Source organism: Mycobacterium asiaticum DSM 44297 (assembly GCF_000613245.1).
GTDB lineage: Bacteria > Actinomycetota > Actinomycetes > Mycobacteriales > Mycobacteriaceae > Mycobacterium > Mycobacterium asiaticum.
Genome location: NZ_HG964938.1, coordinates 114757 through 170443, shown reverse-complemented (window position 1 = coordinate 170443; position 55687 = coordinate 114757). Strand labels below are relative to the sequence as shown.

Below are 55687 nucleotides of genomic sequence, written 5' to 3'. Positions count from 1 at the left end.
GTGGAAGGTGTGACGTGGGTCGATGCCGACCAGCACCGAGTCTGGGATCTGATCTCTGATATCGAGCTGATGCCGACCCTCAGCAACGAGCTGCTGGCCGTCGAGTGGCTCGACGGTGCCACCGGTCCCCGGCTCGGATCCCGCTTCGTCGGGCACAACGAGCACGACGCATTTGGCCGCTGGAGCACCACCTCACAGATCATCGCCTGCGACGAGCCACACGAATTCGCCTGGGCGGTAGGCGAACCCGATACCCCGTCGGCGATCTGGCGGTTTCGTCTGACGCCTCGGGACGGCGGCACCGCGCTGTCGTTCTGGACGCAGCTAGGCCCGGGCCGGTCCGGGTTGTCCAGCGCCATCGACGCCATGCCCGACAAGGAGCAGAAGATCGTGTTCGTGCGACTACGGGAGTTCGAGGCCGCGATCGATAAGACGCTGGCTGCGATCAAGAGGTTGGCCGAACACGGGGTGCGGTGATGCGGACCGCCACGACCGTCGAACTCTCCGCGGGCCCGAATGCAAATCAGACGGCCGACTTCGTGGTCGAGGCTGAGCGCCTCGGCCTCGACGTCTGCTGGGTGGCCGAGGCGTGGGGCGCCGACGCGCCGTCGGCGCTGGGATACCTCGCGGCGCGAACCGATCGGATGTTGCTGGGCTCCGGGGTCATTCAGGTTGGCACCCGCTCTGCGGTGCTCATCGCCCAGACCGCGATCACGCTGTCCAACCTCTCCGGCGGCCGATTCCTGCTGGGCCTGGGCGCGTCGGGACCGCAGGTGATCGAGGGTCTGCACGGCGTCGCGTTCGCACGCCCGCTGGCCCGGGTCACCGAAACCGTCGAGGTCATCCGGCAGGCCTTCGAGGGTGGCAAAATCTCCTACTCCGGCAAGGAAGTTCAGATTCCGCGCCCGGGCGGGGACGGAAAGCCGATGCGGTTGTCGACTCGTCCGCAACACCCTATCCCGATCTACCTGGCCACCCTGTCGCCCGCGATGTTGCGGCTGACCGGAAGGATCGCCGACGGCTGGCTGGGCACCAGCTTCGTACCCGAAGGCGCCGACGACGCCTACTTCGCGCACCTCGACAAAGGCCTGGCGTCCGCGGGTCGCCGTCGCGCCGACATCGACATCTGCCAAGGCGCCGAAGTCGCTTTTGCGCCCGACGAAGACGCATTGCGTGACATGGTCGCCGCACGCAAGGCGGAACTCGCGTTCAGCCTCGGCGGCATGGGGTCAGCCAGCACGAACTACTACAACCAGGCCTATAGCCGGCAGGGGTGGAGCGAAACCGCGGCGGCGGTGCGGGAACGCTGGCAGGCCGGCGACCGGGCCGGGGCGACCGCCCTGGTCACCGACGACATGGTGCTGGCCACCACGCTGATCGGCACCGAAGAACGGATCCGTACCCGACTGGCGGTCTGGCGCGACGCGGGTGTGGACACCGTCCGGCTCTATCCGGCGGGGGAGACGCTCGATGCCAAACTCTCCACACTGGGCCGTGCCATCGAGCTGGTCCGCGAAACCTAAAGCGCCGTAGTCGGAGCGTCGGAAACCTTGACGAGTTCGACCTGCGGACGCGCCGGCACGCCGTCCGCGAGGAACCACCGGAACGCGAGATTCCCGCGCGGATAGCCAAGCGTGGTAAGCCAATTGGGATGATCGGTCCTGATTCGGGACAACACGATCGTCACCGAACCGTCAGCGTTGGGCACCGCGCTGTGCCCGTTGACCGAACAACGGGCGTCGGGACCTTCCGCAGGGCCGTAGGTCGCCATGAACTGATTCCACACCACCATGTTCCAGAACCGGCACGTCGGTGGCCGGTGCGTGATCACCAGCGCCTCATCGTCGTCCAGCACGAAACTTCCGTAGGCGTAGCAGGCGTCGCGGGCCGACCAGCCAAAGTTGGCGTCGGGAACCTGGTAGGGCTCGGCGAACTGGTTTGCGGTGTGGGCGACTTCGTGCCCCAGCGAATGCTGCTCGTCGGCCCGGCTGCCGACCGGAAGCGGCACGATCGCGAACATGGTGCGTAACCAGGTGGTCGCCGCCCGTAGTCGGTCGGCGGTTTCGATGTCCCCGTGCGCGATCGGGTCGGGTTCATCGAGCGCCTCGATGTTCCAGACGACGGGGCGACCGGTCAGCGGGTCGGCCTGGTAGTCCCGGGTCATCAGGGCAGCCGCGTCCGGCGTCGGCGGGAACTCGAACGAGAAGTTGCCATCGGCGTCGATGTCGAGATCGGTGTCGCGCACGATCGCCACCACCCGGTCCGACCACGCCCCGGGCGAGGGCTCGTTGTACGCGGTGACCGAAAAGTACACGCTGTCACCCCTATTGCCGCTGATGCGGTAGCGGCGGTGAGGGTCGACCGGGCACATGTAGTAGTACGCGTCGGTGTTATCGCCGCCCCATCGGCGGTCGCGCCGGAAGGGCGTGTTGACGGCCACGAACTGCGGGCGGCCGGGCTCGGTGAACAGGTAGCTGTCGAACGCAACCCCAAGGGTGGCGGCGAGCATGCGGTAGCCGTCGGCCACGTGTCGCTCGTCGGTGACCGCGCGGTCCCCCTCGAGGAAGGACCGGTCGAGGTCGCCCAGGGCGGTCAACAACTCCCGCCACGCGGTCGTCGATTCGTGCGTCATGCGCTGATTCCTTTCAGGAGCAACGTGGTGGTGCGATCGATCCAGACGTCGTCGAGGCCGTTCGGACGGGTGAGCAGAGCCAGCAGGATGACCCCGGCGACCGCGTCGGCCAGTTCGGCCGCGGTCACGTCGGCACGGACGTCGCCGCGCGCGGCGGCCTCGTCGAGCCACGCGGCCAGCGTGCCACCGATCAGGCCGGAGAACCGTTGCAGCAGCGCCGAATGCAGGCTGGGATCGGCGGCCATCTCGCCGATCAGCCCCGGCAGCGCGGCCCGGGCGGCCGGCGTGGTCAGCACAGCCATTGCGCGACAGACCATTTCGCGCAGGTCCTCACGTAGCGAGCCGGTATCCGGTATTTCCGTCGCGGCGCCGATCGGGAACACCGCCTCATGGACGAGGTGTGCCTTACTGGGCCAGCGCCGGTAGATCGCCGGCTTGGACGTGCCGGCCCGTTCGGCGATGGCCGAAACCGCAAGCCGCGCATACCCGTTCTCGGCGAGCAACTCCACCGTGGCGGCCAGCACCGCGGCGTCGATTCGCGGATCGCGAGGGCGGCCGAAGTCTACTAACATTACGAAACTCAGAGTAACATAAGTCGGCATGACAGCTACCTCGCGACTAGATGACCTCGCCACGCCCCGGTTCAGCGCCGAGGCCCAGCCGGTCCTGGACATGATGGCCGGTCTGGCGCCGGACTGCCCGCTGGACGCCGAGGCGCTGCACGTTAAGGCCAGTGCCGAGACCGGCCTGCACGATTTCGGTCCCGACGACTACCGGGAACGACTCGACGTCTACCTGGCGGCGCTAAGGGAGATCGACGACGTGCACGGGGCCGGCGTGGTCAATTTCTACGGCCAACTGCTGCAGTTGCTCAAGAACCGCCTGCTGCTGACCGACCTGTTGAGCCGGCACCCCGAGATCAACGACATCAAGCTGCGCTCGCCGGTCGTCATCGCGGGGCTGCCCCGCACCGGCACCACCCATCTGCACAACCTGCTGGCGGCTCCGCCGACCTTCCGCACCATGCCGTACTGGGAGAGCAACGAGCCCTTCCCGCTGCCCGCCGAAGCCGGTCAGGAACCGGATCCGCGCCGGACCCGAATGGACGTGGCGATCAGCGTGATCAACCTGGTGATGCCACATTTCGCGCTGATGCACGAGATGACCACCGATCACGTGCACGAAGAGATCCAGTTGCTGGCCAACGACTTCTCCACCATGCTGTTCGAGACGCTCGCCCATGTCCCGCGTTGGCGTGACTACTACCAATCCCACGATCAGACGCCGCACTACGAATACCTGGCAACGCAACTGAAGGCCATGCAGTTCCTCCGGGGCGGTGAGCGCTGGCTGCTCAAGTCGCCCCAGCACCTTGAGCAGGTGCCCGTCCTTGATCGCGTGTTCGAAGACGGCATCGTCGTATTCACCCACCGCGATCCGGTGCCGGTGGCGTTGTCGATGATCGCGATGATCACCTACTCCGCGCGCATGCACCGGTCACCGGTGCCGGTGCGGCAGATCGCCGGGTACTGGATCGACCGCCTCGAGCAGATGCTCAACGCACTGGTCCGCGACCGGGACACGATCGGCCCGGACCGCTCGATCGACATTCGTTTCGACGACTTCATGGCCGACGAGCTCGGCGTCGCCGAGCGGGTCTACGCCCTGGCCGGGGAGCCGTTCACGGATGCGGCCCGGGCCGCGGTCACCGATTACCTCGCGGGCCATCGGCGGGGCCGGCTCGGCAGCGTCGAAACGTCCTTCGAGATGTTCGGGCTGGACGAAGCCGATCTGCGCGACCGCTTCGCGCCCTATGTCGAACGGTTCCTGCGCTAGGACTACGTTTTCAATTCATGAGTACTCTGCCCACACTCGAAGGCGTCGAACACCGGTATGTCGATGTAGGCGGGGGCGTCACGATCCACGTCGCCGACGCCGGACCGGCCGATGGGCCGGCGGTGATGCTGGTGCACGGCTTCCCGGAGAACTGGTGGGAGTGGCACGAGCTGATCGGCCCACTGGCCGCCGACGGCTACCGCGTGCTGTGCCCCGACCTGCGGGGCGCGGGCTGGAGCTCGGCGCCGCGCTCGAGCTACACGAAGGCCGAAATGGCCGACGACCTCGCGGCCGTGCTGGACAGCCTGGGCGTCGCCCAGGTGCGGTTGGCCGCGCATGACTGGGGTGGCCCGGTGGCCTTCATCCTGATGCTGCGCCATCCCGAGAAGGTGACCGGGTTCTTTGGGATGAACACCGTGGCGCCGTGGGTCAAGCGCGACCTCGGGGCGGTCCGCAACATCTGGCGACTGTGGTATCAGATTCCGATCTCGCTGCCGGTCATAGGTCCCCGCCTGCTGCGCGACCCCAACGCCCGCTTCGCACGGGCCCTGGGTAACTGGGTGGGCGGCGGGTTCAATCTGCCCGACGACGACATCCGGCTCTACATCGATCGGATGCGAGAGCCAGGCCACGCGGAGGCCGGCTCCCGTTGGTACCGGTCCTTCCAGACCAAAGAGATGCTGAGCTGGATGCGCGGCGAGTACGACGACGCCCGGGTCGATGTGCCGGTGCGCTGGCTGACCGGCACCGAGGACCCGGTGATCACACCGGATCTGAGCGATTCCTACGCCGACCACATCACCGATTTCGAGGTCGAGCTGGTTCCGGGCGTCGGGCACTGGATCGTGCGGCAGCGACCCGATCTGGTGCTGGACCGGCTGCGGGCATTCCTGCGCCTCTAGCCGGGCTGGACCAGGATCCGGATCGGATTGCCTTCCTGGCGCTCCAGCTTCTCGATGCCGGCGTGGATGTCTTCCAGCGCGATGATCTCACTGATGGAGCGCGAAAGATCAAGGCGGCCAGCCGAAACCAGCTTTGCGAGGGTTTCGATGTCGACGTTCTGATAGCCGAGGTGGCCCAGCGCCTGCTTGCGGCTCAGTCCGAACATCGCGGTGGGCCCCACCGTCGGTGACTCAGCGCTCATGCCCACTCCAACCAACCGCCCACCGGAAGTCAGGGATTCCAGCGCCTGCTCGAAGGTGACCTTGAGGCCGACGGCATCGAATGCCACGTCCAGCTTCCGGCCGCCGGTGACCTCGGCGATCTTGTCCTGTAGCGCCCCGTCGCGGGTGTCGAACGCATAGTCCGCGCCGATCTCGAGCGCCCGGTCCAGCACGGCGGGATTGATGTCGAGCGCGATCACCGGCACCGCACCGACCAGCCGCGCCAGTTGCACGATATGGGTGCCGACACCGCCGACGCCCCAGACCCCGACCGATTCCCCCACCGCCACCTTGCCGGTGCGCACCACGGCGCCGAACGGTGTGGACACCGCGTCGGCCAGGATCGCGGCCTGCTCCAGCGGCACGTTGTCCGGCACGCGGGTCAGGCCCGCCGCCTGGGCCACGGTGTACTCGGCCCACGCGCCGTCGTACGCGAACGCCATCAATTGGATGCGCAGGCAATTCGACCCATCGCCGCGCCGGCAGTTCGGGCAACGCAGGCAGGGGCGGCCCGCGGCCACCACCACCCGGTCGCCCTCGGCCCAACCGGTCACGTCGGGACCGAGCTTGGCGATGGTGCCTGAGGCTTCGTGGCCCTGGGTGACCACCGGTGTCTGGGCCGGGAAGGTGCCGTTGAGCAGGCTCAGGTCCGAATGGCAGATCCCGCAGAACGCGACCTTGACCAGAACTTCACCGGGTCCGGGCTCGGGGATCGGGATATCTTCCAGCACAACCTTTTTGGTGTCGGCATAGAAGCGCTCCGCCCGCATGGTCGGTGCCACGGTCATTCGACGCCGATGGTGACTTCGGTGGACTTGATGAACACCGTGGCCGACTGTCCGACCTGCAGGCCGAGCTCGGTCGCGGCGTCCTTGGTGATCGAGGAGGTGACGGTCTGGTCGCCGCCGTCGAGGCGGACTTTGACGATTGCCATCACGCTGCCGAGATCGATCTCGGTGATGGTTCCCTTGAGCTGGTTTCGCGTAGACAGGCGCATGGCAACCGAGCCTAGGCCCGCGGCCCGAGCAGTGCGATGGCCGCATCCACCGCGGGCTCGACGATGTCGCGGACGGATCTGCCGTCCTCGACCGCCAAGGCGACCAGTTCCCGCAGACCGCCCAGCAGGATCACGGCCAACGGGGCGCTCAGCGGCCGCAGGTTGACGCGCCGGAAACCCGGGCTGCCGCTCAGGTCGATCAGCAGGTTGGTCAGCAGATCCAGGCCCTGGCGCTGGACGGGCCGGGCGACGTCGCCGAGGTACGGGAGCTCACGAATCCAGCTCAGGGCGATCGCGGGTCGCGACTCGATACTGCTGACATAACCTTCCACCGCCTGGCGGATCTGCACCTGCCAGTCGGCCTCCGGGTCGACCGCGTCGCGGATGTCGGCGGCCATGATGTCGATCTCGAGCCGCAACAACTCCAGGAAGCACTCTTCCTTGCTGACGAAGCGGTCGTAGAACGTGCGCTTGGATGTCCGCGCGTGGCGGACGATGTCGGCGACGGTGGTCGCGCGGTATCCGCGCTCGCAGATCGAGGCGTCCAGGCCGTCCAGCAGGCGACGCCGAAACGGATCGGGCTCGGCCGAAACCGTCTCGCCCGCCATTGCCGTCACGACCGGCTCCTTTCGGCCAAACGCTTGTCAGCCTGTGGTACCACAGAGTACCGTACGGGGAAAGCACTTGGTACACCGCAGTACCAGCCCTCGTGTTGGGGGTCTGACGTTGGGAGTTACACCTCCATGAGCCACGCCATCACCGACGCGCCGCCGTTGTCAACGGTCCATCTGCCGCCTAGGGCGCGCATACCGAAGTTGTTGCAGGGCTTGGGTTTCTCGATCTTCCGCCGGCAGATGATGCGGCGGCTGGCCGACCGCTACGGGACGGTTTTCACGGTGCACATCCCGATGTACGGTCGCCTGGTGGTGATCGGTGAGCCGCAACTGGCCAAGCAGGTCTTCACCACCAGCCCCGACGCGCTGGGCAACATTCAGCCCAACTTGAGCCGGATGTTCGGTTCGGGTTCGGTGTTCGGCCTCGAGGGTGACGATCACCGCCGGCGGCGGCGGTTGCTCGCGCCGCCGTTCCACGGCAAGAGCATGAAGAACTACGAAGCCATCATCGAGGAAGAGACGCTGCGGGAGACCGCGAATTGGCCGCAGGGACAATTGTTTCCGACGTTGCCATCGATGATGCACATCACCCTGAACGCTATCCTGCGTGCCGTTTTCGGCGCCGACGGCGCCGAGCTCGACGAATTGCGCCGCATCATCCCGCCGTGGGTCACGCTGGGCTCACGCCTGGCCGCCGTCCCGATGCCCAAACGAACGTACGGCCGGTACAGCCCGTGGGGCAGGCTGGTCGAATTTCGGCGGAACTATGACCGCGTGATTGACCGCCTGATCGACCTGGAGCGCTCGGACCCCAACTTCGCCGACCGCAACGACGTGCTGGCCCTGATGCTGCGCAGTCGCTACGAAGACGGTTCGGTCATGTCTCGCAAGGACATCGGCGACGAGCTGCTAGCGTTGCTGGCGGCCGGCCACGAGACCACGGCATCCACGCTCGCCTGGGCATTCGAACGGATCACCCGCCACCCGGAGATATTGGCCGACCTGGTCGCAGAGGCCGACAACGGCGGCAGCGAACTCCGCCAGGCGACCATCCTGGAAGTGCAGCGGGCGCGGACCGTGATCGACCTGGCGGGACGGCACGTGTACCCCGAGACCTATCAGCTGGGCGAGTGGGTCATTCCACGCGGCGACTCGATCATCGTCAACATCGGGCAGATCCACGAGAACCCCGATGTGTTCGCCGATCCCGAGCGCTTCGACCCGCAGCGTTACCTCGGCGGCAAGCCGTCGGCGTTCGCGTGGATCCCGTTCGGCGGCGGCACCCGCCGGTGCGTTGGTGCCGCGTTTGCCAACATGGAGATGGACGTGGTGTTACGTACGGTGTTGCGCGAGTTCACCATTGAGCCGACAACCGCACCCGGCGAGCGCCGGCACTCCCGAGGGGTCGCCTACACGCCCAAAGACGGCGGGCGCATCGTGGTGCACCGGCGCTAGCGGTTGGCCTCTGCGCGGCGCGGCAGCTTCCAACCCGGCCGCACGAAGTGGCAGGTGTACCCGTTGGGGTAGCGCTGCAGGTAATCCTGGTGCTCGGGTTCGGCTTCCCAGAAGTCCCCGGCCGGGCTCACCTCGGTCACCACTTTGCCGGGCCACAGGCCGGACGCATCGACGTCGGCGATGGTGTCCAAGGCCACCCGCTTCTGCTCATCGTCCAGGTAGAAGATGGCCGACCGGTAGCTGGGGCCCCGGTCGTTGCCCTGCCGGTTGCGCGTGCTCGGGTCGTGGATCTGGAAGAAGAACTCCAGGATGGTCCGGTAGTCGGTAACCGACGGGTCGAAGACGATCTCGACGGCCTCGGCGTGGTTGCCGTGATTGCGGTAGGTGGCGTTCGGGACCTCGCCACCGGTGTAGCCCACCCGCGTGGCGATCACCCCGGGTTGCTTGCGAATCAGGTCCTGCACGCCCCAGAAACAGCCACCGGCCAGGATGGCCTTCTGTGTGCTCGTCATTGCTGTCCTCCTAACCCGCCCGGGGACCCCCAGGCTACACTCCGCCCGTGAGGTGGAACGGCTCGTGAGCGGCCCGAAATTCCCGCGCGGCGAACTGGCGGCCGCCTTCGAAAAATTCGAGGAAACGGTCGCGCAAGCCGCGCAAACACACGACTGGAACGCCTGGGTACAGCACTACACACCCGACGTGCTCTACATCGAGCACGCGGCGGGCACCATGAACGGCCGCGACGAAGTGCGGAGCTGGATCCAGCGCACGATGACGTCGTTCCCGGGCAGCCACATGGTGGAGTTCCCCTCACTGTGGTCGGTCATCGACGAGCCCACCGGGCGCATCATCATGGAACTGGACAACCCGATGCGCGACCCGGGCGACGGCAGCGTGATCACCGCGACCAACATCTCGATCATCACCTACGCCGGTGACGGGCTGTGGCGCCAGCAGGAGGACATCTACAACCCGCTGCGCTTCGTGCAGGCCGCACTGAAGTGGTGCCATAAAGCGCGGGAACACGGCAACCTGGACGACGACGCGGCGCAATTTCTGAAGCAGTACGGCGGCACTTCGTGAGCGGCACAACGAAACTGGTGATCGGTGCCAACGGTTTTCTCGGGTCGCATGTCACTCGCCTGCTCGTCGAGGACGGCAACCAGGTGCGAGTAATGGTGCGCCCGACGGCGAATACCCGCGCGATCGACGATCTGGACGTCACCCGTTTTCAGGGCGACGTTTTCGACACCGACACGGTGCGGGAGGCGATGGCCGGTTGCGACGACGTCTACTACTGCGTCGTGGACACCCGTGCGTGGTTGCGCGACCCCGCGCCGCTGTTCCGTACCAACGTCGAGGGCCTGCGCAACGTGCTGGACGTGGCCGTACAAGAGCCGGTCGCGGCCGGCCTGCGCAGATTTGTGTTCACCAGCACCTACGCGACGGTGGATCGTCGGCATGGCCACGTGGCCACCGAATCCGACCGGATCGGCCCGGACCGCAAGGTCACTCCCTATGTCCAATCCCGGGTGCAGGCCGAGGATCTGGTGCTGCGGTATGTCGCTGACCATGGCCTGCCCGCCGTCGCTATGTGCGTCTCGACGACCTACGGCGCCGGCGACTGGGGCCGAACGCCGCACGGCGCGTTCATCGCGGGTGCCGTCTTCGGCAAGCTCCCATTCCTGATGAAGGACATCCAACTGGAAGTCGTGGGTGTCGACGATGCCGCCCGGGCGATGATCCTGGCCGCCGAGCGCGGTCGCAACGGCGAGAAGTATTTGATCTCTGAACGGATGATCCCGCTGAGCGATGTGGTGCGCATCGCCGCCGACGAGGCGGGGGTGCCGCCGCCGCAACGGTCGATCCCGGTGCCGGTGCTGTACGCCCTCGGCGCGATGGGCAGCCTGCGGGCCCGTCTCACCGGCACGGACGCCGAACTGAGCCTCGACTCGGTACGGATGATGCGCGCCGAAGCCCATGTCGACCACGGCAAGGCGGTTCGCGAGCTGGGCTGGCAGCCGCGTCCGGTGGAGGAATCGATTCGCCAAGCGGCGCGCTTCTGGGCGGACATGCGCAAGGGCAAGAGCCGCTCCGGCTAGCGCCGTGGCGAAACCGACTCAGGCGCGTTCGATCCGGTCGCGGCCCAGCGTCTTCGCCTGGTAGAGGGCGGCGTCGGCGCGGTTCACCGCATGGGTGAGCGCTTCCGGCGGTAGCCAAGTGGTGTACCCGACGGAGCAGGTCTGGCCCGCGGGAATGCATGCGCGGATGCGATTGAGGATGCCGGTGGTCTCCTCCGGAGGCGTCTCGGGAAGGGCCAGGATGAATTCCTCACCCCCCCAGCGCGCGAAAAGGTCATGCGCCCGAAGCGAGGAACGGGCGGTGCCGGCGAAGATGCGCAATAACTCGTCGCCCTGCGAGTGTCCGTGGGCGTCGTTGTACGCCTTGAAATGGTCGAAGTCGAGCAGCGCAATCACCCAGGGGGCAGCGTCCTGACGCACGTGCGGCAGCAGCGCCGAAAGACTCGAATCCCAGCCGCGGCGATTCAGCAGGCCAGTCAGCGGATCCGTCGAGGCGGAATGCTCCAGCGCCGCCCGGGCAGCGGCCGCGGCGGTCACGTCCCGCATTTCCAGCAACACCGCCGGCAGACCGCGGTAGGTGATCAACGTGGCGTTGATCTCCGCGGTCACCCGGGTTCCATCCGCGCACTGCAGCGCGCTCTGGTGCCCCCGCAGTGGCGCCCCGCCCGCCAGCAGCCGGGCCAGCAGTTCCTGGCCGCCGCCGCGGCCGCCGGCGGGGAGAAAGTCAAACGCGGACCGCCTCGAGACGCGTGCCCCGGCGTCCATCCCGCACATCGCGATCGCTTGCGGATTGGCGTAGGCAACCTGCCCGTCGGCGCCGACCACGGCCATCGCAACGGGGGACTCTTCGATCAACGCACGCCAACGTTGCTCGGCCGCCTCGTGCGCCGCCCGCGCTGCGTCGAGTTCGGTGACGTCCGTCGACACCCCGCCGATGCCAATGACCTCGCCGGCTTCGTTGATCAACGGGAACTTGGTGGACCGGTACCGGTGCGTGGTCCCGTCGGAATGAACCAGATCCTCGGTGAATACCTGCCGTTCCCGGGTGGCCATGATATGCGTGTCATGGCGGCGGTATTCGTCGGCCTCGTCGCTGGGGAACAGCTCGTGGTCGGTGCGGCCGAGCATTCCTCCGGGTACCTGCGTCACGCGCTGCAGGGCGGCGTTGGACATCACGAAGCGCCCGTCGACGTCCTTGGCGTAGATCAGGACGTCCGTGTGCTCCAGCACGGCGGCCAGCATCCGTTGCTGTTGGCGCAGCGCCGCGCCCTGCCGGCGCATCTCCAGTTGGCTGATCACCTGGTCCGCGAGCATCGTCAGGAACCGGCGCGCGGTGTCACCGAGCACCCGCGGCTCGGTGTCGAGCACGCACAATGTGCCCAGGACATACCCGTCGCTGGTACGCAGCGGGGCACCGGCGTAGAAGCGCAACCGCGGCCCGTCGGCTACCAGGGGGCTGGCGGCGAAGCGTGGATCGAGCCGGGCGTCGGCAACGGTCAGCGGCTCCGGGCTGTGCAGCGCGTGCGCACAGAAGAAGTGCCGGCGGGGGACCTCGGTCAGGTCGAACCCGCGCCTGGACTTGAACCAGTGCCGTTCGGCATCGACCAGGCTTATCAACGCGATTGGCGCGGCGCAGACGTGCGCGGCGAGGGCGGTGAGGTCGTCGAACACCTTCTCCGCCGGGGTATCGAGCACCGCAAAGGAAGCCAACGCGTGCAGGCGTTCGAATTCGGCTGGCTGTCGCTCGGGTGCGGAGGCGGTCAGCGCGTCGAGCGAGGGCCTAGCGTCACTTAAGTCAACCTGCGCCATCTTGCCCGGATGTCCCTATGGTCGCCCGCCGGATGTACCGCCGGCCGAGCCCGTTTCGAGACGGCGGTCAACATACAGATTGGCAGATGGGGCAAAGTAGCGCCACTGTCGACCTGGCTTGATAAATTGGTCGGTGCCGACGGCGTAGGGGGACCAAGATTTCAGTCGCAAGCCAGCAAAGCGACAACGCGCGCCGTGCCGACGACGAACGTTGGCAGCTGATCCGAAAAGTCGCGATCGAATTGTTCCGTCGGGAAGGGTTCGCGCGGGCCCGGCTGGAAGACGTCGCCATCGAGGTGGGCATCGACCGCGCCTCACTATGCTCCTATGTCCGGTCCAAGGAGGAGTTGTTCGTCGCGTTGATCGAACAACCGGCTTACCAGATGACGCGGCGCTGCGGCGAGGCACTTGCGTCGAATCTGGCGGCCGACGAGAAGCTTCGCTATGCCTTGCGCGCCTTCGTCGAAGGCCTCACCGAACACCCGGAGCTCTTCTTGCTGTTCAGCGAAAGTCAGTATCTGGCGGCCACTTTCGAGGCACGAGACATCGTCGCCAACGCCGATGCCTACGGCAAGACACTGGCCGCCATCGTCACCGAGGGGATCAGGTCCGGGGTGTTCCGCGCCGATCTGGACCCGCGCCTGGTCATGCTCGGCATCCTGGGCATGCACAACTGGATCCATCGTTGGTACGTCCCGGGCGGGCGCAACACGCTGACCGAGATCGGCGACACCTTCGCGGAGATGATCCTGGCTGGTCTGCGGGCCTAAGCTGGCGCGGGTGGACCGGGTTCACGTCGACTTCAACGGGCCGCCGCAGACCATGCTTGCGACGTTGTACGCCAAGGCACTCGATGCCGACGCGCCACATCCGATCCTGCGGGACCAGTATGCGAAGGCGGCGGTGGCGCGCATCGACTATGACTGGGGCGTAACCACCATCACGCCGCGCCGGGCACCGTCGGTGGCGATCCGGACCGCCCACTTCGACAGCTGGGTGCGTCAATTCCTCGCCGTCCACGACGAGGCCGTCGTGCTCCACGTTGGGTGCGGGCTGGATGCCCGGATATTCCGCATCGACCCGGGTCCGGGGGTGCGCTGGTACGACGTCGACTACCCAGAGGTGATCGAGCTGCGCAACCGGATTTATCCGGAACGGGCCGGCTGCGTGACATTGCCGGCGTCGGTGACAGATTCGGGCTGGCTGGCTGAGATCCCGGCGGACCGCCCTGCCCTGTTCATCGGCGAGGGCCTGACGATGTACCTGACCAAGGAAGACGGATTGACGTTGCTGCGTCGCGTCGTCGACCGGTTCGGGTCGGGTGAACTGCAGTTCGACGCGTTCAACACGTTCGGGATCAGGACACAGGTGATCAATTCCGTCGTCCGTCGCTCCGGCTCGATCCTGCACTGGGGGATCGACACGCCCGCCGACATCTTGGACGCTGTGCCGGGCTTGCGACTGCTGCTGTGGCAGTCGGTGTTCGACAGCGACACCTTCGAACTCGTGTCCGCCCCGATGCGCCTGCTGGGGCGCGCCATGTCCGCGGTACCGGCACTGCGCAACATGGCGCAGTATCACCGCTACGCATTCGGCCGGGAATGCTGACCGACGAGAGGTGTTGCAGATAACCATGAGCCATCCGGAGATCAAAGAGCCCAATGCCGGGCACCCCATCACCATCGAGCCCAACCCAAGCCGGGTACAGGTGCGCGTCAACGGCGAACTTATCGCCGACACCACCGCTGCGCTGGCGTTGCGAGAGGCGAGTTTGCCCGTGGTGCAATACATTCCGCTCGCAGATGTGGTGCAAGATCGGCTGACACGCACCGACACCAGCAGCTATTGCCCGTTCAAGGGCGAAGCCAGTTACTACAGCGTGACCACGACGGCCGGCGACACGGTGGCGGATGCGATCTGGACCTACGAACAGCCCTATCCCGCGGTGGCCGCGATCGCCGGGTACGTTGCCTTCTACCCGAACAAGGCCGAGATCACCCTCGTATAGCAGCCCCCTAGTAGGCGCTCAGGAGAACATCCGCGCGAACGATTGAGTGTCGCTGTATTCCCGCAGCGAGGTGATCATGCCGTCGCGCGTCTCGAAGATGCAGACGAAGGGACTCTCGTACTTCGCGCCGTCGCCGGTTACACCTTCCGTCTGCCCCTCGATCACTACCGTCTCCCCCTCGTTGACGCAGCGGAGGAGGTCGATGTGACTGACGTCGAAGACCTGCATGCGCCGCTCGTTGGCCCGGCGCATCGTCTCCTTGTCCAGAGTCCTACGAGTGACGATGCTCCAGTAGGTGAAGTCGTCGGCCAGCAGCGCGAAGCCCTCTTCCAAGTCTCCGCCCTGGCACAGGTTCTGCAGGAACATCCACGCGAGTTCAGCCTGCGGGTCGTCAAATGGCGTCGTCACGGCGTCATCACAAACGTCATCCTGACTTGCGACATAGTTGGGGGTCAATCGATGACGCCAGGAAACGGACAACCGTTCGGCTATCGGATAGGAGAAGCACCGGGTTGACCATCGCGCGAACCGTCACGCTCCCCGGCGCGGTCAGCTTCGGCCATACCCTGGCGCCGCTGCGGCGGGGTCCCCGGGACCCGTGTTTTCGGGCCGCGGGCGACGGCACAATCTGGCGGACCAGCCTGCTGTCCAGCGGCCCGGTGACGGCGCGGATCAGTCGTGCGGGCGTCGCCGAAGTGGATTGCTCGGCATGGGGCAGCGGAGCGGCCGAGTTTCTCGAGTCACTGCCCGCGCTGCTCGGCGCCGACGACGACGACTCGGATTTCGTCGCGCACCATCCGACCGTCGCCGCGGCACATCAACGCGTACCGCACCTGCGGCTGGGCCGAACGGGCCGGGTGCTGGAGGCACTGATCCCGGCGATCATCGAGCAGCGGGTGCCCGGCGCGGACGCCTTCCGGTCCTGGCGGGTGCTGGTGACCAAATACGGGACTCCGGCACCTGGTCCGGCGCCGGACGGCATGCGGGTGCCGCCGTCGGCGCACACGTGGCGCCACATCCCGTCCTGGGAGTTCCATCTGGCCAATGTCGACCCCGGGCGGGCGCAGACGGTGGTGGGCGCTGCCCGCCGAGCGTCAGCACTGGAACGGCTGGTGTCGGTGCCGTCTGCCCAGGCCCGCGCGGCGCTGATGACCCTGCCTGGAGTCGGCGTGTGGACCGCGGCCGAGACCGCCCAGCGGGCATTCGGTGACGCCGATGCGGTGTCTGTCGGCGACTACCACGTCCCGAAGATGATCGGCTGGACGCTGATCGGCCGACCCGTCGACGACGCCGGAATGCTCGAGCTGCTCGAGCCGATGCGGCCCCACCGGCACCGCGTGGTCCGGTTGCTGGAAGCCAGCGGACTGGCCTACGAGCCCCGCCGCGGCGCCCGACTGCCGGTGCAGCACATCCGCTTTCTGTAGCGGTTTTGCGCAGCGATTAGGGACCGGGCCATCGGGTACCCAAGCGAAGAGTAGAAACCGTGCAGGCGAAATCAGGAGAGAAATCCATGGCGCAGTTCACAATTCCGGGCTTGACCGACAAGCAGGGAGTGCGGCTCACCGAGCTGCTGCAGAAGCAACTGAGCACCTACAACGATCTTCATCTGACGCTCAAGCACGTGCACTGGAATGTGGTTGGCCCGAACTTCATCGGTGTGCACGAGATGCTGGACCCACAGGTGAAGACGGTCCGAGAGTACGCCGACGAGGTCGCCGAGCGCATTGCGGCGCTGGGCGGTTCACCCGAGGGCACCCCTGGCGCGATCGTGCGGGACCGTACCTGGGACGACTACTCGATCGGCCGTGACTGCGTGCAGTCCCACTTGGCCGCACTGGACCTGGTCTACACCGGGGTCATCGAAGATCTCCGCAAGAGCATCGAGGAGACCGAGGAACTCGACCCGGTCACGCAGGATCTGCTGATCGGTCACGCGGGTCAGCTCGAGCAGTACCAGTGGTTCGTCCGCGCCCACCTGGAGAGCGCGGGTGGCAGCTTGACTCACGAGGGCGCATCGAGCGAGAAGGACGCGGCGAGTTCGGCTCGCGATCAGTCCTGATCCAGAGCGGTGTTCCGGGCGCGCTCGGTCGCCTGCCGTTCCCGCTGGGCGGTCTGGCGGTCGAGCCGCTGTGCCCTGTACATGGTGACGTTGGTCCGCGACATGAGCAGCGCGGCGATCCCGACGGCCAGGATCGCTCCTGGCACCACTGAGAACGAGCCCGTCATCTCGGCGACCATGATCATGACCGCCAGCGGGGCCCGGGCGACGCTGCCGAAGCAGGTCATCATGCCGACCACGACGAAGATGCCGGGCTGCTCGGGCACTCCCGGCAGTCCGGCCAGCTCTGCCAGCCGCCACACGGTGGCGCCGACAAACGCGCCGATCACGATCCCCGGCCCGAACAAGCCGCCGGAGCCGCCGCTGCCGATCGACAGACAGGTGGCGACGATCTTGGCGACGGGCAGCACCACGATGATCCACAGCGGAAGCGCCAGCAGCGTGCCGCGATCGGCAGCAAGCTGCGCCCACCCGTAGCCGCTGCTGAGCACCTGCGGAATCAGCAGGCCCAGCAAGCCGACCAGCAACCCGCCCACGGCCGGTTTCACGATGGGACCGCCCGGCAGGCGGCGCGTCAGCGCGACAGAGGCGTGGAAGGTGCGGGCGTACAGGTAGCCGACAGCCGCCGCGACCACGCCGATCACCACGAACCACAGCAGCGGGCCGGCCCGCTCGAAGCGGTATTCGGCGTCGATGTAGCCGAACAGCGGCTCGAAGCCCAGGAACGAACCGAGCACCGCGTACGCCGTGCCTGAGGTGATAAAGCCGGGCAGCAGGCTGCGGTAGTCGAAGTCGTCGCGGTAGGTGATCGAGGCGGCCAGCACCGCGCCGCCCAGCGGCGCGGCGAAGATCGCGCCGATGCCGGCGCCGATGCCCAGCGCCACCGCTATGCGCCCGTCCTCGTCGGACAGGTTGAGCCGACGGGTCAGCCACGAGCAGAACCCGGCCGAGATGTGCGCGGTCGGGCCTTCCCGACCCCCCGATCCGCCCGACCCGATGGTGAGTGCACTGGCCACCAGCTTCACCAGCACCGCCCGTCCGCGAATGGCGCGCGGATCGGTGTGCACCGCCTCGATGGCTTCGTCGGTGCCGTGCCCGGTCGCCTCCGGGGCCAGCTTTGCCACGATGAGCGCCGAGAGCAACGCCCCGCCCGTCGTCACCAGCGGGATGGCCCATGCCCGGACGAATCCGGCCGACCCATGGTCGCCGCCTTCACCCACCGGGGTCGGCACGTGGTAGCCGGCCAGATAACCGAGCAGAAATTCGCCGGTGTATTTCAGGGCGAGATAGAACAGGACCGCGCCGAGACCGGCGATGACGCCGATCGTGATGCCTAGTCCGAGCCATTTGGGCAGGTAGGGCACGTTGCGAGCGGGCGCCTGATCCGGCTCCGGGTCGTCCACCAGGCCATCGTAGCCAGCCGGGTATGCGGCCTGGGAATAAGTGGACTCTAGTCCGGTTATATCGGGCAACCGAAGAGGAGGCGGCAAATGCCAGCTATCACCGCAGACACACTCACCCTGACCCGGATCGGTCCGGCCACTGCGGCCGACACCGAACGCCCGGTCCGATCGATCACCACCGGCCCGCGCGGTTATGAGGGACTGGGCTTTCCGGTCGTGCGCGCGTTCGCCGGGGTCAGTTCCACCGCACTGGACCCGTTCGTGCACATGGACCAGATGGGCGAAGTCGACTACGAACCCGGCGAACCGCGGGGAACCGACTGGCATCCCCATCGGGGCTTCGAAACGGTGACCTACATGATCGACGGAACGTTCGCGCACCAGGATTCCCATGGCGGTGGCGGGCTGATCACCGACGGCGCCACGCAATGGATGACCGCAGGATCGGGCATTCTACACATCGAAACTCCGCCCGTCGAGATGGTAAATCGTGGCGGCAAGTTTCACGGCATCCAGCTGTGGGTGAACCTCCCCAAACGGGACAAGTTCGCCGCACCCCGGTACCAGGCGATCGAGGGCACCGATACCAAGCTGCTCTCCTCCGATGACGGCGGTGCGCTGGTTCGTGTCATCGCCGGTGAGATCGACGGCCACCGCGGGCCGGGCATCACCCACACCCCGATCACGATGGCGCACGCGACGATAGAAGCTGGTGCGCGCCTTAACATTCCGTGGCGCCGCGACTTCAACGCCCTGGTGTATGTGCTCTCCGGTGAAGGGTCCGTCGGACCGGTCGGGCACCCGATCAAGCAGGGGCAGTTGGCGGTGCTGGGGCCGGGTGACCGGATCTCCGTCGCGGGCGGCCGCTCGGTGCTCGACGTGCTGCTGCTGGGCGGGCAGCCGATTCGGGAGCCGGTTTTCCACTACGGGCCGTTCGTGATGAACACGCGGGCCGAGGTGATCCAGGCGCTCGATGACTATCAAGCCGGCAAGTTTGGCGGCATCCCGGCGAACGCGGTGATGCCGCAGCGTGGCGGTGGCACACTCTAGTAATGCCGCAAGTGGCAAGTCGCGGGCCGGGACGTCCCCCGGCCGCGAAGGCCGATGAGACGCGTAAGCGGATTGTGCGTGCCGCGCGTCAGGTGTTCAGCGAGCGCGGCTACGACGGCGCGACGTTCCAGGCCATTGCCATGCGCGCCGATCTGACCCGGCCGGCGATAAATCACTACTTCGCCAGCAAGCGGGTCTTGTACGGCGAGGTCGCCGACCGCACCAACGACCTCGTCGTCAGCGCTGGCGTCGACCGGGCGCGCAAGGAGACCACCTTGATCGCCCGGGTCACCGCTTTCATCACCGTGGCGATGGAGGTGGACGCCCAAAACCCTTGCACCGCAGCATTTTTGGCTACCGCGGTATTGGACTCGCAGCGGCATCCGGAACTGCGCCGGGACGAGAACGACGCGGTGCGGATGACCCGGGAGTTTCTCGTCTGGGCAGTCAACGATGCGGTCAGCAGCGGGGAACTCGCCGCGGACGTGGAGGTCGATTCCCTGGCCGAGGTGTTGTTGCTGGTGCTGTGCGGCGTCGGGTTCTACGCGGGGTTCGTCGGCGACTACCAGCAGGTGCAAAACATCCTCGACACGCTGCGGCAGTTGATCGCCGGCAGTGTGTGGACTCCGCAGTGAACTGGCGCACAAAGCGTATAGATTGCCTAACTTATTAGGTATCATGGGCGGGTCATGACTGATCTCGACTCGCCCTCGCTGCGGACCGCCGGCGACAGTTGGGAAATTACCGAGAGCGTCGGCGCCACCGCGTTGGCGGTCGCCGCATCCCGCGCGGTCGAGACGGCGGGCCCGCGCCCACTGATCCGTGATGAGTTCGCCGCCGCGCTGGTCTCGTCGGCCGGTCCGGCGTGGGCCAGGCTGGCCGATCCCGACATCGCTTGGCTGGACGGTGACCGACACGGGCAACGGCTGCACCGGATCGGGTGCGACTACCAGGCTGTGCGCACCCACTACTTCGACGAGTACTTCGCCGCCGCCGGGGAAGCCGGCATTCGTCAGGTGGTGATCCTGGCGGCCGGTCTGGACTCGCGGGCCTACCGGCTGCGCTGGCCGGGCGGCACCCAGGTCTACGAGATCGACCAGCCCAAGGTGCTGGACTACAAGGCCTCGATCCTGGCTGCGCACGGCGCGGCCCCTGCCGCGGACCGCCATGCCGTCCCGGTTGACCTGCGGGAGGACTGGCCGGCCGCCCTCATCGCCGCCGGCTTCGAGCCCGGCCGGCCGACCGCATGGCTGGCCGAAGGTCTGCTCGCCTACCTGCCCAGCGACGCCCAGGACCGGCTGTTCGAGATGTGCACCGAGTTGAGCGCGCCGGGCAGCCGGATCGCCGTCGAGGCATTCACGATGCGGATCGACGGGAACAGGCAGCGCTGGAACCGGATGCGTGACCGGCTGGGGCTTGATGTCAACGTCGAGGCCCTCACTTACCACGAGCCGGACCGGTCCGATCCCGCGCACTGGTTGGGCGAACATGGCTGGCAGGTCGAGAGCACCGCCAATCACCAGGAGATGGCGCGGCTGGGTCGCCCGGTACCTGAGGACCTGGCCCACGAGGCGGTCACGACCACGCTGATGTGGGCGACTAGATCAGTTGACGATTCGTAGAGAGTGAGAACACGCAGATGAGCACACTGCGCAGCCACGACGACACCTGGGATATCAGGACCAGCGTCGGCAGCACCGCGGTCATGGTGGCCGCGGCGCGAGCCGTCGAAACCGAGCAGCCCGACGCCCTGATCCGCGACCCCTACGCCAAGCTCCTGGTCACCCAGGCCAATGCCGGGGTGTTGTGGGAGGCCATGCTGGATCCGTCCGTGGCGGCCAAGGTCGAGAGTATGGACGCCGAAGCCGCCGCGATGATCCGGCACATGCGCGGCTACCAGGCGGTACGGACCAACTTCTTCGACACCTTCTTCGCCGATGCCGCCGCGGCCGGGATCAGGCAGATCGTCATTCTCGCCTCGGGACTCGATTCGCGGGCCTACCGGCTGGACTGGCCGGCCGGCACCACCGTTTACGAGATCGACCAGCCGCAGGTGCTGGAGTACAAGTCGGCGACGCTGGCCGACAACGGGGTGACGCCGTCCGCGGACCGCCGTGCGGTGGCCGTCGACTTGCGCCAGGACTGGCCCGCCGCGCTGCGCGCAGCGGGGTTCGACCCGACTGCGCGGACGGCGTGGCTGGCAGAGGGACTGCTGATGTACCTTCCCGCAGAAGCGCAGGACAGGTTGTTCACCCAGGTGGGTGAGCTGAGCCCGCCCGGAAGCCGGATCGCCGCGGAGACCGCCGCGTCCCATGCCGACGAACGGCGCGAGCAGATGCGGGCGCGGTTCAAGAAGATCGCCGAGCAGATCGGTCTGGAGGAGACCATCGACGTCGGCGAGCTGATGTATCGCGACGAGCATCGGGCTCCGTTAGCCGGCTGGCTGAACGGCCACGGCTGGCAGGCCGTCGGACAAAGTTCCGCCGATGAGATGCAGCGGTTGGGCCGTTGGGTCGCCGAGGTGCCGATGGCCGACGACAAGGATGCGTTCTCCGAGTTCGTGACCGCGGAGCGGCTGTAATGCCGCGCACCGCGGACGACTCCTGGGACATCGCGACAAGCGTGGGAGCGACCGCGGTCATGGTCGCGCTGGCGCGCGCCGCGGAAACCACCGGCGCCGATCCGCTGATCCGGGACGAGTTCGCCGAGCCGTTGGTGTCCACGCCGGAATTGGCCGGGGTCCGGGAACAGGTGGCCGCGTGGTGGGCGCCCGAGCCGGATGACGACCCGGAGTACACGGTGGACTCCCAGCAGATGATCAACTACCAGGCCGTGCGGACCCACTTTTTCGACGAATTCTTCGCCGGCTCCGCCACGACCGGCATCCGGCAGGTGGTGCTGCTGGCCGCCGGGTTGGATTCCCGCGCCTACCGGTTGGACTGGCCGGCCGGCACGACCGTGTACGAGATCGACCTGCCCAAGGTGCTCGAATACAAGGCTTCCACCCTGGCCGGCATCGGTGCCGAACCGACCGCGGACCGCCGACCGGTCGCCGTCGACTTGCGTCATGACTGGCCGCAGGCGCTGCGCCACGCCGGCTTCGACGTCGATCGGCCGACGGCCTGGCTGGCCGAGGGGCTACTGCCGTTCCTTCCGGCCACGGCGCAGGAATCGATGTTCAGTTCGATCGATGCGCTGAGCGCACCGGGCAGCCGGGTCGCCGTCGAGGTCTTCGGGGTCGACGACGAGAAGCGTGCCGACGCGCAACAGAGGTGGGAGCAACTCCGCGCCCGGCGGGCGGCACGCGGCCAGGACACGTCGTTCAACCCGTTCGATCTGTGGTTCGACGACGGAGGCCGTCCCGATCCGGCGGACTGGTTTGCCGCGCGCGGCTGGGCGGCCGAGGCGGTGTCGGCGCGCGACGAAGGGGCACGGTTGGGGCGGCCGCCACAGACCGAAGACCGCCCGTTCCTGAACAGTTTCGTGACGGCGGCCAAACGCTGAACGAGCGGTGTGTCCTGATCTTTCCTATTGCCGTCCTACTGCCGCCCGAGCGGGGTGACTAGGATCGCGTCTATCACGGGTTTGATAGGTGAAGGAAGGACAACGATGACCACCGAATCCCCACCCAAGGCCGGTTCTGAGACCGCCAATGGGCACGCGGCCCCCGACGCACCCGACATCCCCGGGACCGTGGCCCGGCTGCGCCGGACTTTCGCCACCGGACGTACCCGCGACATCGCCTGGCGAAAGCACCAGTTGCTGCAGCTGGCCAAGCTGGTGGAAGAGAACGAGCCGGCAATCGCCGCCGCCCTGGCCGAAGACCTGGACCGCAACGCTGTCGAGGCGTTCATCGCCGACATCGCCACCACGGCCGGTGAGGCCAAGTACGCGGCCAAGAAGCTGCGCAAGTGGACCCGTCGCAAGTACCTGCTGCTCGAGGCCCCGCAGCTGCCCGGCCGCGGCTGGGTGGAATATGAGCCCTACGGAACCGTGCTGATCATCGGCGCGTGGAACTACCCCTTCTATCTGACTCTGGGCCCCGCGGTCGGCGCTCTGGCGGCGGGCAACGCCGTGATCCTCAAGCCTTCCGAAATCGCTCCGGCGTCGTCCCGGTTGATGGCCGAGTTGGTGCCCAAGTACCTGGACAGAGATGCTGTCGCGGTGGTCGAGGGCGACGGCACGGTCACCCAGGAGCTGATCGCCCAGGGCCTGGACCGCGTCCTGTTCACCGGTGGCACCGAGATCGGTCGCAAGGTATACGAGGGTGCGGCCAAGCATTTGACCCCGGTCACGCTGGAACTGGGCGGCAAGAGCCCGGTGATCGTGGCGGCCGATGCGGACGTGGACGTCGCGGCCAAGCGAATCGCCTGGATCAAGATCATGAACGCCGGGCAGACCTGCGTCGCGCCCGACTACGTACTGGCCGACGCGACGATCCGCGACGAGCTGGTCGAGAAGATCAGCGCTTCCCTGACCAAGTTCCGGGCCAAGGAGAACCAGGCCGGATTGCGCATCGTCAACCAGCGCCAGTTCGACCGGCTGAGCGGCTACATCAGCGAGGCGGAGGCCGAGGCGAAGGCCGGCGGCAAGTGCAAGGTCGCCGCCGGCGGCAAGTGTGACGCATCGAGCCTGCGTATCCAGCCGACGGTGGTCGTCGACCCCGATCCGCAGGGGCCGCTGATGCAGAACGAGATCTTCGGCCCGATTTTGCCGGTGATTACGGTCAAGTCGCTCGACGAGGCGATCGAGTTCATCAACTCCCGCCCCAAGCCGCTGTCGGCCTACGTGTTCACCAAGTCCAAGGAGACCCGCGAGCGCGTGATCAAAGAGGTCTCCGCGGGCGGCATGCTGGTCAACCACCTCGCCTTCCAGGTGTCGACGGCCAAGCTGCCATTCGGTGGCGTCGGACACTCGGGCATGGGTGCCTACCACGGGAAGTGGGGGTTCGATGAGTTCAGTCACCGCAAGTCGGTGCTGACCAAGCCGACCCGCCCCGACTTCTCCGCGATGATCTACCCGCCCTACACCGACCGAGCCTTCAAGCTGGCTCGCAAACTGTTCTAGCCTGACGTCCGCCCACGACGGCACCGGTTGTCTCCCGGTGCCGGTGCTTAACCTTGATAGCCCCAGAGAGGAACCTGATGCCCGGAGTGCAGGATCGCGTCGTCGTAGTCACCGGAGCCGGTGGCGGATTGGGCCGTGAATACGCCCTCACCCTCGCCCGGGAGGGCGCGAGCGTCGTCGTCAACGACCTCGGCGGTGCCCGGGACGGCACGGGCGGCGGATCGGCGATGGCCGACCACGTGGTCACCGAGATCCGGGACGCGGGAGGCCGCGCGGTCGCCAACTACGACAGCGTCGCAGAACCTGAGGGTGCGGCCAACATCATCAAGACCGCGCTCGACGAGTTCGGCGCCGTGCACGGTGTGGTGAGCAACGCCGGGATTCTGCGCGACGGCACCTTCCACAAGATGACGTTCGAGAACTGGGACGCGGTGCTCAAGGTGCACCTCTATGGCGGGTACAACGTCATCCGTGCCGCCTGGCCGCACTTCCGCGAGCAGAGTTTCGGCCGGGTGGTGGTCGCGACCTCGACCAGCGGGCTGTTCGGCAACTTCGGCCAGACCAACTACGGGGCGGCCAAGCTCGGCCTTGTCGGCCTGATCAACACCCTGGCGCTGGAGGGTGCCAAGTACAACATCCACGCCAACGCCGTGGCCCCGATCGCCGCCACCCGGATGACCGAAGACATCATGCCCCCCGAGGTGCTCGAGAAGCTCACGCCCGAGTTTGTCGCCCCAGTGGTGGCCTACCTGTGCACCGAGGAAAACCCGGACAACGCATCGGTTTTCGTCGTCGGCGGTGGCAAGGTGCAGCGGGTGGCACTGTTCCAGAACGAGGGGCTCAACTTCGACAAGCCGCCGACGGTGCAGGACATCGCGGACCACTGGAGTGAGATCACCGACCTGTCGGCGGCGCAAAAAGCTGGATTCAAGCTCTAAATGTAATGAAAGCCTGTGTCGTTCAGAAGCTTTCCGGCCCATCCGGCATGGTCTATACCGATGTTGACGACGTATCCGATGGCGGTGGCAACATCGTCATCGAGGTACGCGCCGCCGGAGTCTGCTTCCCGGACCTGCTTCTGACCAAAGGCAAATACCAGCTCAAGTTGTCGCCGCCGTTCGTGCCGGGCATGGAGACTGCCGGAGTGGTGCGCTCGGCGCCTGCGGAGTCGGGTTTTCGCGTGGGCGAACGGGTTTCGGCGTTCGGTGTGCTCGGATGCTACGCCGAGCGGGTCGCTGTACCGGTTTCGAACGTGATTCGCAGCCCCGACGAGCTCGACGATGCGGAAGCCGTGTCGTTGTTGGTCAATTACAACACCATGTATTTCGCGCTGTCGCGGCGCGCGGTGATGCGTCCCGGCCAGACGGTGCTCGTACTCGGCGCCGCCGGCGGGGTAGGCACGGCCGCCGTCCAGATCGCCAAGGCGATGGGCGCCAGCCAGGTTATCGGCGTCGTACACCGGGAAAGCGCAATGGACTACGTTGCAGCACTCGGAGCTGATCAGGTCCTGCACCTGGCCCGCGGCTGGGTCGACAAGGTGCACGAGCACACCAACGGCCAAGGGGTGGACATCGTCGTCGATCCCGTAGGTGGCCGCGCCTTCGACGACGCCATCCGCGCTTTGGCGATTGACGGCAAATTGCTGGTGATCGGGTTCGCGGCAGGAAGCATCCCGACGTTGACCGTCAACCAGCTGTTGCTGCGCAACGTCGGCGTACTGGGTGTCGCCTGGGGTGAATACCTCAACAAGGTTCCGGGTTCGGCCGTGCAGTTCTCCGCGGGCCTCAACCAGCTGGTCGCATTGGGGCTGAAACCCCCACCGCCACAGCGTTATCCGCTGTCCGAGGCCCGGGCCGCATTGGAGACGCTGGACGCCGGCGGGGTGCTCGGCAAAGTGGTGCTGGAGCCTTAAGCGAGGTCAAGTCTTCAGTTCGCGCTACCGGTGAGGTCGCCGATCACCGACGAGATCGTGTCGATCGTCACGATGGTTTGGAACCCGCCGGCCAGGGTCAACAAAGCGACGTCGGCGGCGATCGGATTGCCGAATGCGTTGACGATCCCCATCGGGTCACCGTTGACGGCTTGCTGGATTCCGTCGAGGAACAGGTTGAAGTTATACGACGGGAGTGTGGTGGCGATCGTGTTCGCGATGTCGGCGGTCGGTAGCAGCAGGGCGTAGCCGTCGGCGCCCGCACTGGTAATTGCGGTGGTGATGTTGGTGTTCGCCGCCTTGATCGCGTCGAAGATGCCATCGACGGAGAAGCCGGTGGCGGGTGGCAGTGCGAACGGAAGGCCGCCACCGCCACCGCCGCCGCTGCCGCCGCTCGGCAGGAGGTCGGTCAGCGACGGCAGTGACGTCGGAACCATGGCGCTGATGTCGCCGACAAAGGCACCCCAGCCCTGATTGGCGAGGGTGATCTGATCGCCGACGAAATTCTCCGGGATCGGCGGGAGCAGCTCGAACGGGGTGTGCACGTCCGCGTAACCGGTCGAGTAGCCGAGGTGCGGGTCACCGTACCCCCAGTTCACCAGGTAGGTCAGGTTCGGTTCGACCAGGTCAGCAAATGCGTTGCCGAAGAACGGAATTGCGCGCAGCGGCTGCACCAGTGGCAGACCGTCGTAGGTGATCAGGTAGTAGCGATCCAGGCCGTTGTTGCCGGGCGAGACCGGCAGTTGGATGGCGTTGTAACCGGGAGCAAGGGTGCCGTCCGGCCGGATGATGCTCGGATAGTCGCCGTGCACGGATTGGATACCCAGGAACGCATTCAGGTCGGCCAGGAAGTTGATGGGATACTTCGGGAACTGGGTGTAACCGTCGTACTGCAGCGAGAATGTGTCGACTGGGTAGCCCGAGCCCGATGGCGTGGGTCCGAAGAAGTCCAGGCCCAGAGCCGGCATGGACAAGCCCGGGAAGCGGGATAGCAGTCCGCCGTTGGGTGCCATCGGGTTGCCCAGCAGGGTGAAGCTCAGTGGCGTAGCCGGATCGAACGGGATGCCAAGCGCCATCAAGTTGCGCAATTCCATTGACGACAGGATCGCGCTCTGCGAATAAGCCAGAACGGAAACGCTTGTGCCGTGGGATATCAATCCCTCGGTGGGTCCGAACAGCGCGTTGTGCAGCATCTGAGTGCCCAGTTGGACCGACTGGGTGAGCGGTAGGTCCTTGATCTGGGTGAGCGGGTACAAGCCCTCGGGGGTGTTAAGAGGTAGCGACGGCGCCATTCCGGTCAAGAACTGGATCCACGGCCGCACGCTGGCCATGTAAGGCAGCGAGGGGATCGGTGTGCCGCTGCCCGTCATGATCAACACCGATTCGAAGGTCGTGTTGGCCAGCCCCGGCGGCGGACCTACCGGCAATGTGACGGGAGTGCCGGGACCGGCCGGGTTCACTGCCGGGGCGAACAATGACTGGATGGGCGCCAGCAGCGGCTGCAGCGGCGCGACCACCGGGGCCAGCAGCGCCTCAAGCGGCGACGCGGCGGCCAGAGCGCTCCCCACGGCGGCCGCGTTGCGGAATTCGGCCTCGGCATAAGAGAGGCTGGCCGACGCCAGTGCCTGCTGGAACTGTTCCTGGAACAGCGTCGCCTGCCCGATAACCTCCTGGTACTCCAGGCCGAAGGCACGGAACAGCTGCGCCGCTGCCTCTGAGACCTCATCGGCCGCGGCGGCAGCCAGCCCGGTGGTTTGGCCGGCTACGGCCGCGTTCACTTCGTTGAGCGATGCCTGCAAGCCCGCCAGGTTCTCGGCGGCTGCGGTCAGAAGTTGCGGTTGCGTCGTCAAATAGGACATGCGGAATCCCTTCACGGCCAATGTGTTTCGTAGCGGCCGGAGCCCACACCGCTACGGCGTCGCTGGGCTGGCGCGTTCAGCCATTCGGGGAGTCCGGCACCAGTGAGCCTAAAACGGTCCGGTCGTTAGGTGGTGAAAATCGCGTGGATAGCTGCCCTAAATTTCTGTGAATTCGCTGGGGGTCCCTCGGGTGTCCGGTATGCGAAAAATTCAGGCGAAGAGGCCCTGGATGTCCTTGACGTTGTTGCTCAGCGCCGCGAGTATGGTGAGCCCCTCTACCCCGCCGGCGATCGTGGCCAAGCCGATGTCGGCCGCGATCGGGTACCCGAATGCGTTGATCAGGTTGCCCTGCGCTAGCTGTTCCACGAAGAGCTGAGCGTTGTACAGCGGCATCGTTGTCGCGAAAGAAAGGCCTATGTCAGCGGTGGGCAGCAGCACCGCGTAGTCGTCCGAGATGATCGACGCAACCGTGTTGACAACCTTTTTCCGGCGACGGGAGCTTCAACGCGGCTGTCATGAGGTCGCCCGTGCTCGGCGGTGCGAACGTGGGCAGCGTCACCGGATTCGCGGCGAGGAGCTGCACGTCGCGGGTGAAGTCGTGGATGCCCTGCTGGGTTCCAGCGACCAGCGCGTCGGCGATGACGTGTGGCGGCACCTCCGGGAACAGCCCGAACGGGGTCGGGACGTCGGCGTAACTCGTCGAGTAGCCGTGGTACGGGTCGCCGTAGCCCAGGTTCACCAGCACCTTGAGGTCGGGCTGGATCAGGTTGGCCAGCGGATTCCCGATCACCGGCACCGCCCGCAGCGGCGCCAGCAGCGGCAGGTTCTCGGTGGGAATCATGTAATAGGTGGTATTCCCGGTGTATCCCGGCGATGTCGGTAGTTGCACGGCGCTGTCGACGTGAGCCTGCGTCAGGTCGAAATACGTTGGGTGCACGAAGACGATGCCGGCCAAGGCGTTGAGGTCGGCGATGAAGTTGATCGGGTAACGCGGGAAGTCGGCGAAGCCGTCGTATTCGAGTGTGTAGTTGGCGACCGGATAAGGCGTGTTGGACGGCGTCGCGCCGTAGAAGTCCAATCCCAGGGCGGGCAGCGAAAGTCCGGGGAAACGGGACAGCATGCCGCCGTTGGGGTTCATCTCGTTGCCGGTCAGTACGAAGTTGAGCTGGCCGACGTAGGGATTGCCCAGGGCCGCAAGCCTTTGCATCTCCAGCGATGCAATGACGGAGCTCTGCGAGATGCCGAACACGGTCACCTTGTTGGCGGGATTGGCCAACTGCTCGGTAAGAGTGTTGTGGAGAATGTTCACGCCCTCTTGCACTGACGCATTCAGCGTCATGCTCCGAACACCGGTGAGCGGGTACAGCTCTTCTGGGGTGTAGAGCGGGAACGAGACGGTGGGATTCTGGGCGTCGGGTCGGATGTAGAGGTTGAGAGCGCCGTTGATCAGTTTCGCGGTGGGGATCGGAACGCCGGTGCCGCCCATGATGATCGACACCGGATTGGGCGGGAACGGCGGCAGTGCGGCCGCGGTCGGCGCGAAGGTCTGTGCGGCGGTGCCGCCCAACAAGCCCTGCAAACCGGTGGCGATCGCTGTCTCGGCGTTGGCATAGGCCGTCGCCGCTGCTGCCAATGACAGCTGGAATTGGTTTTGGAAAGCCGAAATCTGCGTAAGCACGGCCTGGTACTCCTGGCCGTACGCGCCAAAGGCATTCGCGATCGCCGCCGACACTTCGTCAGCGGCGGCCGCCAGCACACTCGATGTCGGTGCCGCGGCCGCTGCGCTGGCGCTGCTGAGCGCTGAGCCGATCCCCTCGATGTTCGCGGCAGCCGTCGTTATGAACTCCGGCTCGGCAAGCAGAAACGACATGAATTTACGACCCTTCCCGACAGGCAATGGTCGTCAGCGTAGAGGGATCTCGCGGTGCTGTCTGGCGTTTAGCCGCAGCGATACGGGGCTCAGGGAATGAGGGCCCGGATGTCGCTGATGTTTTGGGAGATCGCCTTCGAGATGACAAGGAACTGGACAATGCCGGCAATAGTGGCCAGTCCCACGTCCGCGGCGATCGGATAGCCGATCGCATTGACGAGGTTGCCTTGCGCCAACTGTTCCACGAACAGCTGAGAGTCGTACAGCGGCAACGTGGTAGCGAATGCCATCACGGTGTCGGCCGCCGGAAGCAGCACTGCGTAGTCGGTCGAGATGACCGTGGCCGCGGTGTTGACGACCTTCTCGGGTGACGGCAGCTGGCTGAGCTTCGCCAGGATGTCGGTCGGTTGCGGCGGGGTGAACGTCGGGAGCTGCGGCGGATGGGCGGCCAGGGCCTGCAGCTCGGTGTGGAAATCGGTGATGCCCTGCTGCGTCCCCCTGGCGAACGCGTCGACGAGGGTGCCGGGACTGACCTCAGGGAACAACCCGAACGGGGTGTGCACATCGGCGTAGCCGGTCGAGTAACCCAGATTCGGGTCGCCGTAACCCAGATTGACGATGACTTCCAGGTTGGGCTCGATCAGCGCGGCCAGGGGGTTGCCGATCACCGGTATCGCCCGCAGCGGGGTCAGCAGCGGCAGTTCCTCGGTCGGGATCATGTAGTAGTACGTCTTACCGCCGTTTTCGTAGTAGCCGGGCGACGTCGGCAACTGGATGGCGCTGTCGACCTGCGCGGGCGTCAGATTCAGATATTTGGTGTGCACGGTGGCGATACCGAACACCGCGTTGAGATCCGAGATGAAGTTGATCGGGTACCGCGGGAAGCTTGCGAAGCCGTCGTACTCCTGTGTGTAGATGGCCACGTTGTATGGCGTGTTGGACGGTGTGGCGCCATAGAAGTCGAGGCCCAGCGTCGGCAACGTCAGGTTCGGGAACCGCGCGAGCATGCCGCCATTGGGATTCATCTCGTTGCCGACGAGGATGAAATTGAGGTCGGCCGGTGCGATGGGGAAGCCCGCGGCCGCCAGCTGCTGCATGTACAACGAAGAGATGATGGCGCTCTGCGAGTAGCCGAACACGGTGACGGAATTTCCGGGGATCGCCAATTGGGACTGAACGTAATTTCCGAGAATTGTCAAGCCCTCGGAAACCGACTGATTCAGCGTCAAGCTTTTGACGCCGGTGATCGGATACAGCTCTTCCGGCGTGTACAGGATCTGTTGGAGACCGGTTGCATGCACATAAAGCTCGTTGGCAAGCGTGGCATAAGCCGGCGGCGGTATGGGCACTCCCGTGGGGCCGATGAATACCGAAGTGTCCAGAGCCGGGAATGGCGGATTGGTGAACGGCAACGCCGGCGGCAGCGCCGCCGGGGCGGCAGCCACGCCCAAGGCTCCGGTCAGGGCGGCGGCTGCTGCGTTCTCGGTTTGCACATAGGCGTTCGCTGCCGCGGCCAGCGACTGTTGGAATCGACCAGCATATGCGTCGACCTGGCCGACCATCGCCTGGAATTGCTGTCCATGTGCGCCAAAGAGATTCGCGATCGCCGCCGAGACCTCGTCGGAGGCCGCCGCCAGCAGGCCCGATGTCGGTGCTGCCGCGGCCGCACTGGCTGCCCTGATCGTCGAACCGATGCTGTCGATGTCCGCGGCGACCGTTGTGATGATCTGCGGGTCCACCAACAGCTGCGTCATCGCCTACCCCCGTGCCCCCTGCCACCAGACCTACTGGTGGAAACAATTGGTTCAGCGTAATGGCTTGCGGCCATTCATGTACGGGTTTTGACGCAAAAGCAAGTTATTGAATGAAGTCTAATAAAGAAGTGCGCTCAAAATGGCACGTTTGTGCAGAAATTGCTTATCAAATACCGAGACTTTGCAAATCCTGAACGATCTCGGCCGCGGCTTCGACCACGGCGATGAACTCGATCATGCCGCCCAGCGCTGCCAATCCGGCAGTGGCGGCAAGTGGCAGTTCAATGGCATCGCGCAGATTTCCCTGCGCGAGTTGGCTCAAGAACAACGTCGCGTCGTAGGCCGGCATGGTGGTCAGGAACGCCGTGCCCAGGTCGGCGGTCGGGAGCAGAACCGAGTAGCCGGTGGACACCACCGACGCCAGCGTGTTGACGATGTTGACCGGTGTGGCCGGGACGGTCGGCGGCGGCGGCCCGATGTACTGCTGGATCAAGGGCGGGAACGCGGGCGGGCTGATCACCGGCGGGGTGGTGAGTGCCGTCGGCGCCACGGCCAGGAAGTCGTTGATGCCCTGCTGGGTGCCGGCGACGAGAGCATTGGCGATCACGTCCGGTGGCACGTCGGGGAACAGCCCGAACGGTGTCGGCACATTCGCCGGTGACGTCGAATAGCCGTAGTTCGGGTCGCCGTAGCCCAGGTTGACGATGACCTTCAGGTTCGGTTGTACAAGTGCGGCAATCGGTTCCCCGATGACCGGGATCGCCCGGACCGGGTCGAGCAGCGGGAGGTCCGGGTGCGGGATGATGTAGTACTCGTTGGTCGTCGGGCCCTGAGTCGGCAATTGAATGGCCGACTGCACCTGCGCCGGAGTGAGCTGGGCATAGGTCGTGTGCACGGTGAGAATGCCAAACACCGCGTTGATGTCGGACAGAATGTTGAGTGGGTATCGCGGGAAGTCGGCGAAGCCGTCGTATTCGAGTGTGTAGGTGGTCGTTTGGTACGGACCGTCCGGGGTGGCGCCGTAGAAGGGCAGGCCCAATGTGGTGATGTTGAGCCCCGGGATGCGTGCCAGAATGCCGCCGTTGGGGTTCATCTCGTTGCCGGTCAGGATGAAGCTGAGTCGCGAAGGGTCCGGCATATTCGGACCAAGGGAAATGTAGTGCTCCATCAGCAGCGACGAGATGATGGCGCTCTGGGAGTAACCGAAAACCGTGACGTTGTTTCCGGCCGCGAGTTGCTCTCCGATGGCCGCATTGAGGATCTGCAGCCCCTCGGACACCGATGTCGCCAGAGGCAGCGACCTGACACCGGTGATCGGATACAGCTCTTCGGGAGTGAACAAGGCCTGGACAATCGCTCCAGGTGAAATCGGCTGCACGAAGAGACTGTTGACGGCATTGAGGTAGGTGGCACCAGGTATCGGGGTGCCGGTGCCGCCCATGATGATCGCGGTAGTGACGTTCGTGGGTGCGCCGACGGTCGGCGTGGTCAGACCGGCCGTGACGCTTTGCACCAATTGGGCGGTGTTGATCGCTTCGGCGTTGGCGTAATACTCCACCGTGGCGGTCAGCCGCTGAACAATTCCGGCGTAGAAGGCGCCGAATTGCGCGTTGACCGTTTGAAACTCCTGGCCGAAGCTCTCGAACAGGCCGGCAATTGCCGACGACACCTCGTCGGCTGCCGCCGCGGCAATGGCACTCGTTGGCGCCGCCGCAATCGCGGCCGCCTCCCCGAGCGCCGACCCGATCCCCGCCAAGTCAGTTGCCGCAGCAGCCAACGCGGGCGACTGCACGAGCATGTACGACATCTCCCGGACCCCTCCCGTACCGGTTGAGGGTAAAGCGATTCCGCCTTGCTGTCCGGGCTTTGGCCCGAGCTCATAGACTACTCAGCCGAGCAGCGCGCTCCGAAGCTTCGACAGGTCGGCCTCGTTGAGCCCGGCATCACGCAGGTAGCCATCGAGCGAGCCGTAGGACTCGTCGATCGTCTGCCATGCGGCGCCGAGGTATTCGGCGCGAACGCCCAGCACCCCATCCGAAAGCCGCGCCTTAGTGAAGGTCTCGACCTCCGGAGTCAGCTCGACGTCCGAGCGTTGCTGGATCATCTCGGTGATCCGGGTGCGCAACTGCGGCACCGCGGCGTTGCTGCGCAGATAGTCGGCAACGATCGCGTCACGGTCCACGCCCACCGCTTCCAACACCGTTGCAACCACAAACCCGGTGCGGTCCTTGCCGGCGAAGCAATGGGTGAGCACCGGGCGGCCGTCGGCGAGCAGGGTGAACACCCGGTGCACTGCGCGCTGGGCGCCGTTGCGCGTCGGGAATTCGCGGTATTCCTCGGTCATGTAGCGCACCGCGTTGGCTTCGATGGCCTCATCGGATTCGTCGGAATCACCGTTGGTGAGCAGGCGCTTGAATGCGGATTCGTGTGGTGCCTCGTCGGATTCATCGGCCTGGTCGTCGGCAAGATCGGGAAACGGCAGCAGGTGCACGTCGACGCCGTCGGGAACACGGCCAGGACCGCGCCGGTTGACCTCGCGGGTAGAGCGCAGGTCGGCGACGTCGCTGATGCCTAGTCCGCGCAGGATCTCCCGGCCTCGATCGTCCAGGCCGCTGAGCTCGCTGGAGCGGAACAGCCGGCCGGGCCTGATCCCGGTGGTGGCATCCGCTACGTCACGAAAGTTCCACGCCCCCGGGAGGTCTCGTAAACCGTCAGCCATGGTTGGTGACCGCCGCGGCCAGCGCGGACTGCTCGCGGCCCAACTCGGTGCGTGCGATGGTGCGCATGTGGACCTCGTCGGGCCCGTCGAAGATCCGCATGGCGCGGTGCCAGCCGTATAGCCGGGCCAGGGGTGTGTCGTCACAGATGCCTGCCGCGCCGTGCACCTGGATGGCCCGGTCGATCACATCGCAGGCGACTTGCGGCGCCACGGCTTTGATCTGCGAGACCAACTGGTGGGCGGCCTTGTTGCCGTGCTGGTCGATGGTCCACGCGGCCTTCTCGCACAGCAGCCTGGCTTGGTCGATCTCGTTGCGAGACTTGGCAATTGCGTGTTGGACCAGGCCCTGGTCGGCCAGCGGACGGCCGAACGCGATCCGGTTGTTGGCGCGGTTCACCATGAGCGCCAGCGCGCGCTCGGCCCCGCCGAGGGCACGCATGCAGTGGTGGATGCGTCCCGGGCCCAGCCGCGCCTGCGCGATAGCGAAGCCCGCGCCCTCCTGGCCGAGCAGGTTGGTGGCCGGCACCCGGACGTTGTCATAGATGATTTCGCAGTGGCCGTGCTGGTCCTGCCAGCCGAACACGCCGGTCGAGCGGACCACCGTGACGCCGGGGGTGTCCATCGGCACCAGCACCATCGACTGCTGCTGATGGCTGGCCGCTTCGGGATTGGTGCGGCCCATCACGATCAGGATTTTGCAGCGCGGGTCCGCCGCGCCCGATGTCCACCACTTACGGCCGTTGATCACGTAGTCGGCACCGTCGCGCACGATCGAGGTCTCGATGTTGCGGGCATCGCTGCTGGCAACCGCGGGCTCGGTCATCGAGAACGCGCTGCGAATGTCGCCGTTGAGCAACGGCTCCAGCCAGTCCTTGCGTTGCTGCTCGGTGGCGAACAGGTGCAGCGTCTCCATGTTGCCGGTGTCGGGCGCAGCGCAGTTGAGCGCTTCCGGTGCGATCTCCAGGCTCCAACCGGTCAGCTCGGCCAGCGGTGCGTATTCGAGATTCGTCAGACCCGACTCGGCCGGCAGGAACAGGTTCCACAGGCCACGCTCCTTGGCCTTGGCCTTGAGGGCCTCGATCACCGGCGGCACCGTGTGGTCGCCGGGGCCGGCCTCGTGGCGGTACTTCTCGTACTCGGCCTCGGCCGGGAAGACGTGGTCCGTCATGAATTCCGTCAACCGCTTGTGATAGTCGCTGGCTTTGGCCGACATTGCGAAGTCCATGCCGCCACGATATGACAACGGTTATGACCGAATCGCGCCCCCCGTTTCCCCCGTTCACTCACGAGACCGCGCTGCAAAAGGTGCAGGCGGCCGAGGACGCCTGGAACACCTGTGACCCCGAACGCGTCAGCCTGGCCTACACCGCCGACTCGGTCTGGCGCAACCGCGACGAGCACGTCGTCGGGCGGGAGGAAATCGTCGCGTTCCTCACCCGCAAGTGGCAGCGCGAACTCGACTACTCGCTGCGCAAGGGCTTGTGGAGTTTCGAAGGCAACCGCATCGCGGTGCGGTTCCAGTACGAGTGCCACGACCGCACGGGGCAGTGGTTCCGCAGTTACGGAAACGAGCTATGGGAGTTCAATCCGGAAGGTTTGATGGCGCGGCGCGAAGCCAGCATCAATGACGTACCGATCAACGAATCGGAGCGGCGAATTTTCGGTCCGCGACCGACGAGCGAGCACGGTGCGGACTTCCCGCTGTGGTGAGTTCTAGACGGGCGGGTAGGCCGGCGGCGGGTAGCCGTTGCCGGACTCGACACCGCGTAAACCCCAGGTGAGGTAGCTGAAGAAGAACTCGATCTCGTCGCTACCGTCGTAGTCAGGAACCGGGTCCATTACTCCACCTCTCAAGCGACTGTGTTCTCCTGAAAGAGTCTAGTCCTATCCACTGCGGGGCGACAGGCGCGGCGTTGCTTAAACTGTCCAACTAGTTGATTGATAGCGCAGCGACGATAGTGAGTGCAGATGCCGTCCGGAAATGGCCTTTCGCGCCGTGAGGAGTTGCTGGCGGTCGCCACCAAGCTGTTTGCCGCCCGCGGCTATCACGGCACCCGGATGGATGATGTCGCCGATGTGATCGGGCTGAACAAGGCGACGGTCTATCACTATTACGCCAGCAAGGCGCTGATCCTGTTCGATATCTACCGCCAGGCCGCCGAGGGCACCCTGGCCGCCGTTCATGACGACCCGTCCTGGACGGCTCGCGAGGCGCTTTACCAGTACACCGTGCGGTTGCTGACCGGAATCGCGAGCAACCCCGAACGTGCCGCCGTCTACTTCCAGGAACAGCCATATATCACCGAGTGGTTCACCTCCGAACAGGTTGCCGAGGTACGCGAGAAGGAAGCTCAGGTCTATGAGCACGTGCACGGGCTGATCGACCGCGGCATCGCCAGCGGCGAGTTCTACGAGTGCGACTCGCATGTGGTCGCGCTCGGCTACATCGGGATGACGCTGGGCAGTTACCGCTGGCTACGACCGAGCGGACGGCGCACGGCCAAGGAAATCGCCGCGGAATTCAGCACCGCGCTACTGCGGGGCTTGATTCGCGATGAGGAGATCCGCACCACCGCGCCGCTGGGGCCGTGAGGCGGTTAGTTGAAGATCGGCGGGATGATCTGCAGCACGTCGCCGAGCGTTCCGCTCAGCAGCGACAGCGCCGTCACCGGAGGCTGGCTCAGTGCGGGGCCGAAGTAAAGATTCAGACCCGGGTTGACCATCGGAACCCACGGATAGGCGTCCGGGAAGTACTCCGGTCCCCAGAGTCCGGCCTGAACGCCGATCTCGACCGCCGCGCCGTACGGCGCCTGCAGCAGCCCCTGGCCCATGTAATACGCGAAGGTGAACGGGTTCGGGATGTTGATCAAGCCGGCGGGTGTGGGCAGATCCGCGTAGCCGTCGGAATAGCCAAGGTCGATCATCACCCGGAGCGGCGGCTGCAGCAGGTCGGCGATCACCGGCCCGGCGTAGGGGATGTCGCGGATCGGCTGCAGTATCGGCAGGTTCTGCGTCAGGAACATGTAGTACTCGGTGTTGCCTGTGTATCCGGGGGAGGTCGGCAGCTGCACCGCGGTGGTGGACAGCAGGTCCGGGTAATTGCTGTGCACGTAGAAGTAGCCCATCAGCGCGTTGATGTCGGCCAGGATGTTGGTCGGGTACTGCGGCACGTGCGCGATGCCGTCGTACTGCGCGGTGTAGATGTAGGTCTCGTACGGGTTGTTCGCCGGCGTCGCACCGTTGAACAGCACGTCCAGACCCGGGATGTAGAAGCCCGGGAACCGCGACAGCAGACCGCCGTTGGGGTTGTTCCCTGCCGCGGCCATGATGAAGGCCAGTTTGTCCACATTGGGTGAGCCGGCCGCCATGAGGTTGACGATTTCGTTGTGCACGATCGAAGCGCTCTGCGAGTAGCCGAAGACGGCGACGTTTTTACCGGCGGCGATCTGCTGATTGATCGCGGTATTGAGCTGCGCCACGCCCTTGGCGACGGACTGGGTGTAGGTCATCGTGCCGAGGTCGGGGGTGATCGGCCAGAACTGTTCGGGCGTGAAGAGGCCAAGCGGCGTGCCCTGGCCGAAGATCGGCTGGATGTAGTTCTTGTTGATGTCGGCCACATACCTGGCCAGCGGAAGAGGGTTGCCGGTGCCGCCCATGATGAGGGCGGTGTCGATGTCCAGAGCCGCCGCCGGCGCCGCGAGAGTTGTCGCGGTTCCGCCGCCGGCGAAGGTGTTGAGCAGCGCGCCGTTGAACGCTTCGGCCTGCGTGTAAGCGCGCGCGGCGTCGGACAGCGCCCGGTTGAACTCGCTCTGGAACAGCGCTGCCTGCCTGACAACGGTCTGGTACTCGTCGCCAAAAGCGTTGAAGAAACCCGCGATCGCCGCGGACACCTCGTCGCCGGCCGCCGCCAGCAGGCCCGACGTCCGGCCGGCCGCGGCGGCATTGGCGGCGTGGATCGCGGCCGCGATTTCGTCGACATCCGTGGCCGCCGCCGCGAGCGACTCAGGGACTGTAAGCAGATAGGACATGGCCCCCGTCCTTCCAATACCCGCAACCGCGGGTAGTAGATATCAGAGCCAGAGTAAAGCGGGGCCGTCGGGAAATCCGGCGTTTCGGCCGTTAAACACCCGCGCTCTGCAAATGCCGGTGGAAGAAGGCGATCTGGTCGGTGACGACGCGCTCGAAGGCGTCGTCGACGTAGATCGCGAAGTGTCCCTCGGGATAGGTCTTGATTTCACCGCGTGGAGCCTTGGCGGCGTGGCGCAGGGTCGGGCCGGCCGGCGCGACCGAATCGGTCTCGCAGACGCAGAACAGGATCGGACAGGTAATCTTCCCGGCGCTGCGGCCGGGACGGTAGACCAGCACCTTCAGGCCGATGCGGGCGGCGACCTCGTTGGGCAGTTCGACACCGTCGGGCACGAGCTTCAAGTATCCGCTGTACGCGTCGGGTGCGGTCATCAACGCGACCTCGCCTGGGCGGCCGGCCGTCGGGATCATCACCGGTGGCCGGCCCAACCGGCTCGCGATGACGTCGCGAATCCCCAATGCCGTGATGCGCGCCGCGGTCGCCGGGTTGATCGCACCTATGGACGCGAAGCCGTCGGTGAACGGGCACTGCGCCACCGCGGCGGCGATGCCCGGCAGCCGGGCTGCCGAAGCGATCACATGGCCTCCACCAAAAGAAGTGCCCCACAGGGCGATTCGGTTGGGGTCGAATCCCGGTAGGGTCCGGGCGAAGGCGACGGCCGCCGCCCAGTCGGCCAGCTGCATATCGATGTCGAGCAATTGCCGCGGCTGACCTTCGCTGTCGCCGAAGTTGCGATAGTCGAACACCAGGCAGGCATAGCCGGCCGCGCTGAACCGCTCGGCGTAAGCGTCCAACCGCATCGTGCGCACCGCGCCCAGACCGTGCGCCATCACGATCAGGGGGACGACGGCGTCGCCGGCGGGCCGGTACAGCCAGGCGCTGATCCGGTCGGTGCCGGAGGTGAACCACACGTCTTCGCGCTCTGGCATAGCGCAACCATAGTGCCGCCTTAGTGCTGACGAAATTATGGACTAGTGTCTAGAAAAGTCAGCTTCGAGATGGAGGCACTCATGGCGATTCGCGTCGCCCACGTCGGCACCGGGAATGTCGGTGGGCTCGCCCTCGCCGCACTCATCACCAACCCGCAGTTCGAACTGACCGGCGTCTGCGTCTCCACGCCGGAGAAGGTGGGCAAGGACGCCGGCGATCTCTGCGGGGTCGGACTGGACCAGCCGGTTCAGACCGGTGTCAAAGCCGTGAACAACCTCGACGAGCTATTGGCCGCCAAGCCCGACTGCGTCGTCTACTGCGCGATGGGCGATACCCGGCTACCTGATGCAATGGCCGACGTCATGCGCATCCTGGCCGCAGGGGTCAACGTCGTGGGCTCGGCGCCGGGCCTGCTGCAGTATCCGTGGGGCGTGATGCCCGACAAGTACATCGACCGGGTTGAAGCAGCCGCGCGACAAGGCAATTCGAGCATTTTCATCACCGGTGTGGACCCGGGGTTCATCAACGACCTGCTGCCGTTCGCGCTGGCGGGAACCTGCCAGCACATCGAGCAGGTGCGCTGCATGGAAATTCACGACTACGCGAGTTACGACGGTGCCGAGGTCATGCACTACATGGGGTTCGCCCGGCCGTTGGACGAGGTGCCGATGCTGCTACAACCCGGGGTGCTCAGCATCGCGTGGGGAACGGCGATCCGGCAACTGGCCGCCGGTCTGGGTATCGAAATCGACGAGATCACCGAGTCGTATCGGCGCGAACCGGCACCGGAGGACTTCGATATCGCGGTCGGACATGTGGCCAAAGGAACGCTGGCCGCGCTGCAATTCGAGATTCGCGGCATGGTCAACGGCCGGCCGGTGATCGTGATCGAGCACATCACCCGGCTACGGCCCGACCTGCAGCCGGACTGGCCGCAGCCCGCTGCCGGGGGCGGCTCCTATCGCATCGAGATCACCGGCGAGCCGTCGTATGCGGTGGACATCGTGCCCAGCAGCCGCAAGGGCGACCACAACCACGCGGCGATCGTCGGCGCGGCGGGGCGGATCGTCAACTCAATCCCGGCGGTCGTCGTGGCCCCACCCGGAATCCGGCACACTCTCGACCTACCACTGATCAGCGGCAAGGGTCTGGTCACACCGAACTAAACGGAAAGGAGCCCTTGATGGGGCGAGTAGACGGCAAAGTCGCATTGATCAGTGGTGGCGCACGGGGGATGGGGGCCGAGGACGCGCGCCTGCTGGCGGCCGAGGGTGCCAAGGTGGTGATCGGCGATATCCGTGATGACGAGGGCAAGGCGCTGGCTTCTGAAATAAACGGTGCGATCGGTGACGCGGCGCGCTATGTCCATCTCGACGTGACCCAACTCGATCAGTGGGAGGCCGCGGTGGCCACCGCCACCGGCGAGTTCGGCAAGCTCGACGTGCTGGTGAACAACGCCGGCATCGTCGCGGCGGGGCCGCTGCGCGAGTTCCGGATGGACAAGTGGCAGAAGGTCATTGACGTCAACCTGACCGGGACCTTCCTGGGCATGCGCGCGGCCGTCGACCCGATGACCGAGGCCGGCGGCGGGTCCATCATCAACGTGTCCTCGATTGAGGGGATCCGCGGCGCGCCGCTGGTGCATCCGTATGTCGCCTCGAAATGGGCGGTGCGCGGCATCACCAAGTCGGCGGCGCTGGAGCTGGCGCCGCTGAACATCCGGGTCAACTCGCTGCACCCCGGCTTCATCCGCACCCCGATGACCGCACACCTGCCCGAGGACATGGTCACCATCCCGCTGGGCCGGCCGGCCGAGGCGCGCGAGGTGGCCACCTTCGTCGTCTTCCTGGCCAGCGACGAGGCGTCCTACGCCACCGGCAGCGAGTTCATCATGGACGGCGGGTTGGTGACCGACGTGCCGCACAAGGACTTCAGCGCCGGATGAGCGGATGAGGCTTTAGCGCATGCTGGCGAGCCTGGCCGCCGTGGTGGGCTCCAACCACGTCGTCACCGACCCGGACGTGCTGGCCGGCCGCAGCGTCGACCACACCGGTCGGTACCGCGGACGCGCCAGCGCGCTGGTACGCCCCGGTTCGGCGGACGAGGTCGCCGAGGCGTTGCGGGTGTGCCGCGATGCGGGCGCGTACGTGACAGTGCAGGGCGGCCGGACGTCGCTGGTGGCCGGCACGGTGCCTGAGCACGACGACGTGTTGCTGTCCACTGAAAGGCTCAGTGCGATAAGCGATGTCGATGCCGTGGAGCGGCGGGTGACGGCCGGCGCCGGTGCCACGCTGGCGGCGGTGCAGGGCGCTGCCGCGGCGGCGGGGCTGTTGTTCGGCGTCGATCTGGCCGCGCGCGATACCGCGACCGTCGGCGGCATGGCGTCGACGAATGCCGGCGGTCTGCGGACCGTCCGCTACGGCAACATGGGCGAGCAGGTGCTGGGTCTGGATGTGGCTCTGCCGGACGGCTCGGTGGTGCGCCGGCACTCTGCGGTGCGGCGCGACAACACCGGCTACGACCTGCCGTCGCTGTTCGTCGGGGCGGAGGGCACCCTCGGCGTCATCACCGCGTTGGATCTCCGCCTGCACCCCATCCCGTCGCACCGGGTGACCGCGGTGTGTGGGTTCGACGACCTGGGCGCGCTGGTCGAGGCGGGCCGGGTGTTCGCCGACGTGGACGGCATCGCGGCGTTGGAGTTGATCGACGCCCGGGGCGCGGCGCTGACGGGGAAGCACGCCGGGGTTGGCGCCCCGGTACCCGGTGACTGGCTGTTGCTCGTCGAATTGGCGGGCGACCACGACCAGACCGACCGGCTGGCTGAGCTGCTCGACGGCATTGCGGCTACCGAGGGCTCGGAACCGGCCGTCGGAGTGGATGTGGCTGCGCAGCAACGGTTGTGGCGTATTCGCGAGGCGCTGGCCGAGGTACTCGGCGTGTATGGGCCGCCGCTGAAATTCGATGTGTCGCTGCCGCTGTCAGCGGTGAGCGGATTCGCGCGCGACGCGGTCGAGCTGGTGGGGCGCCACGTGCCCGATGCGCTGCCGGTGCTGTTCGGTCACATCGGCGAGGGCAATCTGCACCTGAACGTGCTGCGCTTCCCGAGCGAGCGCGAGGCGGCGTTGTACGCCGAGATGATGGACCTGATCGCCGGCTGCGGCGGCAACGTCAGCTCCGAACACGGTGTCGGGACCCGCAAGCGGCCCTACCTCTCGATGTCGCGGGAGCCGGCCGACATCGCGGCGATGCGGACGGTCAAGGCGGCGCTGGACCCGACGGGCTACCTCAACGCGGCCGTACTTTTTTAGCTAGCTCTGGTCAGTCCCTTTGATGCCGACGGCATGCCGCAGCTGTGCCAGGAATTGCTCGCCGTCGTCGCTGCGCACCACGTAATGCGAGATGGCGATCCGGATCACGGTGGCCGCTTTCACCGCCGCGTTGGGGCCCGGCAGCAGCCGCTGCAAACCCGCGCGCATCTCCGGGATAACACCTGACATCTGGGCGATCACGTGCTCGGGTTCGATGTCGACCATGCGCACGCCGGAGTAGGAGTATTGGTAGTCGACCATGAATCGCAGTGCGGCATCCAGTCTTTCGACGCCTTTGAGCCCGGCCGTCGCTTTGGCCAACCCCCGTTCGAAGATTTCGCGTTCGTAGCGGGAGAACGCCGAGAGCAATTCCTCTTTGGAGGCGAACCAGCGGTAGAGCGTGGGCCGCGACACCCCGGCCTGGGTGGCGACTTCGGACAGGCTGAGTTTGGTCTTGCCGCTGCGGGCCAGCACCTCGGCTGTGGCGGCCAGGATCCGCTGACGAGTCGAGGTGTCGGTGTCCAGGGTTTCGTCCACCTCGGCATTCTGACTCATGAGTTCTCCCCCGGTGGCTTAGTGGGCTTCGGCGGCCTGGGTCGTACCAGCACGGACTGCTGGATGGCGCCAACCGCGCTGTGTTCGTCGAACAACGTCCCGATCGTCGTTCCGATGCCGTCCGGCCCGTAGCTGGTTTCCGCCCGGATGCCGATCCAGTCTCCCTCCGGGACCCGGAACACGTGCACGGCCAGGTCGGTGTTGAGGAAGGTCCACTTGCTGATGTCCAACTTGCTGCCGATGCCGTTCGCGCAGTCGGCCACCGCGAAGAGCCGCTCCAGCTGGGTCATGGTCTCGCCGGCGACCAAATCGGCGATCGGCCTGATCCACGACTCGCCCGGACCCGGTGTCAGCGGCTCGGTCAGCCACAGCCACTCCAGGCTGTGCACGTAATTGCGGTCCCAGTTCATCGCCTTGAGGTCGCGGTTGTACGCCTCGGACGGCGGGCGGGGCAGCGGAGTGGGCGCGTGTACTACGGCGGTGGTGTCGAGCTTCTGCAGCCGCCAGCCGCTGGCCCGGGCGACCGGCCGGGGTTGACCGTCGGGACCGAGAGCCAGCATCTCGGCGGTGACCAGCTCGATCTGGCGGCCGCCGCGGTCCAGACTCGACCGCACCCACAGGTCACCCTCGGCCGGGACCGGGCCCAGCAGGTCGATGACCACCCGGGACAGGCGGGTGTCCTCGCGCACCTGGCAGCGCTCCAGCGCGCGCACCAGCAACCCCGACACCGGGCCGCCGTGCTGGATGGCCGCCGACCAGGTGCCCCGGGCCAGGTCGGTGGCTCGGAACTTCTCGCCCGCGGCGTCGTCGGCGTCGATCAGCTCGTAGTACGAGTCGGACATCGGACCTCTTTGCTCGGGGGTTCGCTCGGGGGGTTCGCTCAGGGCAGCCCGGCGCCGGGGACTTCCACCCGTACGGCGTCCAGTCGGGACAGGCGTGTTCCCACCAGTCGCTTGGGGTAAGCGTCGGTGCTGGACAGCAGAAACAGGGTGCGGCGTTCCGGTCCGCCCAGCGCGCACGCGATCGCGACCCGGTCGCCCATGTCGATGCGGTCGGTCACCTCGCCGCCTTCGATGATCCGCTCGAACTGGTGCGTCAACGTCATGGCTGTCCATACTCCGCCCCCGGCGTCGAGCGCGATGCCGTCGGGCGGCCCGTCGAGCTTGTCGGCGAACACTCTTCTATCGCTCAGGCTCCCGTCCGGGTCGATGGTGAAGGCGGTGAGCCGCCGCCCCATCGACTCGGCGACGATGAGCGTCGTGCGGTCCGGCGTGATCACCATGCCGTTGGGAAAGTCGAGGTCGGCGGCGACGACGGCCGCGTGGTTATCGGCGTCGAGGCGAAGGATCACCCCACCTTCGTATGCCTGGGAGCCGATGTAGGCACGCCCGCGGTCGTCGACGACCATGTCGCCGAGGTTGGCCGGCGCCAGTTCGGACAGATCGGCAAGGGGGAGTACGGTCTCGCCGTCGTAGCGCAGCACCATCCGGTCCTCCGCCGAGACGATCAGCAGGCAGCCGTCGGGGCGGAAGCCCAGGCCGGACGGCGAGCGCCCAGGCAACGGGACGGTGGTCAGCGAGCCACGGATGTCGGACGTGTGGACGGCTTCGCCGAGCATGTCGGAGAACCACAACAGCCCCTCGAACCAGCGCGGACCCTCGCCGAAGCAAAAGCCGTCGGCCAGCGGTGCAGGCGGCGCCATACCTTTACAAATCACTGCAAAAGTGTCATGCACCACCGGCGTTGCTGTCAACGCGCGGGCAACTTTACAAATAGGGCGCAAAGTGTCACGCTGAGCCGTGAGCTGCCGGAACGAGGGGTGAGCGCTTTGACGACAGAATCCGAACAGGTTCAGTGGTCGGTCCAGAGTCTGCTGGATCTTTTCGAGGTGGAGACGGCCGGACCGGATCGGTTCACCGCACAGACCGGGTTGGCGGGGCAGGACGGCAGGCAGGTCGTGGAGGGCACCCAGGTGGTCGCCCAGGCGATTGTGGCCGTGGCGAATCGCTTCCAGGGCAAGGCGGTTCGGTCCGCGCACGCGGTGTTCGCCCGTGCGGTGATGGTGGGTCCGCCGCTCGAGCTGGTCCTCGACGTGCTGAACGAGGGCCGGTCCACCGCCACCGCGATCGTCTCGGCCGTGCAGAACGGCAAGCGCTGTGTCACTGTGACCGTCCTGACCGACGTTCCGACCGGCGACGTGATTCGCCACCATCTGCCGCGGCCCGACGTCGCGGCACCCGCGGACGCGCACAGTTCCGAGATGCCGATGCTGGGCCGGGAGGTGCGGGTGGTCGACGTGGTCGATGTCAACAGTCCCGACGAGGTCGGCCCGCCGGAGTTGTACGCGTGGCTGCGCTACGACCCCATCCCCGACCGTGACGACCTCGCCAAGGCGCTCGTCGCGTATTTCACCGGGCACCTGGGTATTTCGACCACGATGCGTGCGCACCCGGGTATCGGCACCAGTCAGGCTCACCTGACCGTGTCGACCGCGCCTATGTCGATCTTCGTGTCCTTCCACGAACCGGTGCGCTGGGACGGCTGGTTGCTCTACTCGCACGAGAGCACCCAGGTGGGTGCGGGAATGTCGTATGTGCGCGGGACGGTGCACACCGAGGCGGGCGAGTTGCTTTGTTCCTTCGCGCAGGAGGCGCTGATCCGTCCGCTGCGCACCAGTGACGCTTCGATCGACGCCGCCGCCCGGTTCTGATTTCCATGCGCTTCACCATCACCCACCCGATGCACAGCCACCCGTACAACCCGGAGCTGGCCAGTGGGTCGGGTATCGCGACGGTGGCGGGGGCGGCGGAGAAGGCGGGATTTCACGGTTTCGGGTTCACCGACCATCCGGCCCCGTCGCAACGCTGGCTGGACGCGGGTGGACACGATGCCTTAGATCCGTTTGCGGCCCTTGGGTTTGCGGCGGCGCACACGACGACCCTGCGATTGATTCCGAACGTGGTGGTGTTGCCTTACCGGAGCCCGTTCGTGGTGGCCAAATCCGGGATGACACTGGATTTGCTTTCGGGTGGCCGGTTCACGCTGGCGGTGGGGGTGGGTTACCTGAAGAAGGAATTCGCCGCGCTGGGAGTGGATTACGACGAGCGTGCCGAGTTGTTCGAAGAAGCCCTGGAAGTGATTCGCGCGGTCTGGACCGGTGACGACATCACCTATGAGGGAAAGCATTTCACCGCGCGCGGGATCACCGCGCACCCGCGTCCGCTCTCCCAACCACACCCACCGATCTGGATCGGCGGCAATACGGTGGCGGCGCGCAAGCGGGTGGCCGAGCATGGTGACGGTTGGTGTCCGTTCGCGGCGCCGGCGGGTTTGGCGCGCACCGCGGGCACCGCGGTCATCGATTCGGTCGACGCCCTCGCGTCCGGCATCGACGACATGCGTCGGCGGTGCGAAGCGGCCGGCAAGGACCCCGCGGCCGTCGACATCACCTTCACCAACTTCGAGGGCGGCAGCCCCGCGGCCGACGACTTCAACGCCGACGCATACCTGGCCGGTGTGGAAAAGCTTGCGGCCCTTGGTGTCACCTGGTTACAGGTGGGACTGCCCGGTGACAGCGTGTCGCATGCGGTGGAAAGTATCGACAGGTTTGGTTCGCTGGTAATCGATGTGATCTGAATGGATTTCGCACGCGTATCCCTCTCCGATGAGGACGAAGCGTTCTACCGGCACACCCGGGCCTTCATCACCGAACACGTCACCGACGACGTGCGCCGCCGCAACCGCGAGTTCGGTGAAAATTTTGACGAGGGCGTGCATTTGGCGTTGGGCGAAGCCGGTTACCTGGCCGGGGATTTCAAGCCCGACTCCGACGGCGGCTTCAGCGCGGTGCGGCGGCGGATCTTCAACCTGGAGATCGGCCGGGCGCACACCCCTTGGTATCACTGGGGCACCACATCGGCGGTCGCGCGCTTGGTAGCGGAGTTCGCTCAACCGGAACTGGTGGACATGGTGCTGCCGGGCGTGCTTTCCGGGCACATCAGGCTGTGTCTGGGATACACCGAGCCCGAGGGCGGATCCGACGTTGCCACCTGCAAGACGCGCGCGGTGCGGGAGGCGGATGGATCGTGGGTCATCAATGGCTCCAAGATGTTCACCTCGAACGCGCAGAACGCCAAGTACGTCTTTCTGCTCACCAATACCGATCCTCAGGGGCCAAAGCACCGGAACCTGACCATGTTCCTGGTCCCGCTGGATTCACCCGGCATCGAGATTCAGGGGATTCGCACCCTCGACGGTGACCGCACCAACATCGTCTTCTACAGCGACGTCCAGGTCGACGACCTGTACCGGATCGGCGAGGTGAACGACGGCTGGACGGTGATGCGGTCAGCGCTCGCGGCCGAACACGGCCTGACACAGGGCGATGACGAGGGCCTGCAGGACGCTGGAACCATGGCAGGACACGGCATGCTGATGGCGGAGGCCGTCGACCGGGTCGCCGCGTTGGTCTCTATCGCCGACGACTCAGTCCAGTACCGCCTCGGACGCGATTTCGCCCGTGTCGAGGCGGCGTTGTCCACGCCCAGCATGTACGGCCGCGTCGCGATCGGGCAGACGATGCGTGACATTTCCGGCGATCTGATGGATTTGTTGGGGCCTGCGTCGGCGTTGCCGACCGAAGTCAAGGGCTCGCCCGACGACGGCGTGACCGAACACCTCTTCCGGTTGTCCCTGCCGATGGGGATCTACGGCGGCAGTCTGGAAGTGTTCCGCAACATGATTGCCCAGCACGAACTGCGGCTGGGGCGGCCGGTTTACGGCGCGTCTGGCGCGGGCAACTCCGCCTCGAGCTGAACCTTTTCCGCATCGAAGCTCAAATAGCCTCTGATGAGGGAACTTTCGGGTAGCGGTTCGTCGTAACTCCAGGCGATGTCCTCGATGACGGCGTCACCATCGAGGATGGCCGCCCAGTAAGTGGCGACGCCCTTGTAGTTGCAGTACGACGAGGTCGCGGTTTTCTGCAACAGGTCTGTTCTGACGTGCTTGGGTGCCACGTAAAGCCTTGGCGCTAGCGCGGTCTCGAACACGATGACGGTGTCGTCGGTGTCCACCAGCGGGATGCCATGGACGGTGACGCGCAGCCGTCTGGTGGTCGGACGGCAGTCCACCCGGTGATAGGGGTTCGGTGGATAGTGCACCAACTTGCGGCCCTCCTCGAACCAGGCGTCCACCGCGTCCCACGGAACGTGCACGTAGCCGGGCGCTTCGGGCTCGGGCTCGGTGGACAAGCCGGTGATGTCTTCGGTGGGAAATGCGTAGCTGAGCGGGCGATTTCGCCGGTGCACCAGCAGCGCCTTCTCGGTGTCGATGACGGTCCGCCCTTGGTGGACGGCCTGAATCCGGCGCGGATGGGGTTCGATGTACACCACCTCTGCAGGTATCGGCGGTGCAAAGCGGCCCGCGGGAGCGGCACTCAGTGGGCCGCGGCCGGCGACCAAGCTCATGGGTGTTCCTCCGGTGTCTGATTGTCTCTAGCTTTTCAGGTGCGGCGAGGGTTTATCCACAGCCCGGGTGCTTTGCGCAGCAGGGCGTCAGTGGACGGCACTAGAATCGAAAATATGTTCGATATTGCGGCCCATCTGGATCCGGCGGACTTGATCGCCGCGATCGGGTCGACACATCGTCAAGAGTCGATCCTGGTGGCGCGGCGGATGGCGGCGGTGGCGGCATTGTTGCGGCAGCGGACGGCCAGCGCGGAGCGCGCCGAGCGTCAGCCGGGTTACTCCGACATCGACGGATTCGACCAGACCAAGGCCGAAGTGGCGGCGGCGATGAACCTCTCTCCACTGGCGGCGAGCTACCTGGTCTTGGATGCGGCTGCACTGGATACCCGCTTGCCGAAGCTGGCGGCTCTGCTTTCGGAGGGGCGGGTGGACTGGCGCACGGCGCGGTTGATCATCAGTCGCACCGCGTTGGTCGGCGACGAGGAGCTGATCTCAAAACTGGACGAGGGGCTCGCGGCACGAATCGGCAACTGGCACGGCTGGTCGCGTCAAAGGATCATCAACGAGGTCGACGCGGCGGTCAAAAAGATCGATCCCGATGCCGTGCGGGAGCGTCGCGAGACCGCCGAGGACGAGCGTCGCATCAGGATCGACAACTTGGACAACGGGATGGCCGAGGTCAGCGGAACGGTTACCGCGACCATCGCCACGGCGTTTGATCAGGCGCTGTCACACCTGGCCAAGCAGGTCTGCGACACGGACCCGCGCACCATGGATCAGCGTCGCGCCGATGCCCTTGGTCCGCTGGTCGAAGGTCGTCGATTGCCTTGCCGCTGCGGTCATCCCGGCTGCCCGGCCGCATCCGACGGCAATGACCAGGCACCCAGTGGTGCTCGGGTGGTGATCAACGTCGTTGCTGGGGAGGAGACCGTGCTGGGCGACGGCGCAGAGCCGGGCTATCTGATGGGCTATGGCGTGATAGACGCCGAACAGGTCCGCGAATTGCTCGCGTCTGCTGCCGTGCACGTGGTCGATCCCTACACCACCCCGGTGCGGGCGCTGGATTACCAGCCGCCCGCCGCGCTGGTGCGCGCGGTGCAATGCCGGGACCTCACCTGCCGTTTTCCTGGATGCAGTCGGCCGGCCGTCCGATGCGACTTGGACCACACCATCCCCTTCAACCACCAGGATCCCGGTGCCGGCGGCAAGACGGTGTTCGGGAACCTCAAATGCCTGTGCCGCCAACAATACCGACAGCTTGAAGTACGCTTTAGTGCATGAGTGTTGTTCAGGCCGAGAATGGCGTGGTCAGGGCCGGTTGCTATTGCCGAATTTCATCGGACCCGAAGGACAGGCGCGAAGGCGTCGAGCGCCAGCGCGAGGACACCATCGCATTGTGCGAAGTCAAGGGCTGGACCCCGGTGGGCTATTACGTCGACAACGACCGCTCGGCGTCCAACGGCAAGGACCGACCCGAATGGGATCGTCTGCTGGCCGACGTGCAGGCCGGGAAGATCGACGCCATCGCCGCGTGGGATCAGGACCGCGGCTGGCGCATGATGCACGAATTGGAACAGTTGCGCAGGTTCTTCACCGCGCTGGGCCGCCGAGTTCTGTTGGCTACCACCGGGCAGGGCGACATCGACCTGTACTCGCCGACCGGGGTGTTGGCCGCGCAGATCAAGACGGCGGTGTCCGAGCATGAGATCGCCATGATGAAGGTCCGGATGCGCCGCGCCGCCCGCCAGCGCGCCGAGCAGGGCATCCCGAAGTGGACGCGGGCGTTCGGCTACCTCCGCGACACCCATCAGCCCGACCCCGTCACGGCGCCGCTAGTCAGGCAGGCGTACGCGGCGGTGCTGGCCGGGTCGTCGCTGCGCGAGGTGGCGCGGCTGTTCAACGAGGCCGGCACCTACGGGTTGAACGGCAAGCCATGGACCCCATCCACCGTGAGCCTGTTCCTGCGCAAGTCCCGCAACGCCGGTCTGCGTGCCCACAATAATGAGATCGTCGGCAAGGGCACCTGGCCGGCGCTGGTGGACGAGTCGACGTGGCGGGCCGCCCAGGCGGTGCTAGACGCGCCGGGCCGCAAGCCGGGCCGCAAGAGCGTGCGTCAGCACCTGCTGACCGGGGTGATGCGGTGTGGCAAACCGGGCTGCGCCGGCTATCTGTCAGGGCAGTGGGTGATGCAGAAGACTGGCGGCAAGCCTGGACGGCCCAAGGCAGGCCAGAAGAAAGAACCCCATAGCGGGCAGGTGGCGCATTCGATCACCTACGCCTGCAAGCAATGTCGCGGCTGCTCGGTGCGCGCCGAGCACGTTGAGCCACTGCTCATCGGTCTGGTGGCGGGCCGGTTGGCCAAGCCCGACGCGGTGGACCTGCTCAAGGCCGAGGTTCACGACGAGGCCGAGGCTGAGCGGCTGCGACTGGAGAAGAACACCCTCTACAGCGAGTTGGACAAGCTCGCGGTGGAGCGCGCCAACGGGCTGCTGACCGGCCGTCAGGTGCAGATCGCCACCGAGGTGGTACAGCAGCAAATCGACGCCATCGAATGCAAAGAACAGGATACCGAGCGGCTGCGGGTGTTCGACGGCATCCCGCTGGGCACACTGGAAGCGGCCGCCGCGGTCAAGCAGTTGTCACCGGATCGGTTGCGCGCCGTCATGGACGTGCTGATGACCGTCACAGTGGCCCCGACGGGAAAGGGCGGTCACGTGTTCAATCCCGAACGGGTGCAGGTGAATTGGCGATGAGGCAGCTTTACGTTCAGGTGTGCGACGGCAAGCGGAAGCAACCGCACCCGCCGGTCGAGTTGGGCGAGTTCGAGGACTGCCGCGCCGACCCGATTGACCGCAGCGGCTTCGAGACGGCCATTGAGGAGCAAATCGCCCAACGGCAGGCGCTGGGCCTGTCGGTGGCGCCGCGGCCGGCGCCACGGGTGCAAGGCCCGGTACTCCGGTGGCGTCCGGCCGGCCCGCGGAACGCCGACCGCAAGGACGACCCGCTCAGAATCGACAGCCGCGCCGAGAGCAAGGCCGGCTACACCTTCCGATTCGAATGCACCCATCCCGGCTGCGGCCGCAAGCAACTGGTGACCGAGCGCACGGTCGGGCTGGTCATCGACGCCCGCGGCGCTGGCGCACCGCTCGACGACGCTGGCCGGCGCGTGCTGAGCATGCGCGACTTCGACGACGTCGGAAACGAAATCGCCGCGGCGGCCCGGCGTGTCGATCCGCCGCCTGTCGGACCCACCGCGTAGGTTCATCGCCAGTACGCCTACGCGCGTGCCGCGCTGGTCCGGGCATCCGGGTGACTGGCATCCGTTTGGACACCACGGCAATAGCTGCCGGGGTGTCCAGCTGATGCTGGGAGTGCCCGTTGCTTTCTGTCAAGCCTGTCAAGCAAGCCAAAGGCCGCCTCGGTGGCCTGACCTCTCGCCGCCCCACCGGTGACCCCGAGATCACCGAGGCCCGCCGCGAGCTACACGCCGCGAAGATCGCGGCCTACATCGAGAAGGTGCTCACCGAAGCGCCGCCGCTGAGCGATCAGCAGCGCACCGCGCTGGCCGAGCTGCTGCGCCCCGCCCGTAAAGGGGGTGCGGCATGAGCGGCGACGGCGTGGGGCCGTCTGAAAGGGAAGAACCCGGCGCCATTCCTGACACCGGGTCCAACCACAAGTCAGCAGGCACCACCCACACCGATCAGCCCAAGGGCGCAACGGCGGTTCGAGAGCTGTGCGGCGGCGCGGACCCGCTGGCTGGCGTGTTTCCCGGCCAGGTCGCCCAGGATCTCTGGCGCGAGCGCTGGTGTGGGACGTGCCATCAGCCTGACGAGGCAACCCGCCGAGTACTCGACCACGGCCCTGGTTGCCCGATTCTGGCTCAGGCGTTGAAGGGGACGGTGCCGCCGGAGTGGCGGCGTTACCACTCCCACCGGCACCGGCACGACGCGGGAGACCTCTACCGCTGCGGGGGCTACCTCGATCGGCCGCCGGTATACCGCCGACCGAGGGCGAAGGCCAAGGGGGTGCAGGAGGCGCTATTCGACACCCCGCAACCGCAGCAGCGGTTGCTCGTCGAGGTCGAAGGTTGGCCTGATTACGCCGTGCTCGCTCGTAACGCGGCCGAGCCGCCGGGCGCCGCGTGAAACCTCTACACGAGCGTTCCACATCCACCCACACATTCGGACCGAAAAGGAAGTTTGATGACAATGATTCAACCGCCAGCCTCAACTGAACCGCAGTACTCACTGAATGGGACCGATCCCGCGGACGATGCGAAAGCGCCGGCCGATCCGAACGCGTCGGTCGATCCGTTTGACCCGGCCGCGCTTCGCGTGGGAGTGATGGCTGATATCGAGGTCGAGCGTGTCCTGACTGCTGTTCCGGTGCGCAGACCGAAGCGCACCGAGTTCTTTCGGGTGCACCCCGACTTTGTGCTGGACACGCTTTTGTTGGAGCGGGACAGTGGCATGGACAAGGACAGCTACTTGGTAGTGCCAGAGCTTCAGCATTTGGTGCTTCCCGAGCTCCGCAGAACGCGCCTGTTCGTTGCAATCACCAAGCGAGGCACGGTGTTTCTGTGGCCGGTGAAGTTGCCGATGGAGGGCAACGACAGCGGCCGGCGGGTGGCCGAGACCGCGCTTCAGGGAGCTGAACAGGCTAAGCGCTCATGGGTTCGGCTCAGTTGGAGCCGCGATCTTGGTGGCTACGAGATGCTGCGCGCCAAGGGCGATCTGGGCACTCCGCAATGGCCGGAGAAGAGTTTCCGTGACCTGATCGAAATTGCGTTCCAGCACCACCTGATCAACCGCCCGGATCACGAAGTGATCAGGGAGCTCGCCGGGGAGTGCTAGGTCGTGCTCGGATTGCCGTTTCGGGAGGTCTGGGCCCTCGACTTCGAGTTCGTCTCGGAGCCGGGGGCCCTGCCCGTCCCGGTGTGTCTGGTCGCCCGTGAGCTCGGCACCAACAAATTGATTCGGCTGTGGCACGACGAACTCGGCGCAGTACCGCCGTTCCCGGTTGACGACGACACCCTTTTCGTGGCCTACTTCGCCACCGCCGAGCTCGGGTGTTTCCTTCAGTTGGGCTGGCCGATGCCGACGCGGATCCTGGACCTGTACACCGAATTCCGCAACGCCACCAACGGAATTCAGTTACCCAATGGCCGCAGCCTGCTGAGCGCCTTATCGCATCACGGTATCGCGTCGATCACCGCGGAGCACAAAACCCAGGAGCGCGCCCTGGTGATGGCCGGCGGGCCGTGGACACCGACAGAACGCCACCGCATTCTGGATTACTGCCAAACCGACGTTGACCCGCTCGGGCCGCTTCTAGAACGCATGCTGCCAGGTATCTGCTCCCGTCCCAACGGTTTAGGTCAAGCGCTGCTGCGGGGCCGCTACATGGCCGCGGCGGCTCGGATGGAACGTGCCGGCGTGCCGATTGACAGCGCAACGCTAGAGCGTCTGCGGAAGCATTGGGCAGGGATAAAGCTCGACCTGGTCCGGGCCATAGACAACGATTACGGCGTCTACGACGGCACGACGTTCAAGGCCGGACTCTTTGCGGGATACCTTGCCAATAACCACATCGACTGGCCCAAGACCCCGACCGGCCGCCTGCAACTGGATCAGGACACATTCCGCGACATGGCGAAGCGATATCCGGCGCTAGAACCACTCAAAGAGGTACGTCATGCGCTCAGCGAGCTTCGCCTAGAAAAACTGGCTGTCGGCCCGGATAACCGAAACCGGGCGCTGTTGAGCCCTTTCGGTGCTTCCACTGGCCGCAATACCCCCAGCAATAACCAGTTCATCTTCGGGCCGAGCGTGTGGCTGCGCGGCCTGATCAAACCGCCTGAAGGCCGCGCCCTGGCCTACGTCGACTGGAAGTCCCAAGAGGTCTACATCGCCGCCAAGCTCTCCGGCGATCAGGCATTGCTGAACGCTGTGCTCTCCGGTGACCCGTACTTGACGTTCGCCAAGATGGCCGGCCTCGCACCAACAGACGCAACCAAGCAGTCCCACAAACCAATTCGGGATATTTGCAAGACCTGTGTGCTGGGCACCAACTACGGGATGCAGGCCGCGAGCCTGGCTGCGCGGACCGGGCTGTCGGTGATCGACGCCGAGCACCTGCTTCTCAAGCTGGCGCAAACGTTTCCGGTGTTCACCGCGTGGGCCGATCACGCTGTCAACGTCGGCCAACTCGCCGGATATCTGTCGACGGTGTTCGGGTGGACGTTGCGGACAGAGAACACGCCGAGGCCGACCACGCTAAGAAATTTCCCCATGCAAGCCAACGGCGCGGAGATGCTGCGGTTGGCGTGCTGCCTAGCCACCGAGAGAGGAATTCAGGTCTGCGCTCCAGTCCATGACGCGGTACTGATCGAGGCCGATGCCAGCGCGATCGACGACACGGTCGCCGCTACCCGCGTCGCGATGGCCGAAGCATCCCTAATCGTGCTGGACGGCTTGGAGGTTGACACCGACGTGGAAATCATCGCCTGGCCTGACCGGTATGCCGACGCCCGGGGCCGCGTGATGTGGGAGCGAATATCGGAAATTCTGAATGACCTCGACGGTCGAAAGGGTCGGGGAGGTCAGAGGGATCAGAGGGGTCAGCGTGGTTAAGACGGTGGAGGAGGTTAAGGGGATCAGCAGGGTCAAGGGGAAGGGTTTATATCTATTCCCTCCCTACCACCCTGAAATCTTATTAATAGACGCAAGTCTGGGGTTGTCAAGCTCTGGCGAATACGCAGACTCCTGCGCACTTAACACAGCACGATGAACACCGATCACGGTGCGGCCGCAACCACCGCCCTGCTGTGCTGGACGCCAGAAGGCTGCGAGATCACTTACTGGACCAACGCCGCCGAAGCCGCCGAGGCTGACGCCGCGCTGGCACCCTGCGAACCGCAGCGCGAGCAACTGCACGACATCGTCACCGTGCGCGAAGGCCGCTACCGCGTCCTCTCACTCAATGAGGGCCGATGAGCGCCGCCCGCCGCGCGGGGGGGGGGCGGGACGGGACGCGA

The 55687-nt window shown here is 66.0% G+C and carries 56 protein-coding genes and 2 pseudogenes (1 of these 58 cut by a window edge); 36 read left to right on the top strand and 22 right to left on the bottom strand.

The window, feature by feature from the left end:
* Together BN972_RS19685 and BN972_RS19680 are read left to right on the top strand one after the other, a co-directional pair.
* On the top strand, positions 1-477 hold the 3' portion of the coding sequence (locus BN972_RS19685) for an SRPBCC family protein (protein WP_036363436.1). The gene continues 39 nt to the left of window position 1, outside the view; 477 of the gene's 516 nt are visible here — the last part of the coding sequence; its start codon lies off the left edge, out of view; the stop codon is at positions 475-477.
* Entirely contained in the window at positions 477-1523 is a 1047-nt protein-coding gene (locus BN972_RS19680; protein ID WP_036361577.1) for an LLM class flavin-dependent oxidoreductase, read from the top strand. Before BN972_RS19685 ends, BN972_RS19680 begins: the two co-directional genes overlap by 1 nt.
* Here BN972_RS19680 and BN972_RS19675 read toward each other — a convergent pair.
* Both BN972_RS19675 and BN972_RS19670 read right to left on the bottom strand, forming a co-directional pair.
* A complete protein-coding gene (locus tag BN972_RS19675) occupies positions 1520-2632 on the bottom strand; it encodes a DUF1214 domain-containing protein (protein ID WP_036361575.1) in 1113 nt (370 codons plus the stop codon). The genes BN972_RS19680 and BN972_RS19675 overlap by 4 nt on opposite strands.
* Positions 2629-3204, bottom strand: a complete 576-nt coding sequence (locus BN972_RS19670) for a TetR/AcrR family transcriptional regulator (protein WP_036361573.1) — start codon at positions 3202-3204, stop codon at positions 2629-2631. Before BN972_RS19670 ends, BN972_RS19675 begins: the two co-directional genes overlap by 4 nt.
* Positions 3205-3232: 28 nt before the next feature.
* Between BN972_RS19670 and BN972_RS19665 the strand changes: the two genes are divergently transcribed.
* Both BN972_RS19665 and BN972_RS19660 read left to right on the top strand, forming a co-directional pair.
* Positions 3233-4468 carry a sulfotransferase family protein gene (locus tag BN972_RS19665; RefSeq protein WP_036361571.1) on the top strand — a complete coding sequence of 412 codons (1236 nt, stop codon included), beginning with the start codon at positions 3233-3235 and terminating at the stop codon, positions 4466-4468.
* Between the two features lie 17 nt (positions 4469-4485).
* On the top strand, positions 4486-5370 hold the full coding sequence (locus BN972_RS19660) for an alpha/beta fold hydrolase (RefSeq protein WP_036361569.1): 885 nt from the start codon (positions 4486-4488) through the stop codon (positions 5368-5370).
* Here BN972_RS19660 and BN972_RS19655 read toward each other — a convergent pair.
* The 3 genes from BN972_RS19655 to BN972_RS19645 are packed head-to-tail and all read right to left on the bottom strand — an operon-like array spanning position 5367 to position 7245.
* Positions 5367-6413 (bottom strand): zinc-binding dehydrogenase, encoded by a 1047-nt coding sequence (locus BN972_RS19655; RefSeq protein ID WP_099051188.1) that lies wholly within the window; start codon positions 6411-6413, stop codon positions 5367-5369. The two genes, BN972_RS19660 and BN972_RS19655, sit on opposite strands and share 4 nt — an antisense overlap.
* A gap of 2 nt (positions 6414-6415) precedes the next feature.
* Positions 6416-6628, bottom strand: a complete 213-nt coding sequence (locus tag BN972_RS19650) for a TOBE domain-containing protein (RefSeq protein WP_036361565.1) — start codon at positions 6626-6628, stop codon at positions 6416-6418.
* Positions 6629-6639: 11 nt separating this feature from the next.
* Entirely contained in the window at positions 6640-7245 is a 606-nt protein-coding gene (locus tag BN972_RS19645) for a TetR/AcrR family transcriptional regulator (protein ID WP_036361563.1), read from the bottom strand.
* A 126-nt stretch (positions 7246-7371) separates the two neighbouring features.
* Between BN972_RS19645 and BN972_RS19640 the strand changes: the two genes are divergently transcribed.
* On the top strand, positions 7372-8697 hold the full coding sequence (locus tag BN972_RS19640; protein ID WP_036361560.1) for a cytochrome P450: 1326 nt from the start codon (positions 7372-7374) through the stop codon (positions 8695-8697).
* Here the strand turns inward: BN972_RS19640 and msrA are convergent.
* The gene (gene msrA / locus BN972_RS19635; RefSeq protein ID WP_036361558.1) at positions 8694-9209 is read right to left on the bottom strand and encodes a peptide-methionine (S)-S-oxide reductase MsrA; all 516 of its coding nucleotides are present in this window, start codon (positions 9207-9209) and stop codon (positions 8694-8696) included. The genes BN972_RS19640 and msrA overlap by 4 nt on opposite strands.
* 64 nt (positions 9210-9273) lie before the next feature.
* On the opposite strand from msrA, the gene BN972_RS19630 reads away from it, so the two are divergent.
* Both BN972_RS19630 and BN972_RS19625 read left to right on the top strand, forming a co-directional pair.
* Positions 9274-9780, top strand: a complete 507-nt coding sequence (locus BN972_RS19630; protein WP_036363433.1) for a nuclear transport factor 2 family protein — start codon at positions 9274-9276, stop codon at positions 9778-9780.
* A complete protein-coding gene (locus BN972_RS19625; protein WP_036361556.1) occupies positions 9777-10799 on the top strand; it encodes an NAD-dependent epimerase/dehydratase family protein in 1023 nt (340 codons plus the stop codon). The genes BN972_RS19630 and BN972_RS19625 overlap by 4 nt, the downstream gene beginning before the upstream one ends.
* Positions 10800-10817: 18 nt before the next feature.
* On the opposite strand, the gene BN972_RS19620 is transcribed toward BN972_RS19625, so the two are convergent.
* Complete coding sequence (locus BN972_RS19620; RefSeq protein WP_080697029.1) at positions 10818-12587, bottom strand: sensor domain-containing diguanylate cyclase; 1770 nt, start codon at positions 12585-12587, stop codon at positions 10818-10820.
* A 125-nt stretch (positions 12588-12712) separates the two neighbouring features.
* Here BN972_RS19620 and BN972_RS19615 point away from each other — a divergent pair, with 125 nt between their 5' ends.
* From BN972_RS19615 to BN972_RS19605, 3 genes are read left to right on the top strand one after another with little or no spacing between them, the layout of a single operon-like run.
* A complete protein-coding gene (locus BN972_RS19615) occupies positions 12713-13357 on the top strand; it encodes a TetR/AcrR family transcriptional regulator (protein ID WP_172831329.1) in 645 nt (214 codons plus the stop codon).
* A 52-nt stretch (positions 13358-13409) separates the two neighbouring features.
* Positions 13410-14195, top strand: coding sequence for a class I SAM-dependent methyltransferase (locus BN972_RS19610; RefSeq protein ID WP_051545754.1), 786 nt, complete (start codon positions 13410-13412; stop codon positions 14193-14195).
* Between the two features lie 25 nt (positions 14196-14220).
* Positions 14221-14595: a DUF427 domain-containing protein gene (locus BN972_RS19605; RefSeq protein ID WP_036361550.1), complete on the top strand. Its 375-nt coding sequence runs from the start codon at positions 14221-14223 to the stop codon at positions 14593-14595.
* 18 nt (positions 14596-14613) lie between these two features.
* On the opposite strand, the gene BN972_RS19600 is transcribed toward BN972_RS19605, so the two are convergent.
* Entirely contained in the window at positions 14614-14961 is a 348-nt protein-coding gene (locus BN972_RS19600; protein ID WP_099051187.1) for a nuclear transport factor 2 family protein, read from the bottom strand.
* Positions 14962-15107: 146 nt separating this feature from the next.
* Here BN972_RS19600 and BN972_RS19595 point away from each other — a divergent pair, with 146 nt between their 5' ends.
* Both BN972_RS19595 and BN972_RS19590 read left to right on the top strand, forming a co-directional pair.
* Entirely contained in the window at positions 15108-16019 is a 912-nt protein-coding gene (locus BN972_RS19595) for a DNA-3-methyladenine glycosylase family protein (RefSeq protein ID WP_036361547.1), read from the top strand.
* 86 nt (positions 16020-16105) lie between these two features.
* Complete coding sequence (locus BN972_RS19590) at positions 16106-16654, top strand: Dps family protein (RefSeq protein WP_036361546.1); 549 nt, start codon at positions 16106-16108, stop codon at positions 16652-16654.
* Here BN972_RS19590 and BN972_RS19585 read toward each other — a convergent pair.
* Positions 16645-18057: a chloride channel protein gene (locus BN972_RS19585; RefSeq protein WP_036361544.1), complete on the bottom strand. Its 1413-nt coding sequence runs from the start codon at positions 18055-18057 to the stop codon at positions 16645-16647. The two genes, BN972_RS19590 and BN972_RS19585, sit on opposite strands and share 10 nt — an antisense overlap.
* Before the next feature lie 87 nt (positions 18058-18144).
* Between BN972_RS19585 and BN972_RS19580 the strand changes: the two genes are divergently transcribed.
* The 8 genes from BN972_RS19580 to BN972_RS19545 all read left to right on the top strand — a co-directional run bounded on the left by BN972_RS19580 (position 18145) and on the right by BN972_RS19545 (position 26086).
* Entirely contained in the window at positions 18145-19107 is a 963-nt protein-coding gene (locus tag BN972_RS19580) for a pirin family protein (RefSeq protein WP_036361542.1), read from the top strand.
* A 2-nt stretch (positions 19108-19109) separates the two neighbouring features.
* Entirely contained in the window at positions 19110-19742 is a 633-nt protein-coding gene (locus BN972_RS19575) for a TetR/AcrR family transcriptional regulator (RefSeq protein WP_080697027.1), read from the top strand.
* Between the two features lie 54 nt (positions 19743-19796).
* Positions 19797-20729 carry a class I SAM-dependent methyltransferase gene (locus BN972_RS19570; RefSeq protein ID WP_036361540.1) on the top strand — a complete coding sequence of 311 codons (933 nt, stop codon included), beginning with the start codon at positions 19797-19799 and terminating at the stop codon, positions 20727-20729.
* A 17-nt stretch (positions 20730-20746) separates the two neighbouring features.
* Positions 20747-21688, top strand: a complete 942-nt coding sequence (locus BN972_RS19565) for a class I SAM-dependent methyltransferase (protein WP_036361539.1) — start codon at positions 20747-20749, stop codon at positions 21686-21688.
* Positions 21688-22611, top strand: a complete 924-nt coding sequence (locus BN972_RS19560; RefSeq protein WP_036361537.1) for a class I SAM-dependent methyltransferase — start codon at positions 21688-21690, stop codon at positions 22609-22611. The genes BN972_RS19565 and BN972_RS19560 overlap by 1 nt, the downstream gene beginning before the upstream one ends.
* 105 nt (positions 22612-22716) lie before the next feature.
* Complete coding sequence (locus BN972_RS19555) at positions 22717-24174, top strand: aldehyde dehydrogenase family protein (RefSeq protein WP_036361535.1); 1458 nt, start codon at positions 22717-22719, stop codon at positions 24172-24174.
* 77 nt (positions 24175-24251) lie between these two features.
* Positions 24252-25112, top strand: a complete 861-nt coding sequence (locus tag BN972_RS19550; protein WP_036361533.1) for an SDR family NAD(P)-dependent oxidoreductase — start codon at positions 24252-24254, stop codon at positions 25110-25112.
* A gap of 5 nt (positions 25113-25117) precedes the next feature.
* The gene (locus BN972_RS19545; protein ID WP_036361531.1) at positions 25118-26086 is read left to right on the top strand and encodes an NADPH:quinone oxidoreductase family protein; all 969 of its coding nucleotides are present in this window, start codon (positions 25118-25120) and stop codon (positions 26084-26086) included.
* A 14-nt stretch (positions 26087-26100) separates the two neighbouring features.
* Here the strand turns inward: BN972_RS19545 and BN972_RS19540 are convergent, their stop codons facing one another.
* From BN972_RS19540 to BN972_RS19515, 6 genes and pseudogenes are all read right to left on the bottom strand, one after another.
* On the bottom strand, positions 26101-27963 hold the full coding sequence (locus tag BN972_RS19540; protein WP_036363421.1) for a PE-PPE domain-containing protein: 1863 nt from the start codon (positions 27961-27963) through the stop codon (positions 26101-26103).
* A gap of 210 nt (positions 27964-28173) precedes the next feature.
* A pseudogene (locus BN972_RS19535) lies at positions 28174-29833 on the bottom strand (PE family protein).
* Positions 29834-29922: 89 nt separating this feature from the next.
* Positions 29923-31587 carry a PE family protein gene (locus BN972_RS19530; protein ID WP_036361529.1) on the bottom strand — a complete coding sequence of 555 codons (1665 nt, stop codon included), beginning with the start codon at positions 31585-31587 and terminating at the stop codon, positions 29923-29925.
* A gap of 166 nt (positions 31588-31753) precedes the next feature.
* Entirely contained in the window at positions 31754-33394 is a 1641-nt protein-coding gene (locus BN972_RS19525; protein WP_036361527.1) for a PE family protein, read from the bottom strand.
* 81 nt (positions 33395-33475) lie between these two features.
* Complete coding sequence (locus tag BN972_RS19520; protein ID WP_036361524.1) at positions 33476-34306, bottom strand: tyrosine-protein phosphatase; 831 nt, start codon at positions 34304-34306, stop codon at positions 33476-33478.
* Positions 34299-35519, bottom strand: a complete 1221-nt coding sequence (locus BN972_RS19515; RefSeq protein WP_051545752.1) for an acyl-CoA dehydrogenase family protein — start codon at positions 35517-35519, stop codon at positions 34299-34301. The genes BN972_RS19520 and BN972_RS19515 overlap by 8 nt, the downstream gene beginning before the upstream one ends.
* A gap of 35 nt (positions 35520-35554) precedes the next feature.
* Between BN972_RS19515 and BN972_RS19510 the strand changes: the two genes are divergently transcribed.
* Positions 35555-36016: a nuclear transport factor 2 family protein gene (locus BN972_RS19510; RefSeq protein ID WP_036361522.1), complete on the top strand. Its 462-nt coding sequence runs from the start codon at positions 35555-35557 to the stop codon at positions 36014-36016.
* Positions 36017-36019: 3 nt separating this feature from the next.
* Here BN972_RS19510 and BN972_RS28895 read toward each other — a convergent pair whose 3' ends face one another.
* Positions 36020-36145, bottom strand: coding sequence for a hypothetical protein (locus BN972_RS28895; protein WP_099051159.1), 126 nt, complete (start codon positions 36143-36145; stop codon positions 36020-36022).
* Between the two features lie 129 nt (positions 36146-36274).
* On the opposite strand from BN972_RS28895, the gene BN972_RS19505 reads away from it, so the two are divergent.
* Positions 36275-36898: a TetR/AcrR family transcriptional regulator gene (locus tag BN972_RS19505; protein WP_036363418.1), complete on the top strand. Its 624-nt coding sequence runs from the start codon at positions 36275-36277 to the stop codon at positions 36896-36898.
* A 5-nt stretch (positions 36899-36903) separates the two neighbouring features.
* On the opposite strand, the gene BN972_RS19500 is transcribed toward BN972_RS19505, so the two are convergent.
* Both BN972_RS19500 and BN972_RS19495 read right to left on the bottom strand, forming a co-directional pair.
* Positions 36904-38334 (bottom strand): PE family protein, encoded by a 1431-nt coding sequence (locus BN972_RS19500; RefSeq protein ID WP_036361521.1) that lies wholly within the window; start codon positions 38332-38334, stop codon positions 36904-36906.
* 91 nt (positions 38335-38425) lie between these two features.
* Positions 38426-39322, bottom strand: coding sequence for an alpha/beta hydrolase (locus tag BN972_RS19495; protein ID WP_036361520.1), 897 nt, complete (start codon positions 39320-39322; stop codon positions 38426-38428).
* 81 nt (positions 39323-39403) lie between these two features.
* Here BN972_RS19495 and BN972_RS19490 point away from each other — a divergent pair, with 81 nt between their 5' ends.
* From BN972_RS19490 to BN972_RS19480, 3 genes are read left to right on the top strand one after another with little or no spacing between them, the layout of a single operon-like run.
* The gene (locus BN972_RS19490; RefSeq protein ID WP_036363415.1) at positions 39404-40489 is read left to right on the top strand and encodes an NAD(P)H-dependent amine dehydrogenase family protein; all 1086 of its coding nucleotides are present in this window, start codon (positions 39404-39406) and stop codon (positions 40487-40489) included.
* 17 nt (positions 40490-40506) lie between these two features.
* Positions 40507-41268, top strand: coding sequence for a glucose 1-dehydrogenase (locus BN972_RS19485; protein ID WP_036361519.1), 762 nt, complete (start codon positions 40507-40509; stop codon positions 41266-41268).
* 19 nt (positions 41269-41287) lie between these two features.
* Positions 41288-42631: an FAD-binding oxidoreductase gene (locus BN972_RS19480; RefSeq protein ID WP_036361517.1), complete on the top strand. Its 1344-nt coding sequence runs from the start codon at positions 41288-41290 to the stop codon at positions 42629-42631.
* Here the strand turns inward: BN972_RS19480 and BN972_RS19475 are convergent, their stop codons facing one another.
* Genes BN972_RS19475 through BN972_RS19465 form a run of 3 tightly spaced genes read right to left on the bottom strand, consistent with a single transcriptional unit; the run spans position 42632 to position 44888 of the window.
* On the bottom strand, positions 42632-43186 hold the full coding sequence (locus tag BN972_RS19475; RefSeq protein ID WP_036361515.1) for a TetR/AcrR family transcriptional regulator: 555 nt from the start codon (positions 43184-43186) through the stop codon (positions 42632-42634).
* Positions 43183-44028 (bottom strand): thioesterase family protein, encoded by an 846-nt coding sequence (locus BN972_RS19470; protein ID WP_036361513.1) that lies wholly within the window; start codon positions 44026-44028, stop codon positions 43183-43185. The genes BN972_RS19475 and BN972_RS19470 overlap by 4 nt, the downstream gene beginning before the upstream one ends.
* A 38-nt stretch (positions 44029-44066) precedes the next feature.
* Complete coding sequence (locus tag BN972_RS19465; protein WP_036361511.1) at positions 44067-44888, bottom strand: SMP-30/gluconolactonase/LRE family protein; 822 nt, start codon at positions 44886-44888, stop codon at positions 44067-44069.
* Between the two features lie 117 nt (positions 44889-45005).
* Between BN972_RS19465 and BN972_RS19460 the strand changes: the two genes are divergently transcribed.
* From BN972_RS19460 to BN972_RS19450, 3 genes are read left to right on the top strand one after another with little or no spacing between them, the layout of a single operon-like run.
* Positions 45006-45896 carry an acyl-CoA thioesterase gene (locus tag BN972_RS19460; protein WP_080697025.1) on the top strand — a complete coding sequence of 297 codons (891 nt, stop codon included), beginning with the start codon at positions 45006-45008 and terminating at the stop codon, positions 45894-45896.
* A 5-nt stretch (positions 45897-45901) separates the two neighbouring features.
* On the top strand, positions 45902-46822 hold the full coding sequence (locus BN972_RS19455; RefSeq protein WP_036361509.1) for an LLM class F420-dependent oxidoreductase: 921 nt from the start codon (positions 45902-45904) through the stop codon (positions 46820-46822).
* Positions 46823-48001, top strand: a complete 1179-nt coding sequence (locus BN972_RS19450) for an acyl-CoA dehydrogenase family protein (RefSeq protein WP_036361507.1) — start codon at positions 46823-46825, stop codon at positions 47999-48001. It begins immediately after the preceding gene.
* Here BN972_RS19450 and BN972_RS19445 read toward each other — a convergent pair.
* Positions 47962-48651: a DUF427 domain-containing protein gene (locus BN972_RS19445; protein ID WP_036361506.1), complete on the bottom strand. Its 690-nt coding sequence runs from the start codon at positions 48649-48651 to the stop codon at positions 47962-47964. The genes BN972_RS19450 and BN972_RS19445 overlap by 40 nt on opposite strands.
* Positions 48652-48765: 114 nt before the next feature.
* Between BN972_RS19445 and BN972_RS19440 the strand changes: the two are divergent.
* From BN972_RS19440 to BN972_RS19405, 8 genes and pseudogenes are all read left to right on the top strand, one after another.
* A pseudogene (locus tag BN972_RS19440) lies at positions 48766-49905 on the top strand (HNH endonuclease signature motif containing protein); the annotation flags it as partial.
* A gap of 23 nt (positions 49906-49928) precedes the next feature.
* Positions 49929-51404: a recombinase family protein gene (locus BN972_RS19435; RefSeq protein ID WP_036361504.1), complete on the top strand. Its 1476-nt coding sequence runs from the start codon at positions 49929-49931 to the stop codon at positions 51402-51404.
* On the top strand, positions 51401-51910 hold the full coding sequence (locus BN972_RS19430) for a hypothetical protein (RefSeq protein WP_036361503.1): 510 nt from the start codon (positions 51401-51403) through the stop codon (positions 51908-51910). Before BN972_RS19435 ends, BN972_RS19430 begins: the two co-directional genes overlap by 4 nt.
* Before the next feature lie 119 nt (positions 51911-52029).
* The gene (locus BN972_RS19425) at positions 52030-52257 is read left to right on the top strand and encodes a hypothetical protein (protein ID WP_036361501.1); all 228 of its coding nucleotides are present in this window, start codon (positions 52030-52032) and stop codon (positions 52255-52257) included.
* The gene (locus BN972_RS19420) at positions 52254-52796 is read left to right on the top strand and encodes a hypothetical protein (RefSeq protein ID WP_036361499.1); all 543 of its coding nucleotides are present in this window, start codon (positions 52254-52256) and stop codon (positions 52794-52796) included. The genes BN972_RS19425 and BN972_RS19420 overlap by 4 nt, the downstream gene beginning before the upstream one ends.
* A gap of 57 nt (positions 52797-52853) precedes the next feature.
* Positions 52854-53504 carry a hypothetical protein gene (locus BN972_RS19415; protein ID WP_142277114.1) on the top strand — a complete coding sequence of 217 codons (651 nt, stop codon included), beginning with the start codon at positions 52854-52856 and terminating at the stop codon, positions 53502-53504.
* Positions 53505-53690: 186 nt separating this feature from the next.
* Positions 53691-55283 carry a DNA polymerase gene (locus tag BN972_RS19410; RefSeq protein WP_200869751.1) on the top strand — a complete coding sequence of 531 codons (1593 nt, stop codon included), beginning with the start codon at positions 53691-53693 and terminating at the stop codon, positions 55281-55283.
* A gap of 153 nt (positions 55284-55436) precedes the next feature.
* Entirely contained in the window at positions 55437-55646 is a 210-nt protein-coding gene (locus tag BN972_RS19405; RefSeq protein WP_036361496.1) for a hypothetical protein, read from the top strand.
* Positions 55647-55687 lie beyond the last annotated feature (41 nt).

Coding starts and splice junctions, on each gene's coding strand:
- BN972_RS19420 (WP_036361499.1), top strand. CDS start 52,254: ATGAGCGGCGACGGCGTGGGGCCGTCTGAAAGGGAAGAACCCGGCGCC.
- BN972_RS19495 (WP_036361520.1), bottom strand. CDS start 39,322: ATGCCAGAGCGCGAAGACGTGTGGTTCACCTCCGGCACCGACCGGATC.
- BN972_RS19435 (WP_036361504.1), top strand. CDS start 49,929: ATGAGTGTTGTTCAGGCCGAGAATGGCGTGGTCAGGGCCGGTTGCTAT.
- BN972_RS19450 (WP_036361507.1), top strand. CDS start 46,823: ATGGATTTCGCACGCGTATCCCTCTCCGATGAGGACGAAGCGTTCTAC.
- BN972_RS19590 (WP_036361546.1), top strand. CDS start 16,106: ATGGCGCAGTTCACAATTCCGGGCTTGACCGACAAGCAGGGAGTGCGG.
- BN972_RS19465 (WP_036361511.1), bottom strand. CDS start 44,888: ATGGCGCCGCCTGCACCGCTGGCCGACGGCTTTTGCTTCGGCGAGGGT.
- BN972_RS19560 (WP_036361537.1), top strand. CDS start 21,688: ATGCCGCGCACCGCGGACGACTCCTGGGACATCGCGACAAGCGTGGGA.
- BN972_RS19445 (WP_036361506.1), bottom strand. CDS start 48,651: ATGAGCTTGGTCGCCGGCCGCGGCCCACTGAGTGCCGCTCCCGCGGGC.
- BN972_RS19515 (WP_051545752.1), bottom strand. CDS start 35,519: ATGTCGGCCAAAGCCAGCGACTATCACAAGCGGTTGACGGAATTCATG.
- BN972_RS19575 (WP_080697027.1), top strand. CDS start 19,110: ATGCCGCAAGTGGCAAGTCGCGGGCCGGGACGTCCCCCGGCCGCGAAG.
- BN972_RS19600 (WP_099051187.1), bottom strand. CDS start 14,961: ATGTTCCTGCAGAACCTGTGCCAGGGCGGAGACTTGGAAGAGGGCTTC.
- BN972_RS19680 (WP_036361577.1), top strand. CDS start 477: ATGCGGACCGCCACGACCGTCGAACTCTCCGCGGGCCCGAATGCAAAT.
- BN972_RS19490 (WP_036363415.1), top strand. CDS start 39,404: ATGGCGATTCGCGTCGCCCACGTCGGCACCGGGAATGTCGGTGGGCTC.
- BN972_RS19555 (WP_036361535.1), top strand. CDS start 22,717: ATGACCACCGAATCCCCACCCAAGGCCGGTTCTGAGACCGCCAATGGG.
- BN972_RS19520 (WP_036361524.1), bottom strand. CDS start 34,306: ATGGCTGACGGTTTACGAGACCTCCCGGGGGCGTGGAACTTTCGTGAC.
- BN972_RS19485 (WP_036361519.1), top strand. CDS start 40,507: ATGGGGCGAGTAGACGGCAAAGTCGCATTGATCAGTGGTGGCGCACGG.
- BN972_RS28895 (WP_099051159.1), bottom strand. CDS start 36,145: ATGGACCCGGTTCCTGACTACGACGGTAGCGACGAGATCGAGTTCTTC.
- BN972_RS19540 (WP_036363421.1), bottom strand. CDS start 27,963: ATGTCCTATTTGACGACGCAACCGCAACTTCTGACCGCAGCCGCCGAG.
- BN972_RS19675 (WP_036361575.1), bottom strand. CDS start 2,632: ATGACGCACGAATCGACGACCGCGTGGCGGGAGTTGTTGACCGCCCTG.
- BN972_RS19545 (WP_036361531.1), top strand. CDS start 25,118: ATGAAAGCCTGTGTCGTTCAGAAGCTTTCCGGCCCATCCGGCATGGTC.
- msrA (WP_036361558.1), bottom strand. CDS start 9,209: ATGACGAGCACACAGAAGGCCATCCTGGCCGGTGGCTGTTTCTGGGGC.
- BN972_RS19620 (WP_080697029.1), bottom strand. CDS start 12,587: ATGGCGCAGGTTGACTTAAGTGACGCTAGGCCCTCGCTCGACGCGCTG.
- BN972_RS19480 (WP_036361517.1), top strand. CDS start 41,288: ATGCTGGCGAGCCTGGCCGCCGTGGTGGGCTCCAACCACGTCGTCACC.
- BN972_RS19455 (WP_036361509.1), top strand. CDS start 45,902: ATGCGCTTCACCATCACCCACCCGATGCACAGCCACCCGTACAACCCG.
- BN972_RS19430 (WP_036361503.1), top strand. CDS start 51,401: ATGAGGCAGCTTTACGTTCAGGTGTGCGACGGCAAGCGGAAGCAACCG.
- BN972_RS19525 (WP_036361527.1), bottom strand. CDS start 33,394: ATGTCGTACATGCTCGTGCAGTCGCCCGCGTTGGCTGCTGCGGCAACT.
- BN972_RS19500 (WP_036361521.1), bottom strand. CDS start 38,334: ATGTCCTATCTGCTTACAGTCCCTGAGTCGCTCGCGGCGGCGGCCACG.
- BN972_RS19580 (WP_036361542.1), top strand. CDS start 18,145: ATGCCAGCTATCACCGCAGACACACTCACCCTGACCCGGATCGGTCCG.
- BN972_RS19650 (WP_036361565.1), bottom strand. CDS start 6,628: ATGCGCCTGTCTACGCGAAACCAGCTCAAGGGAACCATCACCGAGATC.
- BN972_RS19570 (WP_036361540.1), top strand. CDS start 19,797: ATGACTGATCTCGACTCGCCCTCGCTGCGGACCGCCGGCGACAGTTGG.
- BN972_RS19505 (WP_036363418.1), top strand. CDS start 36,275: ATGCCGTCCGGAAATGGCCTTTCGCGCCGTGAGGAGTTGCTGGCGGTC.
- BN972_RS19415 (WP_142277114.1), top strand. CDS start 52,854: ATGACAATGATTCAACCGCCAGCCTCAACTGAACCGCAGTACTCACTG.
- BN972_RS19670 (WP_036361573.1), bottom strand. CDS start 3,204: ATGTTAGTAGACTTCGGCCGCCCTCGCGATCCGCGAATCGACGCCGCG.
- BN972_RS19550 (WP_036361533.1), top strand. CDS start 24,252: ATGCCCGGAGTGCAGGATCGCGTCGTCGTAGTCACCGGAGCCGGTGGC.
- BN972_RS19565 (WP_036361539.1), top strand. CDS start 20,747: ATGAGCACACTGCGCAGCCACGACGACACCTGGGATATCAGGACCAGC.
- BN972_RS19530 (WP_036361529.1), bottom strand. CDS start 31,587: ATGACGCAGCTGTTGGTGGACCCGCAGATCATCACAACGGTCGCCGCG.
- BN972_RS19470 (WP_036361513.1), bottom strand. CDS start 44,028: ATGTCCGACTCGTACTACGAGCTGATCGACGCCGACGACGCCGCGGGC.
- BN972_RS19660 (WP_036361569.1), top strand. CDS start 4,486: ATGAGTACTCTGCCCACACTCGAAGGCGTCGAACACCGGTATGTCGAT.
- BN972_RS19405 (WP_036361496.1), top strand. CDS start 55,437: ATGAACACCGATCACGGTGCGGCCGCAACCACCGCCCTGCTGTGCTGG.
- BN972_RS19640 (WP_036361560.1), top strand. CDS start 7,372: ATGAGCCACGCCATCACCGACGCGCCGCCGTTGTCAACGGTCCATCTG.
- BN972_RS19510 (WP_036361522.1), top strand. CDS start 35,555: ATGACCGAATCGCGCCCCCCGTTTCCCCCGTTCACTCACGAGACCGCG.
- BN972_RS19475 (WP_036361515.1), bottom strand. CDS start 43,186: ATGAGTCAGAATGCCGAGGTGGACGAAACCCTGGACACCGACACCTCG.
- BN972_RS19605 (WP_036361550.1), top strand. CDS start 14,221: ATGAGCCATCCGGAGATCAAAGAGCCCAATGCCGGGCACCCCATCACC.
- BN972_RS19610 (WP_051545754.1), top strand. CDS start 13,410: ATGCTTGCGACGTTGTACGCCAAGGCACTCGATGCCGACGCGCCACAT.
- BN972_RS19665 (WP_036361571.1), top strand. CDS start 3,233: ATGACAGCTACCTCGCGACTAGATGACCTCGCCACGCCCCGGTTCAGC.